The sequence below is a fragment of the Rhodanobacter sp. GW835-FHT13D09 genome, from assembly GCF_058793995.1.
This window is the reverse complement of the sequence record NZ_JBXAGL010000015.1, coordinates 1-54,573: the sequence shown is the minus strand read 5'-3', so window position 1 is coordinate 54,573 and position 54,573 is coordinate 1. Positions and strand designations below refer to the sequence as shown.

The window sequence follows — 54,573 nt, the reverse complement described above, 5'->3', positions numbered from 1 at the left end:
ACAGGGCAAGAAGTGAGACGCGTAAGCCTTGTTTGAGGCTTATGACCCAATTTTACCCTTATCCGGGCACGACCCCGTCCAAGCGCCGTGCCGTTTGTCGTTGTCCCCTTAACCATTGTTCTCCGCAGAGAAACTTCTACTTCCACGGCAGTAAACCTCTGCAAATGGCGCACATAAAGTTCTGCATCGGGGAAAGCAGCGCAGTGAAACTTACGCAGCGGAGAACGCACCAAAGCAGTCCTCGCGGTTGCTCATGATCGTGGATGATCCTTACGTCTGCTTCTTGGCCTTGGCGCTCTTCGACGACTGGACCGATCGCGGAGCTCGCTTAGTTTTCGGGCGGGCGCTGGGGGCGCTGGTCTTGGCTGGCGATGCTTCGAGCGCCGCAACGTGCCCCGAGAGACGTGCGACCTCCATCTCGGCGTTCTGCCATTGTTTCTGTGACGCCTCGCAACGCGCCTCAAGGGCTTGCACCGCGTCACGATAGCTCCGTTCGGCCGCTTCGTGGCGGTGCTGCCATTGTTTAGTGTCTTGTCGGGCGCGACGTGGATCATAGTGAGTCGGGCCAACCCCGAGACTTTGCCTCGGGGCTCATCAGATCAGGCGGCACCGACGACTGAGCGGTCAATGGCAGGTTGATGAGTCACTTACACTCCTCCGGCTTCGTCTCACACAGGATCAGCCGCTGATTGGCGGCGATTACGTCCCCTTGGTCCTTCAATGCCTTGGCCTTAGCGGCATCTGCTTCTTGCCGCTTGGTCAGCACGGAATCGACCGATTCCAGCAGATTCTCGGCACCAGTCTTACTGACGAATTGAATCTTCTTCAACGCGCCGGCATCGGTAAAATCTGCCGAAATTGTTTTCATGCCGAAGATCGCCGGCTTCGTTACTGGAATGGTGTAGCGATTACCGAAACCGGCAAACACGACTCTATCTTCCGATATGGGGACGACGAATTTAGATGTCGTCTCACCTGGGCTTGACTGCACATCGACCGCCACCACCTTAAAGTGGAGCAATACCGGCTGTCGTGCATGGATTACGTCCTTAGACGAGTCATTAGCAGCGCGGGCTGTACCATCGAAAACCGATGCCCCAAGGGGTGTTGAATCGATGATCGTGAACCGCCCCGGGTTCAGTGGAGGCTCCAACTCTTGAGAGAATGGAGCCATGAACAAGTCCACAAAGTTTTTCCCTGAGGTCCGCGAGCGCGCGGTGCGCATGGTGCAGGAGCACCGCGGCGAGTATCCGTCGCTGTGGACGGCGGTGGAGTCGATCGCACCGAAAATCGGCTGTGTGCCGCAGACCCTGCTGAGCTGGGTCCAACGGCATGAGATCGATACCGGCGTACGTGAGGGCGTGACCACCGCCGAAGCGCAGCGCGTGAAGGAGCTCGAACGCGAGGTCAAGGAGTTGCGCCGGGCCAACGAGACCCTGAAGCTGGCGAGCGCTTTTTTTGCCCAGGCGGAGCTCGACCGCCGGCTCAAGTCCTGAGGGACTTCGTCGACGCGCATCGAGCCACGTTCGGGGTCGAGCCGATCTGCAAGGTGTTGCAGATCGCCCCGTCGGGCTATCGTCGGCACGCCGCGCAGGTCCGTGAGCCACAGCGTCGCTGTGCCCGGGCCAAGCGCGACACGCGGCTGCTGTCGGAGATCGAGCGCGTCTGGCAGGGCAACCTGCAGGTCTACGGGGCTGACAAAGTCTGGAAGCAGCTGGGCCGCGAAGGGATGACGGTGGCCCGTTGCACGGTCGAGGGTCTGATGCGGCAACAGGGTCTGCGGGGTGTCGTGCGTGGCAAGGTGGTACGCACCACCGTCAGCGATGGCAAGGCGCCGTGTCCGCTGGACCGGGTCCATCGGCAGTTCCGCGCCGAGCGGCCGAACCAGCTCTGGGTCTCGGACTTCACCTACGTCTCGACCTGGCAGGGCTGGCTTTACGTGGCCTTCGTCATCGACGTGTTCGCCCGCCGCATCGTCGGTTGGCGCGTCAGCAGCTCGATGAAGACCGACTTCGTGCTCGACGCCCTGGAGCAGGCCCTCTACGCGCGCCAGCCGGAGCGGGACAGTGCCTTGATCCACCATAGCGATCGCGGGTCGCAATACGTGTCCATCCGTTACAGCGAGCGCCTGGCCGAGGCGAGCATCGAACCGTCGGTGGGTAGCAAGGGAGACAGCTACGACAACGCGCTCGCCGAGACCATGAATGGCCTCTACAAGGCCGAACTGATCCACCGCCGAGCGCCATGGGAAACCAAGCAAGCGGTTGAGCTGGCCACGCTGGAATGGGTGGCCTGGCTCAACCACCAACGCCTGCTCGGACCGATCGGCTATATCCCGCCGGCAGAGGCCGAGGCAAACTACTACCGGCAACTCGTCAGTCAGGCAGCCACCGTGGAGGCCTGACTTAAACCCAACAGCCTCCACGAAACCCGGGGCGATTCACTTCATCCCCCCGGAAGGTGCGATAACTTCGTTCGAAGTCATGCGGGACGTCATAGTTCTGCCACGGACTCTACGCGACTGCTGCCAAGAGACCGGGTTGATATCGTCCACGAACCAAACGCTGACGTTGAAGCGTCAATCCATTCGGGCGACTGGAATCCACGATTTCCCATCTGCGCTCGCCAAATGGTCCTCGTTGCGGCACGAAGTCGCGACGCTGGATTTGCCTCCACAGGTGGCGCCGGGATTCGTCGACATTGCCTGCCGGATCGCCAATCGCCTGCCCCCGGAAAGCTTGTCAGACGCGGAAATGTCGTTCTTTTTTGACCGATTAGCGCGTCAACCGGATCGGACGTTCAAGCCGGCGAAGCGGGCGTCACACATAGAAATTCGCTTCCTTCCACCATTCTTCATCGGTGAAATGCGCTTCATTCACCGAAGCACGCTCAGCAAAACCGCCTCGCAGGTGGCTGCGCGGCTGCTAGCTTTAGTCGTGGGCGAATCTGTGCCGGATGATCCCCCTGTGGATACGAGCCAACACCTTTTGTTGTGCGCCTTGGCCTGCATCTTAAAGCGCGCCTACGCCGAGGGTATGCGCGTCGTGCTGTCCCGCTATATCCCATCCCTGTTCGACTCTAAACGAGACCGGCCCCGCCTGACGGAGCCATGGATCCTCGCTCGGAAGGACGGACAGCAACTGGACGCTGTCACAATAGTCTGGGCGAAGCGAAAGTGGCTACCCTGACTCGGGCACCGGGTGGAGATCCTGCTACGCGCACGTTCCTCGTCGCTGAAGTCTGAGTGAGTTGTGTTCCTGCATGCATAACTTCCTCTGCAGTGGATTCCCCGCTGCAGAGGTTTCTCTGCAGCACGTTCTCCGCTGCGGAAGTTTCTCTGGTGTGCGTTGTCCACTGCAGGTGTTTCTATGCAGTGGTCAATACACCATGCGATCAACAAGACCTCGCACACGTCAGTTAGATCAAAGAGTTAGTCGATCGAGGTTTCAGTGCCGAGAACATGGAAAATCAAGGGTTTGAAGGATCATGCGTGAGTTTTGGAGTAACAAGAACTGGCGTCTGGACGGCGACGCTTTGATGATGCCGAACGGCTGGCGTATACCGCTCAAGCACGTCCGGCAGTGGCGGCAAGATATGGTCAACGGAAACGCCGACCTCCCCGGCAAGTGGGCCAGCTGGCGCGTCCGGCAACAATGGCTGATTCCGCCCGGCGGCACCATGCGGCGCGGGCGGATCGCGCAGCACGTTTTGTCCCGCGAAATCTCGCGGCACGATTTCGACCGGCTGGAAATCAGCCGGCTGCAACTGACACTGTTCTAGCGGATCGGTCGATCCGCCAGCCGACCACCACAGCGCACTGGGTCACCCACGGTGCCCAGCTGCGTATAGGTCGAACCGTTCACCCTGACGACGACACCGCCGACGCACTGCATGTCCGGCGCAAGCGTCCGAGCCTGCCTGTCGACTGACGTCTGCACCTGACGGCGCTGCGCCGCCTGCTGGGCGGCCTGTAAGCGGCCAACATCGAATTGTGCCGGCAACTGCGCGATGCGATCCATGACAGCGTTCGCCTCGCGCACGTCGCGCGCCCGGTCGAACTCGCGATAAGCGATATACACCACGGCCAGCACCACCGCCGCGACCACGATGCCGACAGCCACTTTTACACCCTCGCTCATACCTGCCCCTCCCTGATCTGCGGGCATGATAACAAGGGCATGGTCAAGCCTACGGCCTGACCACAGATCACCAGCAGGACGCGGCCCATCGCTGTTTTCTCCACAGGTTTTGACCAAGTGCAGGCACTTGGTCCCGATCATCGCTGAAAAGCGGGTTTTACGGGGAAAGGTTGATGCCGAAGGGATCACCAGCGCAGGACATGCGGGCCGGTTGTGCGATGCGTTCCAAGGGCGAGGGTGCGACGGCCCTTAGTCACGCCCTCCCGGGCTCGGGCCTACGGCCCACAGAGCGGGCAGCGTCAGCGATGCGAGGAACCGAAGGGGTCAGCGTTCCACGCGGCGTAGGTAGGCGGCTGGTATGGCTTGGCCGTGGCACGTTCCGCCGTTGGTCCCTCCACGCCGGCCACAGCGGCAGCGCCACCCGGCCCGGCCGGCGCCTGCGGCTGATCCGGGCGGGCCGGCTTGCTCTGCCGCTCTTTCTGCTTGGGCGGAACGATACGGATTGTATACGCCATCGGCCACCATCCGACTGCGCGAGGGGACACGCAGCCGGAACCGGGACATGCGCCTTACTTCATAGCTTGGCCTTGATGCCGACGAAGTACGTGCGTCCCACGACATCGTAGGTCGCGGCATCCGTCAGTATTGGTGCACCCGCGATCCGCGGCGGAGCCTTGTCGGTCAGGTTTGTAACGCCCGCTGTGAGCATGATGTTGTGCGATACCTGCCAGTGAGCATCCAAGTCGAAGTAGTTGTAGGCCGGCACTCCACGATCGCCGCTTCCGGTGCCGTCCATCAAGTCGGTCATCGCAGAGATGTAGCGCCAGTGCAGCGCCGCCGACACCGGCCCAACGGAGTAATCGAGCGTCGTGTTGGCCTTCCACCTCGGATGCGACAGATCGGAGATGCTCGAGCCATCAGCGGCCAACGCCGTACTGGTGTCGGCGACCGAGCCCGCGTAGTTACTGGCCGCAATACCAGGCACGCCGGAGATCGTCAGCGAGTGCACGTACGAGATGAACGTCTGCAGCTTCACCTGGCCACCCAGGGGGGGTACCAGGTCATGCAGCGGGAATCCCCAGTGAGCCTCCATGTCAACGCCGGTCGTGACATACGAACCGATGTTCTCCGAAGACTCCCGGCCAAGCGTGATGGCTCCGGTGTTCGTATCACGCGTGATACGCTGGCAGAAGGCGTTGCTTTCCGAGTAGCCCGGATTCGAGTTGTTGGCGTTGAAGCAGTTCTGCAGGACCGCATCGAGAGTCGTGCCCGCGATCGCGCCCTTGATCGCCGTGTGGTAGTAGTCAACGGACATGCCGAGGTCACGCGCCATCGGCGCATCAAAGTGCGGCGTCAGCACCCAGCCTAACGTGTAGGTATCGGACTTCTCGGGCTGCAGATCCGTGTTGCCGGTGATGATGCCGTTCGCCGAATTGAGACCGTAGGTGAACGACGGATACACCGACGCGGGCACGCCCTGTGCCTGGCACAGCGCCGCAACTTGGGAGGCGTTCGAACCGCTGCGCTGCGGACTGCCGACTTCGCACGGATCGCCATTGATGCTGTCCTGCGCCTGCACGGTCGGGTTGTACAGCTCCTGCAGGCTCGGCGCGCGAATCGCGCGGTTGAACCCGCCACGGAACATCAACGCATCATTAACCTGCCAGCGCAGACCCACTTTCCAGGTGTTCTCGCCGCCGAACAGATCGTAATGCGAATAACGTTCGCCGAGGTCGAGCGAAAGATTCTTCGCGAACGGCTTGTCGCTCAGCAGCGGCACACTCAGCTCGCCGAACACCTCGCCCACGTTCATCGAGCCGCCCGTCGAACCGATCAGGTCGTACGACGGAGAAATGATGTCCGGAGGAATCGGCGAGGGCATCACGTTGAACGCCGGATTCAGAGCCGAGTCGGCCTGGTAGCTGAACCGACCAGCGCGGTAATCGACGCCGAATGCGGCCTCAACAGTCCCTGCCCACAGGTCCCCAAGGTCCCCGCTCACGGTGCCCTGGAAGTAATCCTGCGAGAGCACCATGTGGTTGTGCGCGGTGCCCGTGACGTACGCCAGACAGCCGGGGCTCATCTGGTGGTTACCGAGCGGATTCCAGGCGTAACCGACGCAGTTGTTGCCATTGGAACCAATGTAGTTCGCCGTGCCATACAACATCGTCTCGAGCGCCGGCAGATTGATGTTGTTCTGCTGATCGTTGTTGAAGTTGGTCTGGCCGTAGGAGGCGAACGCGTTCCACTTCCAGCTCGACCAGCCGAACCAGCCATTGAGTCCGGCGGTCAGCTGGTAGTTGTTGTAATGGAAGCTCTCGATGCGCGGCCCAAGCCCGGTCAACCAGGCTTCCATCTCGAGCGGCCCGGTGCTCGGGGTGCCGCCAGCGGTCGACGCCGTGCGGGAATTGAGCAGGGACATCAGCGCCGCATTGCCCGTCACGAATGGATTGTTCTGCGGCACGTAGACGAACTTGCCCGGACCGGCGAACGCGGGGCCGTTGTTGTCCGTGGCAGTCGAGCTCATGAAGTTGACCTGTGCGTAGGCCTGAAGGGATTCGTTGACGTTGTAGGTGACCTTCGAGAACAGATTGATCCGATGCGATGGGACCTGCACGAAGAAGTATTTGCCGAGGTAGTCCTTGATCGTCGTGCAGTTCGGGGAAATCGCGAGCCCCGGGATCTCGCCCAGCGGCCCCTTGTAGTTCTGCACGCAGTTCCCCGGCGCACGCGTAGTGAACAGGGTGCCGTCACTGTTCACACCGACGTAGCCACCGTAGTTGCCAGTGCCGGCGATCGGCGTCGTGCCAGGGTAGCCGGCCAGGACGGAGTTGACTGCGGAAACCGGAATATTTCCGCCGAGCTCTCCAGCGTTGAAGATACCTTCCGGTGCGCGCGGCACGCCACGATTGAAATTCACGGGGTCGGAGAAGAAGGTTCGATCCGCACCGGTGATTGCATCGCGCTGGTTGTACTCGAGGTCGATGACCGCGTTGCCCTTGTTGTCCGCGAACTTGCTGCCCATGAGGACGCTGGCGCTGTTTTCCTGGCCACCGCCTTTGGTGCTCCCCCCAGTCTGGGCGGAGAGCTGGATGCCCTGGAAGTCCTCACGCAGGCGGAAGTTGACGACACCCGCTACGGCGTCCGAGCCGTACGTGGCCGAGGCGCCGCCGGTGATCACATCCACGTTCTCGAGCAGCGCCATCGGAATCAAGTTCAGGTCGACCGCGCCGTTCGGGTTGGTCGGCACCAGGCGCTGCCCGTCGAGCAGTACCAAGGTACGCTCGGCGCCGAGGCCGCGCAGGTCGGCGTAGGACTGGCCACCCTGAAAGCCGGTGGCACCCTGCACGTCGCCGACCTCGCTCTGGCCCTGCGCGGCCGCGAACTGCGGCATCCGGCCGATCGCCGAATCGAGCGAGACCTGGCCGGCGGCGACGATCTGGCCGACGCCGATCGTCGCCAGTGGGCTGGAAGAAACTTCGCTGCGGCTGTGGACCTGGAGCAGGCTACCGGTGACCGTGACGGCTTCTAGCCGCTTGATTTTTGGCTGCTTGACGGGCGGCGCGACCGAGCCCGCCACAGCGAGCTGCGGCGCGGAGTCGGCATCCGGAAGGCTCGTCCCGCCCGCGGCCGCGGCGGTCGGGGGATCGCTGGTGAGGCCTGCGGCGGGCGCAGCGGCGGTGGTGGCCATGAGCCCCGCCACGATCATGAATATGGCGCGCGCGAGTGGCCGGTGTACGAGTGGTCGGGTGTGGGTACCCATACCCGATAGCGACTCAGGATCATTCACAAACTTAGGCGCGGAGACAGACCGTGACGAAAATGCCGTCACAACCGGCCGCATCGCAGATGCGGCGGTATGCTTGCTCTTCATGATTTAACCCCTTCCACGGTATGTCCGAATTGTTCCGGACGGGACACTACGATCAAAGATCCCGGTCGCCCAACAACGACGATTTTCTCCCCCGGTAACTTCGACTACGCGAAATCGTCGCCACCTATAACCGCTCGACCTAAAAGCAACCTGAAACTAAAATAAATTTTCGTTAATGGAATTCGCAGACATCCCATTTCGGGGGCATCTTGACTTTGTGCAATTTGCAGCGACCTGGGAACCTGGGCTTAGCAGGCTGTTGAGAAGCGGCGGCTTGAACATTGCGCGATAAAAGGGATTGATCGCTCGAGGCTCATCATCGTCGGATTCGGCGATATTTCCCGGCCAGCAGACGCACGTTCCCTCACGTCGGCGAGGGGTTCCACCACTCGCCGACGCCACCAGGTCGGATCAGGTTGTATGCCGCGAAGTTCCAGTACACCCATGCATTGACCTTCGCCAGAGCCGGGCCAGCAGCACGGTGTGTGCGAAGAAGCACTGGGTGATCTCGGCGTCGAACAGTCGATCCCGGTTGAAGGGAAAGGTCGAGTGATCCCACACCGGGTCGTCGATGTTCAGACCCACGAACCAGCGGAACGGCAAGTTGTAGTTCAACTGCTCCATCAGCAGCCGCTCGCTGCGTACGCTGTAGACCACTTGCAGCAGCGAGGCGCGCAGTAACCGCTCCGGCGGGATCGACGTTCGGCCGCTGGCGGCATAAAGGGAGGCAGCACCTCATCGAGTCCCTTCAGGATCGTATCGACCAACACCCGCAACTTGCGGATCGGGTGGTCGCCCGGCACGCGCACATCCACCGACACATACGAAAACATGCCCAACTTCTGGATATCCGCTCCGCGCACTGCCACGACCCTGATGATTGATGATGGCTATGATTGTCGCCGCTACGGGACGTTTCTCAACGGCCTGTTAATCACCCACTCTTCCTCCCAGAAAAGAATTCGGGTTACACAAAATTCTGTACACGCTCGTCGCTCGCAGGCAGCTCGAACACCACACGCAAGCCCCTGCCCTCTGCGCGCGGCTCCGCATAGATGCGCCCGTTGTGCAGCTGGATGATGCTGCGACAGATGGCCAGACCCAGGCCGCTACCACGATCTTCCTCGCTGTTCTGGTGGAAGCGCACGAAGCGTTCGAAGGCGCGCTCGCACTGATCACGGGTCAGGCCCGGTCCCTCGTCCTCAATGCTGACGCGCCAGTAACGGGGTACAAATTCCGACCGCAGTGTGATCAAACCGCCCGGCGGCGAGGCCCGCAGGGCGTTGGTGAGAATGTTGAGGACGACCTGCCGCAGCCAGCGTTCCTCGAACGCCACCCAACCTTGGCCGCGACATGTGCAGCGCAGGCGTCGTCCCTGGTGCTCGGCCAAGGCGCAGACGTCCTGCTCGAAGCTCTGCAGAAAGCGGTGCGGATTCTGCACGACAAGATTCATGTGGATACCCTGAGCCTCGGCGCGCGAGAGAAACAGCAGCTCATCCACCATCTGGTTGATGCGCGCCAGCTCTTCCAGCTGCACCTGCACGGCATCCTCCTGCACCGAACTCAGGTTGCCGTCGACCAGCAGTTTTTCGGCATGCAGTCGCACCAGTGACAGAGGTGTCTTGAGCTCGTGGGACACCTCGGCGCTGAACTGGCGAACTTGATTGAAGGAGGACTCGAGCCGGTCGAACATCTGGTTCAACAGCCGGGCGAGATCGGAAATCTCATCGTCGATGCCGGTGACGCTGATGCGCTCGGTAAGGTTGTCGGAGCGTATGCGGTTGGCTGTCTCGCCGATCAGTCGAACCGGACGCAGCATCATGCGGGAAAGTCCCAGTCCGATCACCATGCTGGCCAGGATCATGCCCAATAGCAGCGCCAGGCTGACTTCGGTATAGGCCACCATGGCACGCTGCATCTGGCCCACCGGTGTACCGATGCTGACGTCGAACGGCGGCAGCAGGAACTCTGCGATGCGCAATTCGCCGACACCGGGCATCTTGCCGTTGAAGACCCGTTTGCCCTTCACGTCGGGCAACGGGTTGCCGGCCAGGTTCTTGGAACGGAAAAGGTTGCCGTGCCCTGGCGCGTCGATGCTGATGTAGAACAGCACCGATGCGTATTCCGTGGTCTGGCGGATCCGCTCGTCGATGGTCGCCGGGTTCAGCGTCGCGTAGTCCGGCCCCAGGCGCGCCTTGATCTGCCGGAATTCGGTGGCGTTCAGCAGATCAAGGTCATGGATCATGTAGTCCTTAAGCAGGTGATAGCCGGCAGTGAACAGGCAGGCCAGCGTGAGCGTGACGCTCAGCACGAACCAGAACGTGATGCGCGCCCCGATCGATTTCATACCAGCTGATAGCCGACGCCTCGCAGTGTCTTGAACAGCGGCTCGCCCAGGCCGGCTTCCAGCTTGTTGCGCAGCCGGCTCATGTAGACGTCCAGCAGGTTGGTGTCGGCCAGCCCGGGCCAGATACGCTCGGAAATGTACGAACGCGTAAGCGTGCGCCCCGCGTTCTGCATGAAAATCTCCAGCAGGGCGAACTCGCGGCTGGTCAGATCCACCGGCTGCTCCTTCAGCTTGACTGTGTGGCCGAGCAGGTCGATTCGCACGCAGCGGTGGGTGATGACCGTTTGCTTGACCGTCGACTGGCGGCGCAACAGGGAACGCACGTGGGCCAGCAGCTCATCGAAGCTGAAAGGCTTGGGCAAGTAATCGTCGGCGCCGATGTCCAGACCCTTGATGCGGTCCTCCACCGTGTCGCGCGCGCTGAGGATCAGCACCGCTTCGTTGAAGCCTGCACGGCGCCACTCGGCAAGCAGGTGCAGGCCATCGCCGTCAGGCAGGCTCAGGTCGAGGATGATCACGTCGTAGTTGGTATCGGCCAGCGCATCACGGGCCTCCCTGCAGGTGCCGACCCAGCACACCGTGTACGCGCATTCGCTGAGCCCCTGCTTGAGAAACTGGCCAAGGCGCTGCTGGTCTTCGACGATGAGAATCTTCATGGCGCACCTGCCTGTCGACATTGCGCGGCGAGTGTATGCCAGCCTCGAACGCAACCAGTGACGCGACGCACAAAGCATATGCGGCGCGCCGGAGCGTTGCTGCATGCTCCAGAGCACGAGGGGAATCCATGCCTGTCGCGCCACGGCGCGACAGGCGCTGCCGCCGCGCCGACCTGAAAGAGTTTTAAGAATCGTTACAGGTATCCGTCAGGTGCTTGCCCTAGGGTGCGTGCCATGCCGGCCGAGTCAGGTGTGATGGGACGGGGCAATCGCTGGTCACTGCGTCCTACCACCCATTCCTGCCCGCACCATCCCGTATGACACGCTGACATTCACTTCATTTCGCATCCATCGTCGAGGACGGAATCCATGGTTCGTTACGCAATGCTCCTGGCCACTACCCTGCTGGCGCCACCGCTGCTGGCGCAGACGACCGCACCGAATTACGCCCAGCACCTGGTGGACGAAACGCTCGCCGCGCACCCGAACATCGCCATCATGGCGATGCACGTGACGCCGCCCAAGCAGACCGTCAACGTCATCATCGCCTCGAACATCGGTCGTATCGGCAAGGCAGCCGATTCCGACGACATGGGCGTGGTCAACACCGGCAAGCCGGCGCTGGAAGTGAACAAGGAGGGCGATCACTTCGAGGTGGAGATGCCGCTGAAGGACGTCACCGACGATACGGTGGGCGCGCTGAGCATCGTCTATCCCTACGCTGCCGGCGACGACAAGGCTGCGCTGGCGAAGAAAGCCGAGGCGGTGCGCGACCAGCTGCGGCGGCGGATCTCCAACGTCGCCAACCTGACCCAGCCCTATGCGTTCGATCCCAGCGTCCCAACCCGCACCTATGCGCAACAACTGGTCGACCAGACCATGGCCGCGCATCCGAAGCTGCTGATCCTTATGCTGCACATCGTGCCGCCGGGCAAGAGCGTCAACATGGTGGTGGGGTCGAGCATTGGCCGTATCGGCAAGCAGGCCGACGCGGATGACATGCACGCCATCAACACCGGCATCCCCAACCTGGAGGTCAACGGCAACCGCTTCGAGGTGGAGACGCGCCTGCTCGATGCCGGCGGCAAGACGATAGGCGCGGTGGGCATCGTGTTCCCCTACAAGCCGGGCGACGACAAGGACGCGTTGAAGCGCGAAGGCTTCGCGATCCGCGACGAGCTGCGCAAGAAGATTCCCTCGCTGGCCGCGCTGATGAAGCCGGTGCCGGCGGCCATGGTGGCCGATCCCCACCCCACCGCCACGTTGGCCGGACGCAGCGCCGGCTGGACGCCAGGCTACTCGGGCGACTTCGACCACTTCGGCTACGACCTGAAGGGCGACCGCCTGTGGCTGGCGGCGGAGGACCACGGCACGCTGGAGCTGTTCAACCTGCGCACCGGCCGGCATGAGCGCACCCTCACCGGCGTCGAGACGCCGCACGCGATCATCTACCTGCCTGAGGCCAACCGCCTGATCGTCACCGACAGCGACAAGGGCATGACCAAGGTGTTCGACGCCACCACCTACAAGATTGTCAGTCGCATCACGCTGGAGCCCGGCGCGGATTCGGCCGAGCTCGATCCTTCCACCGGCCATCTGTACATCGTCACCGGCGGCAAGGACGTGGGCATGAAGGACTGCTTCCTCAACGAGGTCGATCCGCTCACCGGGCATGTGTACAACAAGCTGCGCTTCGACTCCGACCACACCGAGGCGGTGAAGGCCGAGCAGCACGGCAACCGCCTGTTCGTGAACGTCGCCGACCACGACGAAGTGGACGTGGTGGACAAGAAGACCTTCAAGGTGATCGCACGCTGGCCGCTGAGCGGCGCCAAGACCAACCTGAGCATGGCGCTGGACGAGCCCGACCACCGCCTGTTCGTGGGCACCCGCAACCCCAGCAAGCTGTTCGTGCTGAACACCGATACGGGCGCCACTGTGGCGACGCTCGATGCGCCGGCGACCTCTGACGGGTTGTTCTGGGACAGCGCCAGGAGGCGCGTGTACCTGCCCGGCGGCGACGGCTTCCTCGGCGTGTACCAGCAAGTGACGCCGGATCTCTATGCCGCGCGACCGCGTATTCCGAGCGCCGTCGGTGCGAAGTCCAGCGTCGTGGTGCCGGAGCTGAACCGCCTCTACCTGGCCGCCTCGCCGGGCGAGCATGGCAAGGGCGGTGAAGTGCTCTGGTTCGAGCTGGGCAAGTAGGGGCCGGCCGATGTCTTCGTCCACCCAGTCCAGCCGCCCACGACAGCGTGGCTTCCAGGCCTTGGCGATCACGCTGCTGTGTCTGGCGGCGCTGCCCACCCCGGGCCACGCCGCCAGCTTCTACCGGCTTCGCTCGGCCGTGACCCTGCCGGGCAAGGCGCCGGCGTGGGACTACCTCAGCTATGACGCCGCGCGCTCGTACCTGTTCATCGGCCGCCGCCACGACGGCGTCACCGTGTTCGATGTGGCGACGCACAAGGTGGTGGCCGCCGTCGCCAACTCTGCCGGCGCAAACAAGGCGATCCTGGTGCCGTCGCTGGGGCTGGGCTACACCGTCAACGGCGACGGCTCGACCACCGAATTCGAGCTCAAGTCGCTGAAGACGATACGGCGCATCCACTTCGGCAACGACGCCGATGCCGGCAGCTTCGAGCCGGTGACCGGGCAGTTGATGTTCACCATGGGCGACAGCGGGAAAGTCGCCTTCATGGACGCCCGCAGCGGCAAGCCGGTGGCGACGCTGCCGATGTCCAGCCATCACATCGAGGCATCGGCGCCGGACGGCCACGGCAACCTGTTCGTGGCAGAGCGCGACCGCGATGCGGTGGTGCGCATCGACGCCCGCACGCACGCGGTCACCGCCACCTGGCCGACCGCGCCATGCCACCAGCCCACTGGGCTGGACTACGACCCGGCGAGCCGGCGCATCTTCGTCGGCTGCCGCAGCGACCAGCCGCTATTGGCCGTGCTGAACGCGGAAAGCGGCGCCGTGGTGGCCAGCTTGCCGATCGGCCGCGGCAACGACGGCGTGGTGTTCGATCCGGCCACGCACCGCATATACGCCTCCAACGGGCTGGACGCCGACCTGATGGTGATCGACCAGCGGAGCCCCGACCGCTACCGCCTGGAGCAGGCCGTAACCACCCGTCCGATGGCGCGCACGCTGGCGCTCGATCCGCAGCGCGGCCGCATCTACCTGGTCGCCGCCGAGGGGGGCGTCGATCCGGCAAGGAAGGTGGAGACCGCAGTGGCGCCGTTCTATCCGAACTTCTATTTCGACAATAGCTTCACCGTACTGACCTACCAAGAGAACTGAAACAGACAACGAATGGCAGTTGCCGCGTAGCGCCCGGGGGATGGAGATCGATGAATGAGGAATGGGGCTCGCTGCGCGAATTGCCGGGGACTGGACACGACATCAATGTTGGTGGGAGACATCACATGCACGACTATCCACGCAAGGCGCTGTTCGGCGCGCTGATCATCGGCCTCGGCCTGACCGGCCACGCCCTGGCCGCGACGCCCCAAAGTGCAGATGCTGGCGCGCCTACCAAGCAGAAACAGGCGACCGCCACGGCCACCGAATCGCCCAAGGTCACCAATCTGAACCAGGTCACGGTGACCGGCACCTTGCTGCCGATCGATCCGAACGCCGCGGCCGTTCCGGTCACGACGCTCGATGCCGGTGATCTTCGCCAGACCGGTGTCTCGACCAACATGCTCGACGCCTTGCGCAAGGCCGTTCCCGCCTTCGCCGGCCGCAGCAACGCGGGCGCGAGCAACGCGCAGAACCGCAACCAGTTCACCGCCGGCGGCTCGCAGGTCGAACTGCGCAACCTGCCGACGCTGGTGCTGGTCAACGGCCGGCGCATGGCGCTGGACGGGGTCGCCGGCCTCAGCGGCAGCAAGAACTTCGTCGACATCAGCCAGATCCCGGCCGCCGCGCTGGAGCGGGTCGACGTGCTCACCGACGGCGCTTCCTCGCTCTACGGCGCCGACGCCGTCGGCGGCGTAGTGAACTTCATCCTCAAGCGCGACTACCACGGCGTGACGGTCGGCGCGCATTACGGCGCGGCGGACGGCGGCTACAAGGATCGCTCGGCGTACGTGACGTTCGGCGGCGACATCGGTCCGGTGAACATCACAGCCACCGTCAGCGACGCGAGGACCAGCCCGCTTTTCCAGAGTGCACGCTCGTTCACCAGCCCGATGTATGGCGTCGTTCCAGGCACAGGCCTGCCGGGCGTCGTCGCTGGCGGCAACTACGTGCTGGCGCCCGGGCTGCTCACGCCGCCCGTGCCGACCGGCACCGCCGCGACCGCCGGCAGCTACGTAGCCCTGTCGCCGGCCGTCTACAACGCCACCAGCGCGGCACAGCTATCCAAGGGATTCGACTATTCCAAATACGCCATGCTGCTGCAGCGGCAGGAGCACAAGAACCTCGTCGTGAACGTGACCTCGCAGCCTTTCACCGAGGACCAGATCGAGGCCTCCGGCGACCTGTTGATCTCGCAGAACAAGGTCCAATCCACCGCCTGGGCGGCGGCGGGCCAACCCTTCTCCCATGTCACGCTGACCGTTCCGGCCGGCGCGCCCTACAACCCGCTGACCGCCGCCGCGACGGGCGTGACGTTCGCCGACATGTCGCGACCCAAGCAGGTGTTCGACACTACCGACGCCTATCGCTTCTCCTTCGGACTCAAGGGCAACCTGCCCTACTCCTGGACCTGGCATACCAGCGTCGATTACAGCGAGAGCAAGCTGACGGAGCGCGACACCAACCTGATTTTCACGCCGAATCTGGCGCGGGCCGTCGCCGGCGGATACGACTCCAACGGCAACGCCGTGGCAGGCGGCGCCTACAGCATGGTCTACGGCGGCTATTCGATCGACAACCCGCTCGTGCTGCAGCCGGCGCTCAATCCGTTCGCGGTGACCGGCAACCCGGCGGCCGCGTTGGCAAACGTGCTCGGTGCGGAGATGCTGCACGGCGACAGCAAGCTCTACTCCTGGGATGCGCACGCCGTCGGCCAACTGTTCGAGCTGCCGGCGGGGCGGGTAAACCTTGCCGTTGGAGTCAGCTGGCGGCGTGAAGAGGTTTCCGGACACGCCGACCCGAATGGTCGCGTCACCGATCCCGTCACCGGCTCCACCGCCGGCAACGACCAGCACTGGAGCGGCGGCCTGTTCACCGATCCCTTCAGTCACGGCCGCAACGTGAGCGCGGTGTACGCCGAGACGTTGATCCCGATCACCTCGAGCAGCATGGGCATCCCCGGCCTGCACCAGTTCGACCTCACCGCCGCCAGCCGCTTCGAGCACTACAGTGACGCCGGCAGCAAGAACTCGCCGAAGCTCGGCTTCCGCTGGGAGCCCTTCGACAACCAGCTCGTGCTTCATGGCACCTTTACGAAGTCCTTCGCCGCGCCACCGCTTTATCAGGCCTACGGGCCATTCGACACCCGTCCGGTGACCGACCGCCTCATCGGCATCGTGTTCGGGCCGCAATACGCCGTCGGAAACACCTTCAACGGCGAAGACGGCGTCAATCCGTCGCTCAAGCCATCCACCTCGATGTCGCGCTCCATCGGTTTCGAATTCCATCCGAACTTCATCAAGGGCCTGACGCTCACCGCGGATTATTCCTCGATCACCGTGCGCGGTTTCCCGGGCGGCGCGGACTTCACCACCATCATGCAATCGGTCAACGCGTTGGGTTCGGCATCACGCTACTTCGACAGCGTCAGCACGGGCAACTTCACCAACCTCGGCGGCACCGATCCCTTCGGGACCCCGGGCTCGCTGAAGGCGTTCCTCACCAATCCGGCCACCGGCCTGCCCGATCCGAGCAAGTACTCACAGCTCTACGTCATCGACAAATTCCGCAACCAGAGCGTGTTGATCGAGCATTCCTGGATGCTGGGACTGGACTACGCTCTTCCCACGGCGCATTACGGAACCTGGGAGTTTTCCAGCAAGGGGATGCTATTCAACTCGTACAAATTCCAGCGCTTCGCGGGCGGCTCGTACCAGCAGTACGCCGGCAACGCCAGCAACATCGGCGTGTTCGCCGGGACGCTGCCGAAGGCGAGCTTCTACTCGACGCTCGACTGGTCCTACGGAAACCTGGATCTCATGCTGGCGAACACCTACATCTCCTATGTCAATGACGCGGGCGCCGCCGGCACCCTCCCGGGCATCCGGGTGCCGAACTACAGCGTGTGGGATCTGCATGGTTCGTACACCTGGACGCCCGGGGGCTTGGCGAACGACAAGAGCATCACGCTGTCGCTTGGCGTGAACAACCTCGACAACAAAATGCCACCGATCTTCCCGCGTGCCTTCACCAACCAGTTCACCACCAGCGATATCGGCACGTACTCGCCCATCGGCCGGCTGATCTATGGAGACGTGAAGGTGACCTTCTGAGGGTGGCGGGCGACCCGGCCGCTGCGTCCGCCCGGGTTCCATTCCGCCTCCCGCTCCGGTCGAATCCTGATGTCGAACTCCCCGCGATCTCGCCGGTGCGGCGCACTGCCCCGACCGGGATCATTCCTACCGCTGACAGGTGAACAACGTGTCTGAAATTGCCTCCGCCAGGATCGCCGCCCGCCTCGACCGGCTGCCGCCATCGCGCACGATATGGAAGATCGTGCTGTGGATCTCGCTGGGCGGCGTGTTCGAGTTCTACGATCTGTTCTTCACCGCCTACGTTGCTCCGGGCATGATGAAATCCGGTCTCTTCACATCGCAATCGCTGGGCTTTTTCGCCAGCCTGGACTCGATCAAGATCGCCGGTTTCGGAACCTTCGTCTTCAGCACCTTCGCGGGCCTGTGGGTGGGCGTGGTGCTGTTCGGCCATATGGCGGACCGCTACGGCCGGCGGCCGGTATTCACGTGGTCGCTGGTGTGGTACGTGGCCTGCACCGCGATCATGGCGTTTCAGCGCAGCGGCGAAATGCTCAACGTCTGGCGCTTCGTCGCCGGCGTGGGTTTCGCGGTGCAGCTGGTCACCATCGACACCTATATCTCCGAACTGATCCCGGGTGCGGAGCGCGGCCGCGCGTTCTCCGTCAACCAGTTCATCACGTTCGCCGTGGTGCCGCTGGTGGCGCTGCTGGCCTGGCTGCTGGTGCCCCTCAGCCCGCTGGGCATCGACGGCTGGCGCTGGGTGGTGCTGATCGGCTCGATGGGCGCCGTGCTGGTGTGGCTGCTGGTGCAGGGGATTCCGGAGAGCCCGCGCTGGCTGGCCCTGCAGGGTCGCACCGATGAGGCGGAAGCCATCATGGCGGCGATCGAGCAACGGGTGGTCGCGGAGACGGGCAAGCCGCTGCCGCCGCCTGCGCTGGCGCATGCCGAGGAGACCGGCCGTGGACACTTCGGCGAGATCTTCTCGCCACCATACCGCAAACGCACTCTGATGCTGTCGGTATTCAACATGGCGCAGGTGATCGGTTTCTACGGCTTCGCGGCATGGGTACCGACCCTGCTGATGGCGCGCGGCATCACCGTCACGCATAGCCTCGAATACTCCTTCATCATCGCCATCGCCAATCCGCTGGGGCCGCTGCTCGGCGTGCTCTTTGCCGACCGCATCGAGCGCAAGCTGCAGATCATGCTGGGGCTGGTGGTGATGGGCCTGAGCATGCTGGCCTTCGCCATGGTGGACAACCCGGTCACGCTGATCGCGCTCGGCGTGGTGTTCACGCTGGCGGCCAACGTGATGTCATACGCGTACCACAACTACCAGGCAGAGCTTTATCCGACCCGCATACGCTCCAGAGCGGTGGGCTTCGTCTATTCGTGGAGCCGCATTGCGGCCGCATTTGCCGGCCTGGCCGTGGGGTATCTGCTCCATGCAGGCGGCGTGCTGGCAGTAGCGATGTTCATCGCAATCGCCATGGTGGTCGGCATTGCAATGATCGGCATTTTTGGCCCGCAGACCAAGGGCGTGGCACTGGAAGAAATCAGCCACTGAAGTTTTAAGGCTCTCCTGGGGAAGACGTTGGAGATGCACGTCTACGTACGGGGAGCCCAATGGAAGATGGGAGACCCGAAAACCTTCCATCGACCCAACATGTGGAAATGAGGAATCCCCGACCGATGCCTTTCCTCGTGCCGATGGCTTGGCGGCCCCGCATAGGTAGCAGTTGTTCCTGAACAGGTTCGATCGAAAGCGCGACTGCCCTACCCCTGATAACGCACCCTAATCGCGTGCTCAACCCAGGGACAGCGTGCCTGAGCAACCGTGCTGGGCGGCGGCATCCGGAGGATGGGTTTCACGCGCTTTCGGTCGCCGACTCAGGGGTGAACCAAGCTACAGCTGTGGCCGCGTGATTCGCAGCTTGGATATGCCCAGCATGGGCTTCAACGGGAAATAGGCCTGGTGCGTGGTGCCATCCACGGCGACGACGTGGGCATTCGGGCCGAGCATCGCGGTGGCGAGCGGTCGAACGGCCTGCCCGGTGACTTTGAAGATCGACACCTCGCCGGATTCACCGGCCACGTAGAGCCAGCCGAGCGAAGCATCGAAGGCCAGGACATCCGGATCATCGGCAACCTCGAAGGTGGCCCGCACCGTTCGACTGGCCAGGTCCAGCACCAGCAACTTGCTGTTGTCCTCACATGCGATGAAGGCCAGGCGTGACGCGCCGTCGATGTAGAGGCCGTGATTGCCGGCGGCACCGGGAAGGCTGATCCGGCTGATCACCTTGTCGGTAGCTGGGTCGATTTCCACCAGCTGCCTGCGGGTCTGCACGTTCGCGAAGATGTGCCGGGTAACCGGATCGTGCTGGGTGTTGCCCACCTCGCCGCCCAGCGGAATCGTGGCCACCCGGGCGTTCGACCGCACGTCGATCACGGTATCGGTGCCGCCGTGTTCATCGGAGACATACAGCTTGTGCACGTCCGGGGCATAGGCCATGCCGTCCGGATAATCGCCCGCCGGCGTGCGCGCAATGATCTTGAAGGTTTTGGCGTCGATCGCGACCACTTCATCGGTGCCGGTCGCCGAGGCGTACACCCGATCCAGCTCTGGCACATACAGCACACCGTGGACGGAGCTGACATCAGCAATGGTCGCCACCACCTTGCGCTGGGCGGTGTCGAACACGACGACAGTGCTGTCGCCCAGGTGCGCCAGGAAAAGAAGTTGGCTTCGTTCGTCGAGGCTGGCGTAGTCCCAACGCGTGGCTCTGCCGGGTAATGGCACCTCCGCGAGCGTGGTCAGCGGCAACCGGCTGCCCGGACCGCTCGTGTCGCTGCACGCGGGCGTGGCCACGAACAGTGATGCAAAGCTCATCAAGGCCATCAGGCTTCGACGGAGGGTGCGGTCTGCCTTGAGGTTCATGCGCCGGCACTCGTGTCCAACGCACACATGCTACGCGCTACGTGTGTTGCCATGACGTCACTGCTCTTCCGGTGGCTTGAGGTGTCGAAATTGCGCCAGTAGCAGCAGGTCGTAGAGGATCTTGAGTGAGCCGCAGATCAGCAGCGGCCACGCGAAAGACGAAGCCGCGAACAGTGCACCTGCCAGCGCAGGACTCGCGGAGGAAGCCAGACTGCGCGGCACCGAAGTGAAACTGGCGGCGGCGCTGCGCTCCGCCTCGGTCACCACGGCCATCACGTAGGACGAGCGTGTCGGCACATCCATCTGCGACAGCGCGGCGCGTACCAGCAACCATGCCAGCGCCGACGCAAGCGACGGGGCGAAAGCCGCGAGCATCAACGCGATGCTGGACGGGATGTGCGTGAACACCATCGTGTTGACCAGGCCGATGCGTCGCGACAGTCGCGCAGCCACCGGATACGACAGCGCGGACAGCAATCCCGTGCCGAAAAAGAACACACCGGCCGCCGCCAGCGAGAGATGGAACCGCTGGAACAACCACAAGGCGAGCAGCGACTGCACGACGAATCCACCGGCGAAGGCGTCCAGGCTGAACAGGGCTGCGAGCTTCATGACGATGGCGCGCGAAGGGCCCAGTGCACTCGCCGGGATGGCCGCTCCAGCGACGGCATGCCGGGGAAGGCGCGTATAGAGGTATCGCCCCGCCACTCCCAGCAAGGCATACAGCACGAACATGGCCCGCATCGCGGTCGACCGGTCCACGCCGAGCGACGTCGCCAGTTCAGGGGCTCCGGCGATCAGCGCACCCAGAGCCGCGGCCAAGGCGCCGGCCACGCTGTAGAGCGCGAACATCCGGGTACGGTCCTGATCGCCGGCTTCGCGTGCCAGTGCGGCATGCTCCAACGGTACGAACACGCTGACGTTGCCAGCGGACGGGTTGATCGTGCCGGCGAAGGCGACGAGCAGCAGAACGCCGTAATCACGGAAGCTGGCGAACGCCAGCCCGCTGGCGACCATCAGTCCGGCAGCGAGCAGCAAAAGCCGGCGGTATCCACAGCGCGCGCCCAGCCATCCGGCCGCGAGGGTCAGGCACGCCGAACCGAACAGCGACACGGTGGCGAGCACGCCGACCGCGAGCGGCGAGAAACCCAGCGCCAGCAGATAGGCCGGCAGCAGGATCGCGACGAAGCTGTCGCCAAAGTCGCGCAATGCGCGGGCGGCAAACAGGCTATACAGCGGATCGAACGCCCGCCGCGAGGATGCGGCCATTAAATTCATCAGGCACATCCGAGTTCTTGTAGAGGTCATTACATACATGTAGCTTATAATACATGAACACGAATCCATCGCCTTGGCTGATGCTGGTGGTCTCGCTGCCGGGGCGCAGCCAGACGCCACGCATGCGCCTGTGGCGCGCCCTCAAAGGGGCCGGCGCCGAGGCGCTGCGCGACGGGGTGTATGTGCTGCCGGACAACGCATCCGCCCGGGACCTTTTCCAGGCGCAGGCCGATGAGGTGATACGTGTCGCGGGGATCGCCCAGATCGTGCCGTTCCATGCGACCGATGCCACGCAGGAAGCCCAGCTGCGCGGCGCATTTGACCGATCGGCACTCTACGCCGAAGGTCTGGAGCAGTTGTCCATGGTCATGGTCGAGCTGCCCGGTCTGGCAGAGAGCGAGGCGCGCCGACGGCTGGCGGCGGCGCGCCGTGCGGTAGAGGGCGTCGTTGCCGTCGATTTCTTCCCCGGGAAGGCACGGGATCACGCCGAAACCGCCTTGCGCGATGCCGAGCAGACCCTCAACGGCCAGTTCGCGCAGGACGAACCTCACGCCGCGCATGGGCTGATTGCCCGCCGGAACGCCGCCGAGTACCGCGGTCGCCTCTGGGCCACCCGCAAGCATCTGTGGATCGATCGGGTGGCTTCGGCCTGGCTGATCCGACGTTTCATCGATCCGGATGCCCGCTTCCTCTGGCTGGACCAGCCCGCGGATTGTCCGGCGGACGCCCTGGGCTTCGATTTCGACGGTGCCACGTTCACCCACGTCGGTGCCCGGGTGAGTTTCGAAGTCCTGGCGACCAGTTTTGACCTGGATCGCAATGCCGGCCTGGTTCGTTTGGGCCGCCTGATCCATTACCTCGACATCGGCGGTGTGCCGGTCGCCGATGCCGCCGGCTTTGCCAGTGTCATGGCCGGTGCGCGAAGCCGTCGCGGCAACGACGACGACGGCTTGCTGCAGGACATGACCACCGTGCTCGACTGTTTGTACGCCGCCTACCTCGACCCACCAGGAGAGTCGCCATGAACGCTCGCGTTTTCCGCCCCTGCCTGCGCCCGCTTTGCCTCGCGCTGATCGCGCTCAGCCTGACCGCGGCAGCCCTGCCCTCTGTCGCCACGGCCCTGGATCCCGCCACGATCGGCAAGGCCGCCGGCGTCGACGCCAAGGTGCAGCCCGATGGCGCCGTCAAGATCGGCTGGAGTCGCTCGGACGTACCGGTCACCATCGACGGCATGCGTCTGTCGCCGGCCGCCGGCCTCGGCTCCTGGGCATCCTTCACCGCGATGGGTGATCAGGCCATGGTCATGGGCGACACTGTCGTCTTCCAGGACGAAGTCGACGCCGCCATGGACGCCGCCTTCGCACACGGCCTGAGCGTCACCGGGCTGCACAACCATTTCTTCTACGACCAGCCGAAGGTGTACTTCATGCACCTCGGTGGCGAGGGTTCACCGACGCAGCTGGCCGCTGGCGTCAAAGCGGTGTGGGATGCGGTGAAAGCGGTACGCGCAGCCCATCCGCAGCCTGCGCAAGGGTTCGGCGGCGCCACGCCGTCGCCGGGCAAGCTGAGCGCGGAAGCGATCGCTACGATCGTCGGGCATCCCGCGCCGGTCACCGATCGTGTGGCCAAGGTCACCATCGCACGCGAAGGCCAGATGCATGGTCAAGCCATCGGTGCCTCCATGGGATTGACCACCTGGGCCGCGTTCAGCGGCAGCGATGACCTGGCGTCCATCGATGGCGATTTCATCATGCGCGCCGACGAGGTGCGCCCGGTACTGCAGGCGCTGCGCAAGGCCGGTATCCATATCGTGGCCCTGCACAATCACATGATGGGTGAGAATCCGAACTACTACTTCACCCATTTCTGGGGCAAGGGCAAAGCCGCCGACCTCGCACACGGGTTCCGTGCCGCACTGGATGCCCAGGCTGCCAGCGCCAAGCACTGATCATCACGCCCAGGAACCATCGTACGGAGTGCGTCGTTGCAGCTCGCGATCGTGGCGGGCCTGTCGGAGAGTTGCATGAACACTGTCGATCGGCAAAGGACGGAAGCCGGCTCCACCCCAATACCCTCCCACCTCCGCCACGGGGTATCATTTCGCGAGGCGTTCTGGGTCTGGGTACGCGTGGCCGCATTGAGCTTCGGCGGCCCGGCCGGCCAGATCGCGGTGATGCACCGCATCCTGGTCGAAGAGAAGCGTTGGATCAGCGAGACGCGATTCCTGCACGCACTCAACTACTGCACCCTCCTGCCGGGACCGGAAGCGCACAAGCTCGCAGTCTATGTCGGCTGGCTGCTGCACCGGATCCGGGGTGGTCTGGTGGCCGGCATCCTGTTCATCCTGCCAGGGCTGTTGACGCTGGGCGTACTGAGCTGGATCTATGCCAGCTACGGTAATGTCGGCGTCGTCCAGGCGCTGTTCTTCGGCCTGAAGGCCGCCGTGCTCGCCGTGGTACTGGAGGCGGTGCTTCGAGTCGGACGCCGCGCGCTCAAAAGCCGCGCGCTCGTGGCAGTGGCCGCACTTTCCTTCATCGCGATCTTCTTTTTCGATGTGCCTTTCCCGATCATCATTCTTGCCGCGGGCGTGATCGGTTGGCTCGGTAATGTGCTGGGGGTGTCCGGACTGCAAGGTGGTGCGAGCCACGGCAGAGCGGGGGCGGCGGAGGACGGGCCGCTGCCGGCGATCGACGCGGCGTTCGCGCAGGAGATTCCACCACACGTCCGGCCGGATCACCGCCGGATACTCAAGGTGTTTGCGGTTTGCCTGGTCGTCTGGTTGATGCCGCTCGTCGTGCTCGCGCTGGCCGCGGGTCCGGACAACGCCTTCACCCGGATTGCGTACTTCTTCACCAAGATGTCCACGGTGACGTTCGGCGGCGCATACGCGATCCTCGCCTACATGGCCCAGCAGGCGGTCGAGCATTACCACTGGCTCGCCCCCGGCGAAATGCTTGCGGGACTTGGCATGGCGGAGACGACGCCCGGCCCGCTGATCAGCGTGGTGCAGTTCGTCGGGTTCATGGCGGCCTACCGTCATCCCGGCGTGCTGTCACCTGTCGTCGCCGGCACGCTGGGAGGCGTCCTGGCGAAGTGGGTGACCTTCGCACCGTCGTTTCTGATCATCTTCGTCGGCGCTCCCTACATGGAGGCCCTGCGCAGCAACAAGGCGCTCGCTGCCGTACTGACCACCATCACGGCCGCCGTGGTCGGCGTGATCCTCAACCTTGCCGTCTGGTTCGGCCTGCATACGTTGTTCGCTCGCGTCGAGGCCAGACACATCTACGCGCTGACGCTCCAGGTTCCAGACTGGTCGAGCCTCGACCGGTGGTCGTTGCTGTTGTCGGCAACAGCCGCGGTCCTGCTGTTCCGGCTCAAGGTCGGGATGATGACGACATTGGGCGTCTGTTGCGCCGCAGGCGTCGCCGTCCATCTGCTGGGGTGGCTCTGACAGCGCGCTGGATCACCACCCATTCCCGGGCTGGCTGGGCGTCATGGCCAAGCCTGCTCCGGGCAGCGGACACGCCAAGCCCACTTGATTCAGGCACTGCAGGCCTGCCGTCGCGCCATGCAGCGCAGGGCGGCGTTCCCGGCCACCGACGACGGGAGGCCGCTTTCGATCGTCAGGCATTGATCTGCCAGCGTCGCTACGCCGGGCCGGTGCGAGACGACGACCAGGGTGGTTCGCGGCAGGCGACGCTTCAGCGTGTCGAGGACGGCCAGCTCTGCGGCGGCATCAAGCGCGCTGGTGGCCTCGTCCAATACGGCCAGGCGTGGTTGCCGCAGGATTACCTGGGCCAGCAGCAACCGCTGCAGTTCGCCACCGGACAACCGGCTGGACGCTCTGTGCAGCGCGGTGTCGAGCCCGTGTGGCGAGTCGGCCAACCGCCGGTCGAGGCCAACGTCAGCCAGCGTGCTGCGCAGCAGCGCATCGGCGGCATCAGGCGCGGCCCAACGCAGGCATTCGCGCACCGAACACTGCCACGGCCGGACGTTCTGGCTGACATAGGCGCCATGGCGCACCAGCTCACGATAGGCGTCGAAACCGATCGACCGGCGGTCGAGGCGAGCCACGAAGACCTCGGGCGTCGTCATGCCGGCCAGCACGTCGACCAGGCTGCTCTTGCCGATCCCGGAGTCGCCGGAAATCAGCGTGAGCTCGCCGGGCGCCAGTACCAGTTCACCAACCTCGAAACCCGCCAGCGGTGGCGTCACCCGCATCCGCTCGATGCAGATGGTCTCCTCGCCTGCCGCTGGCCGGCGCGGCGCAGCAGGCGCAGGCGGTCGATCCGCGTCCAGACGCATGTAGCGATGCCACAGCTCGAAGGCCGGGGCAGTCGAACGCAGTTGCTGGAAGCTTTGTCGCGTCGCCACCAGGTATGGCAACAGGCGCCCGAGCAGCAGGCACACGGCGATGAGCGAGGCGCGGTCCACGCCGCGCCAGCGGTCGGCGAGCAGGAACAGCGACGTGATGCCGAGCGTCGCCAGCAGTTCGAGCACCAGTCTCCCGGAAGCCACCAGCTCCAGCTGGCGGCGATAGCCGTGGCCGAGCCGGGCCGCAGTCGCGCCGCAGCTCGCCTTCTCCGCAGCTTCGCGTTCGAACGAGCGCACGTGGCGCAGGCGCCGCGGAAAGTCCTCGGCATGCCAGAACAGCTGCGTCATGTCGGCCACGTAGCGACGTGCGACCAGGGCCTGTTCGCGGCCGTAGGCACGCGAGGCGGCCAGCCCGAGACCGACCAGCACCGGTGCGGCAAGCAGCAGCGGCGGCGAGACCCAGAACGCGAAGCCAAGACTGACCGCCGCGGTGATGCCGACCACCAGCAGCTGCTGCAGGGCGCTGAAGCCCTGCACGAGGATCTCGACGTTGTGGGTGAGCACGTTGGCGATCTCCGCGGACGTCGCATCGGCCAGTGCCGCCAACGGCGCGTCGATCAGCCGCGCATGCACCTCGCGGCGCAGATCCATGCCGTAGCGGCCGACCAGCCGCGCACCTACCCACGCCGCCTGCCAGCGCAGCAGCGCAAACGCGCCGCTGGCCGCGGCGAAGGTTGCTGCCTGCGCGCCGACGCTGCGGCGCGCATCGAGCAGGCCATCGCCGAACGGCAAGGCATGGCCGGGCTGCACCAGCGGCACCAGCAGCAGCGCCGCCACGCTGCCGGCGATGGCTGCGCCCAGCGACAACGCAACGTACATCGCGGTTTCCACCAGATCCTTGCGCGTGAGCGTGTTCAGCAGCGCGCGCAACAGGTCAAGTGACGGAACATGCATCATCGAAGGTTCGTCGGGCATCGCTGCCGGATCGTGCGGCCGGACGGAAGCCGCGGTTCCGAAGGCGCTGCCCGACGATTCGGTGCGACGCTGCTCCCTGGCCGGATTTCGCATGCTGGTGAGTGCGAATCACCGGGCAGGAAGTTGTGCGTGGCCGGCGAGTTTTTCACGACGGAAGCCGCCCGGAATATCCGCCGCCCGCACCGACTCGGCGGACTGGCCTGCTCAGTGGTCGCCCGTCGTGGGCATCTGGCCCGTCCGCATGCGCTGCACGATGGCCAGCGACCGCGCCACGTGCTGGTCGGGCCGCAGGTGATCGGCCTCCGACGACAGCGTGGCGACGATCCGGCCGTCGCTGGCGATCACGAACGTGGTGCGCGAGATGAAGCCATGGTTGATCGCCACCCCGCGCACATCGTTGATGCCAGGTTGCGCCGCCGTCATCCTGAGGTCATAGGACGCCGCCACCTTGCCATCGGGATCGGAAGCTACCGGAAACTTGCCGGCGCAGTACTTCGGATCAGACGAGAAGGCATTCAGCCGCTCGATACTGTCGGCGGAGACCCCGATGATGGTGGCGCCGGCCCCGTCGAACTTGACCTTCTCGGTGGCGAAGGTATGCGCCTCCAGATCGCAGCCACCGGTGTACGCCGACGGGTAGAAGTACACCACTACAGGTCCCTTCTTGAGGGCCTCCTTGAGCGAGAAGCTGAAATCCGCGCCGGCGCGACTGGCTTCGGCAGTGAAATCCGGCGCCATGGCGCCTGGCTTGAGCGCGGCAAGTGCCGGCAACGCCACCAGCAGCGCCAGCAACGCCGCCGCGACCATCGATCCCGTAATACGCGTTTTCATTGGCGACCCCCGCATGTGTGCATCGATCCGGCATGGAATGGCTGCGCCGGGTTCCTGCCAGGTTGATGTTGAACCACTCCGGTGGTTCGTCGGACCTGGCCCTGAAGTTACCTCTCCCATCGACAAGGACGTCAACACCCGTCGCAGGCGGCAAAAACGACCCTGGCTGTTGCCGGACGATCAGCACGCGACCCGTCGAGCAGTCCGCGCAGCGCGGCGACCGCGTCGCGCGGATGGCGCCCCCGACGCAGCTCGTGGACACCGCGATGGATCAGCTGTCGCTCGAAGCGATCCCAGCCCGGTTGTGCCGCCGCGTATGACTGGTTGGCGCGCAGGCGGACTGCCGCCTCGCCGGCACGAACCGGGCTCAGCAGCGCATCCGCATGGTCAGCCATCTCGGCAGACACGAACACCGCCCCGACCAGATCCATGGGCGCTGCCGCGAGCCGGCCGGGACCCTGCCGCAAGTCGGCCTCGAACTTCTCCACACCGCTGCGCCGGTGGATGCGCGGCGAGCGGTCGAGCCAGCGCCGGGCGGCACGATCGTCCACATGGCACAGCGTATCGGCCTGCACGTGCAGGTAGTTGGCGACGCCGGTGGCGAGCAAGGTGTCCGGCTGCACGAAGACGGCGTCCTCGGCGAGGAAATCAAGGCCATCCAGCAGGCTGTGCAAGGCGAGCGTCGACTTGCCTGCACCGCTCGCACCCAGCAGCAGCACGCCGCGCCCTTGCCGGCCCACGCAGGCGCCGTGCAGCGGGACCAGGCCCAGTCCACGTGTCGCCAGGGTGAACACGGCGAATTCCACGAGTTCGTAGCGCAGGTGGTAGGGCCGGTCGAGCATGTCCTCCGAGGCCACTACCAGCGCCTGCCGCTGCGCCGGTGCCAGCACCACGTAGTTCGACGCGTCCATCACGCCGCACAACAGGCCGGTGCCGGCTTGCATCCGCACCGGCAGCGGCTCGACGCCCGGCGGCAAGGCACGGCGCGGCAGCAGGCGCAGCTCGACGCGGAACTCCGGCGTGGTCTCCGGCAGGTGGTGCGGCGGCAAGCCGGCATAGGCGGTCTCGACCACCTGCAGCAGGGCCGTGCTGGCACTCTCGAACCGGAAGTCGCCGCCCAGGATCTCCTTGCGCACGGAGAACATGGGACCGCCGCGCTCACGGAACGGGTCGGCATCCGTGTCCGGAATGCCGTGGGGGATCGTCAAGGCCATCCTCGTCGCGTGTGGCTTGTGGCAAGTACACCATAAGTGCGACCGCGACAAAAAAAGGTTGCATGCGCACAGCCGGGTTCGGAATGACGAGCACCGCGTGACGGTGCGGCGGCTCGTTGTCATGGGGCAACCGAAGTTCCGCGATGGAGCACTCACTTCCGAAAACAGCAGGCTCGAACGAAGCCGTCGCCCGTCGTGGCGTTACCACAGCCCGTCCCCGGCCCACGGAGGCCATAGCGATGCTGAAGATCCTGGTCGGTCATGCCTATTACCTGAAGTACGACCGGAAGCAGTGGGAGCGCGCCAAACCCTATCCCCCACTCGCCACGATCCAGGTGGCTGCCCTGTTGCGGCAGCTGGGGCACGAGGTCGCGTTGTTCGATGCGATGCTGGCCGAGGGGGTCGAGAATTTCGCCGCATCCCTGCATGGCGTGCACCCGGACCTGGTCGTACTTTACGAGGACAACTTCAACTTCCTGACCAAGATGTGCCTCGGCCGCATGCGCGAGGCGGCCTGTCGCATGATCGCCGAAGCGCGTACCACCGGCGCCCGCGTGATCGTCGCCGGCTCCGACGCGTCCGATCACCCGGAGGCCTTTCTCGCGGCGGGTGCGGAAGTGGCGCTGATCGGCGAGGGCATCGCGGCCCTGGCCGAGCTGATCGGCCGGCTGGAGCATGCGCCCGGCGTCGCCACCCCGGATTGGGTAGCCGGCCTCGCCGGCGTTGCCGTGCAGATGGGCGATCAGCTGCAGCTGACGCGCATCGGCGCGCTGCCGCCAGATCCGCGTCTGGTCGGCCACCCGGCCTGGGATCTGATCGATATCGAGCGCTATCGCGCTGTCTGGCACCAACGACGAGGCTACTTCAGCCTCAACATGGCCGCGTCACGAGGTTGTCCGTTCCGTTGCAACTGGTGCGCAAAGCCGATCTGGGGCAACCACTACATGCAGCGCACCCCGACGGATGTCGCGGCGGAGATGAGCTACCTGAAACATACCTTCCGGCCGGACCATGTCTGGATGGCGGACGACATCTTCGGCTTCCGCATCGACTGGGTGATGGAGTTCGGTGAACACCTGCGTGCCACCGATGGCGCGGTACCATTCACCATCCAGACGCGTGCCGATCTGATCAGCGAGCGCATGGCCGAGGCGCTGGCCCAGGCCGGCTGCGCCGAGGCGTGGCTCGGTGCCGAGAGTGGCAGCCAGCGCGTGCTCGACGCCATGAACAAGGGCACCACGGTTGCCCAACTGATCCTGGCGCGGGAACGGCTGGGCCGGCACGGCATCCGCGCCTGCTTCTTCATCCAGCTCGGCTATCTGGGCGAACAGCTGGCCGACCTGCTGGCCACCCGCGAGCTGGTCGTGCAGGCGGTGCCCGACGACATCGGCGTGAGCGTGTCCTATCCGTTGCCCGGAACGCGGTTCTACGAGATGGTGAAGGCCCAGCTCGGCCGGAAGACGCATTGGCGGGACAGCAGCGACCTGGCCATGATGTTCCGCGGCGCCTACGACTCGGAGTTCTACCGCAGTGTGCGCGACCTGCTGCATGAGCAGGTCGCGCTGCAGCAGACGAAAGCGGGCACGCCACCGGAACGCTACCGTGCGGCCGCCGCTACGCTCGACGCGCGTTGGGATGCGCTGATCGCGTGTCAGGAAGCGCACCGCAACCACGACGCGACGCCGCCGCCCGCGCCACGGCGCATCGCCTTGCACATGCGTTGATCGCCATGCTGCCGCCACTCGCCATCGTCAGGAACGGCCTGCGTCGCACCACCGAAGCGCTCGCTGCGGAGCTGGTATCGGCACGGCCGGGCGGCGAGACCCCCGCGTGGAGCGAGCTGGAATGGGAGTTGGCCGCAGCCACCGCCGTCGCGCACGGCGTGGCGCCGCTGCTGGCCCGGTATTCGACCTGGGACCATCCTGCATGGCAGCGCTTCCTTGCCAACCAGCGCACGCACGTCGAGCAGCGCCATCGCCGCATCACCGAGTTGCTCGTGCGCATCGATGCCGGCGCCCGCGCGGCGGGTTTTCCCGTCGTCGCGCTGAAGGGCTCAGCGCTGCATGCGATAGGAATCTACGCGCCTGGCGAGCGGCCGATGGCCGACATCGACCTGCTGGTGCGCGAAGCCGACGCCGCGGCCGCAGGTGCGTTATTGCAGGAGCTCGGCTACGTCGCCTCGTTCGCACAATGGAAGCACCGGGTGTTCAAGCCCGCCGGCAGCCGGCCCTATGCCGGACTGGGCGAGCACCGCGACGCGCCGGTGAACATCGAGCTGCACACGCAAATCCAGGAGCGGCTGCCCATAGCCGCCGTCGACATCACGGAACGGGTCTACCCGCGCGAGCCCAGGCCGGGCCTGAATCCCTACCCGTCGACCGGCGCACTGATGAGCCACTTGCTGCTGCACGCGGCAGGCAACATCTGCGGCCGCAGCCTGCGATTGATGCACCTCAACGACATCTCGCTGCTGGCTGCGCGCATGGTCGCGCGCGACTGGGACGAGCTGTGGGGTGCTTGCGGAGACGACGCGCCCTGGTGGGCGTTGCCGCCGCTGCAGATGGTCGCGCGCTACTACCGGCATGCCATTCCCGAAACCGTGCTCACGCGACTCGAGCGCGACTGCCCTCCCCTGCTGCGTACGGTCTCGCGACGACAGACCCTGACCCGCGTGTCGTGCTCCGAGCTGTGGTTGCACGCGCTCGCCGGCATCGAGTGGTCGCGCTCTTTCGGCGAAGCCGTGCACCATCTTGCGCGCCACGTCCGCCCCTCGGACGAAGCCCGGAAAGAGCGCGCCGACATGGCCCGTACCCAGCTCTGGCTGCAGGGGCAAGACTGGGTGACCTCGCCCCGGCGCCGGCGCCTGCTGACCTGGCTCATCCGACCGGTGCCGCGCATGGACACCATGTATGTGGTGCGCGCGGCGCTGGAGCCTCACGCTCCAGCGACGAGCGAGTAGCGGATTCGCCCGCGAGGCACCGACGGCATGCACACTGGCGAGCAGTACCACGAATTCATGCTGGCCGCGCCGCGGGACCAGGCCGTGCGGGCCAGGTTCCAGCAGTTGGCGCTGGGTCTCTTGCCTGCGGGCGCGGCCGTGCTCGATTTCGGCGCCGGCACCGGCATCGATGCGAAAGCCTATGCCGCCCATGGCCACCCCACGTTCGTGTTCGAACCCGCGGAGGCGATGCGCGATTGCCTGGTGCGGCACTGCCGCGACGAGATCGCCCGCGCGACCGTCGTTGCGGTCGCCTCGCCGCTCGCCTGCGAGGTGCAGGGGGTCACGGCGAACTTCGCGGTCTTCAACCACTTCGCGGATCATGCCGCGCTGTTCGAGCAACTGTCGCGCGTGGTCCAGCATGGCGGTTTCGTACTGGCCAGCCTGCTCAACCCCTACTGTCTCGTCGACGTGCGCTACCGCTGGTGGCGGGCGAACCTGGTGCATCTCGTGCGCCGTGGGCACTACGCCATCCCGAGCGAAAGCCGCATCCACCGTTTCGCGCCGCGGATCGTGGCACGGGCGGCAGCGCCGCACTTCCGGCTGGAGAGCCTGGCGCCCCGCGGCTTCAGGCTGGCCTTCGAGCTCTACATGTTCCTGCTGTTCCGGAGGGTCTGAAGATGTGGAAGGACTGGATCAGGCCGCTCGTTCGCCCCTTGCCGCAGTGGTCGGTGGTCGCCGTCGCGTCCCCACAGCAGGTGGTCACCGCAAACTTGCGCTGGAACCGCGCCACGGCAGACGTCACCACCGACCACATCGTGGCTTCGCTGCGGCCGCTCACCATCGCGACCAGCCTGGACGCCGGGCCGCGCGCGGCACTCGAGTACCGCGACCGCGCCAGCGGCCGGCTGCTCGGGGTACTGCACCTCGCGCGTGAGGCGACGGTCAGCACCCAAGGCAGCACGCTCACCCTTTACCGCGTCGCAGCCGGCGGGCATCGCTGCCTGGTCTGGCCGTTGCGCCCGTGGAACACCTGGCTGCAGAACCGCCTTATGCGGCGGAATACTTCGTCGCCGCACTCCCTCATGGCACCTGCCGCGACCCAGCAGCTGATGATCGTCTACCTGAGCCCGCGGCCGGTCATCCTCGTCTCCGTCGACGCGCCCGGTCACCACAACATCTTTCCGATGGACCTGATCGGCCCGCTGGGGCGCAGCGGGCTGTTTGCGCTCGCGCTGCACAGCACCAACGTTTCCGTGCCGGCGATGCGTGCATCGCATCGGGTCGCCCTCTCCTGCATGCCGGCGACGATGAAGGACGCTGTCTACGCACTCAGCGTGTACCACAAGCAGCCACTCCCGGACTGGGCGGCACTGCCATTCCCGGTGCGTCGCTCGCGTGCCTTCGGCATACCTGCGGTGGCTGCGGCGCTGCGCATCCGCGAGCTGGACATCGTGCACAGCGAGGAAGTCGGCTCGCACACGCTCTTCCTCGGCCGCATCGTGTCCGAGGAAGCCCTGACGCAAGACGCGCAGCTGCACCACACGGCAGGCTTCCACCAGGCCTATCGCCGCCAGCGCGGCACGCCGTTCGCGGAGGTGCGACCTGCCTGAGCGCGCGGCCGTGGCTCACGCCTTCGTCGCCATCGCGATGGTGAGACTTTGCAGGAAATGGAAGTCCGGCCGCCGCAGCACGTAGCACGCGTCGTCCGGATCGCACAGCCGCGCCAGCGTGCTGAAATCCTCCGGGTGCAGGTAGGGCCGCAGGCGTTCGCCCCAGGTATCCCGGAAGATCGCATCGCGCAGGTAGCGCTCGTCCGTTTCGGTGAGCGGCTGGGTGCGCTCGATCATCCGCGTGCGCACCGCCACCTGCGGCAGTCCTGACGCCTGCAGCCAGCCGACCAGCGCGCGGATCGCGGTGAATTCATGCTCGCTGCCGCCGTAACGCTCGCGGTAGTACGAGCGCACCGCGTCGTTGACACGTTGTTCGAGACGGGCATCCCAGGCGAAGTACATGTCCGGCACCAGCGAGCTCTGCCCCACCACCAGGCGACCGCCCGGACGCAGCAGCTTCGACAGTACCTGCAGTCCGGCGACCGGGTCGCGCAGATGATTGACGGCGTTGACGGCCCAGACCAGGTCGAAGCTGTCGTCCGCCAGCGGCGGCCGCAGCATGTCGGCCTGCAGGATCGGCGCTGGCGCCGGTGCACGGCTGCGGGCGACACGGACGTGCGCGGTCGCCAGGTCCATCCCCACCACCAGCGCGTGCTTCCCCGCGGATTCGTGGAACCAGCCAACCGCCTCGCCCGTGCCGCAGCCGGCGTCGAGCACGCGCTCCCCTGTCCGCACCGCCAGCGCGTCGATCGCCTCGCGTAGCTCGGGCCGTGCGAAGGCGTTGAACAGCTGGAGCTTCTCCGTGTAGTCGCGCTGCGGAGTGTCGCCTAGCAGTCCAGACATGGCCCGTGCCCTGTTCATCGCGGCGGGCTCGTCGCCATACGGTATCTGCGCTGACCCAGAACGATGGCGGCCAGTTCGTTGCCACACCGCAGCCGCTTGCGCAGGCGGGTGAATGGGCGTTTGATCAGGAACCAGGAAGACAGCGCCGCGAAGAACACCAGCACGCCGAGATGCACGACATCGCCGCGCCAGCGACCGTACTCGGCGATGGAAACGGGAAAATACCGTGTTCCGCAGAGATGCCTGTAGCACACCATCAGGATCGAGATTGCTCGGAATCCGCCCAGTGATGGCATGCGGGTGCCGGTCAAGCCCGACGCCTTCGCTCCTTCAGGCCCGGAAAATGGGGGGCCACAGCTGGCCGTTGCCTGCCCGCGTGCATCGCCGGGCGCTGCCGGACCAGCCGGCACAGCCACCGGTGAGGCCGCGGCGCCTCTCATGCGCATGCGGCGACCAGACGGGTGTAGAGCGCCTCGAACGCGCGGGCGGTGTGATCGGCGTCCTCGCGCAGCGCGCGGAACTGTGCGCCGGCGGCCAGGCGCAGCCGTAGTTCGTCGTCGCCAAGCAGACGGCGAATGGCATCCGCAAGCGCCGGCGCGTCGCCGACTGGCACGGCCAGCGCTGCCGCCGGAGCCCACTCCGCGATGTGTCCGACCGCCGTGCCCACCGTGGGCACGCCCACGGCAGCGGCCTCGAGCGCCACCAGCGGCCCGGCCTCGTGCAGCGACGACATCACCAGCAGGTCGACCGATTCCATCAGCGGGCGCAGTTCGCGCTGGGTCTTGAAGCCGAGAAAGCGCACGCGTCGATCCAGTTTGAGCCGACAGGCGAGCCGTTGCATCTCGCCCTGCAAGGTGTCCACGCCGACGATGTCCATTTCAAAGTCCAGCCCTGCCCCTGCCAGGACTGCCAGCGCATGCAGCAGGGTCGACTGGTCCTTGACGCGGTTGAGGCTGGCCACGTGGATCAGCCGGGCCGGCCCTCTGTCGCGCCCACGCGGCGCGCGTGGCGGCCAGGCCATCAGATCGACGCCCAGCGGCACACGCCGCGCATCGAGCCCGAGTACGCGCAGCGATTCGAGGATCGGCGCGCTGGCTGCGGTGATCGCATCGGCACCACGCAGCACCACCGCCTCGCGCAGCCGCGCTTTCCACGTGCATCGGCCACCGTAACCGATCTCGGGCAACGCGATCAGCTCGCCGCCGGCGACATGCACCAGGCTTGGCCGTCGCAACAGCTTCGCCGCAACCACGGCGACCAGGCTGCAGGAGCCGGAGAAGATCGCGTGGATCGCGTCGAACTGCGCGCGGCGATGCTCGGTGCGGATCGCCGCGATCGCACGCAGTCGGGTGCGGCCTTCGCCGATGTTGTGGATGTGCGCGCCGGCCAGTTCCCAGCAACCAGGCGCCGCCTCCTGATGCAGCGCAAAGACGTGCACTTCATGTGCGCGTGCCAGCCGCGCGATCAGCGCCAGCAGGACCGGGATCACGCGGAACTCGCCGCTGCGGTCCACCCCTCCGGGAACCACCAGCGCGAGCTTCATGGCACGCTTCCAAGGCGACCGTCGAGGACCCGTGCATAAACATCGGCCCAGAGCCGCCCCACGGCCTTGAACGAGAGGGTCTCATCGAAATGCGCGCGCACCTGCAGCGGCGGAGATAAGTTCGCCGCTGCACCGACCAGCGCCTCGGCCAGCGCCGCCGCGTCGCCGCACGGCCACAGCCGGCCGATGCGACCGTTGCCGGTCAACGCGCGGAAGGCCGGGATGTCCGTGAGTACGGGCGTGAGGCCACAAGCGATGGCCTCCATCGCTGCGTAGCCGCTGCTCTCGGTGTGGCTGCCGGAGACGAACAGATCGGCGGCGCGCATCAGCGTCTCGACCTGTGCATGTTCCACCCTGCCCAGCAGGTGCACGCGTCCGGCCAGTCGCGCATCGGCCTCGATGCGCGCCCGCACCTCGGCCAGCATCGGTTCCTCGCCAAAGGCGCACCACAGGCGCAAGCCTGGCACGTGCTCCGCCGCCAGGGCGACGCCGTCGAGCACCGTCAGCGGATCCTTGCCGCGATTCAGGCGCCCCACCCACAACGCGCAAGGCTCACCATGCACCCCGGTTGCCGCGCGCGCGCACGCGCGATCCCCAGGCGTGAAGCGGCTGCTGGATTCGGGGATCGCGAGGACTCGTGTTGCCGGGCCGAACATGCCGGCGGCGACGAAGGGCCGTGCGAGATCGAGCGAGGTGAAGGCCACGCCCGCCGCCGCCGCGAAGCGGCGGCGATGGCGCGACCGCCGCCACCAGCGTGGCGGCCGGTCGGCATGATCCTGGAAAACCACCGGCAGTCCCTGCGCGAGATTGCCGGCAACCGCGAACGCATCGTCGACATAGGCCAGGCTGTGCGCATGCAGCACGTCGACGCCGATGCCGTCCAGGGCATCGGCGAAACGGCGGCCGCGGCCTTTCGCCGTACGTGTTCCGCGCATGTCGACGAGGTGGTAGTCCACGCCGGCCTGCGTCAGGCGCTCGGCATGCGCGGCCGCCTGCAGCACGGTGACCCGGACGCCGGCCGTCGCCACCAGCTCAGCGATGTCCGCCAGCGACGGCCAGCGTTCGAGCAAGGCCGCAAGGCCCAGGCGGCGGGGCGCGGGCAGGAAATTGATCTGTGCCACGTGCATGGCCGGCACCAGCCTACAGGCCCGACACCTGCGGCATGCGCAGGCGCACCAGCCGGTTCGCCAGGGTCAGCTCCCACGGCCGGTCGTATTTGCGGAAGCGGTAGCGCCAGCCGGCCATGGTGCTCAGCCTGCGCTTGGCCCACGTCGGTGCGCGCAGATCCTGCACGGTGGGATAGCGGCAACGCAACACGGTGACAAAGTCGTTGATGCGGCGGCGCAGCCGGTCGGTGAGCCAGGGTGCATCCATATGGCAGGCGTAATCGACCCAGCGCGGCTGGGCCCACTCATCCGGCGTCGCGGGAAACACCACCGGTTTGCCATCGATGTCCAGCAACGGTGCGCCCGGCCGCTTGGCGCGGTCCTTCTCATGGCGACTGTGCTCAGGCAGCGGCGTGTAGATGTAGATGACGATCTCCGTCTGCGGATTGATCCGCTTCATCTCGCGGATGAACTCGAACGTGCGCTCGGTTTCCTCCTCGGTGTTTTCCGGTGGTGCGACCATGAACGACAACTCCGGGATCACGCCATGGCGGCGGCACTGCTCCACCACCTCCAGGGTCTGATCCGGCCGCGTGCCCTTGCGAATGTCGTGCAGCATCTGGCCGCTGGGCGATTCCGCACCGATGTAGGCCATGCGCAGACGGCTCCGGCTTACCAGATTCCACGAGTGCTCCGAGAGCTTGAGCAGCGCGTCGGAACGGGCGAAGCACCACCACGGCAGCTCGAACCTCGCCATCACCTCGAGCAACGGCACCATGTCCGCCTCGCGATCGAAGAAATTATGGTCGAAGTACTGCACCGAATCGGCGCCCAGCACGTGCTTGAAATAACCCAGCTCGCGCTCCAGCCGTGCAACCGCCGGCAGCTGGGTCACGCCGTTGAACATCGCGGCCACGCCGCAGAAGGTGCAGTGGTAGCGGCAGCCGATCGCTGCCTGGTGCGCTACGGTGCGCTGGCCGAGGTAGGTGCGCGCCAGGTAGCGGCGCGGATCGCCGAGCTTGTCGTAGGGCAGCAGCCCCGCGGGGTCGTGGCGCGCGATGCGGCGGGCCGGGTTGTGCACCACCGCGCCAGCGCGCTTCCAGGACAAACCGGCGATCTGTTCCAGCGCGGGGCCGTTGCCGGCGAGCGTGGCGACCAGTTCCGACAGGGTTTCCTCGCCCTGCGCGCGGATCGCGTAATCGACGTAGGGCGCGACCAGCGTGGCGTCCGTGTGCAGCGTGGGAAAGTAGCCACCCCAGATGATCGGCAACGCCGGAAAGCGTTCGCGGATCGCCTGCGACACGGCGATCGCCGGCGCCACCTGCGGGCCGCCCATCACACCGATGCCGACGGCGTTGAAGCGCTCCTGCTCCAGCGCGCACAGGGTATCGTTGACGAAGTCGCGGTCCACGTTGCCGTCGATGATGCGGCTGCTTCCACTGCGGTCCAGCGCCACCGCCAGGTGCAGCAACGCCAGCGGAAAACGCGCGCTGGTGCGCGAAGTGATGGTGGGGTTGATCAGCAGGGTGCGCGGGGAAGTCATGGGAAGGCCTGCGGATAAACAGCGTCAGGGTGCCCGCCGCAGCTGGAACACCAGCGCGACGGGAACCTCCAGCGCCATGCGGTCGAAGTGCGCACCGGCGGGGACGTCGGCCGGGTCGAGCATGGGTTCCAACACCCGCTCGATCTGCAGCCCGAGCGCGGCGCAGGCGCGATGCCAGTGGCTGTAGAGATGCAGCGTATGCCGCACGGCGTAGCGGCGGCCGTCGGATTTGAAGTCGCGCCGCCAGCCGAGCGCGGTTCCGATCGGATGCACGTCGCTGCACAGCAGCGTACCGCCGGGCCGGGTGACCCGGCGCAGCTCAGCCAGCGACCGTCCGAGGTTGCCGAGGTGTCCGATGACCAGACCGCATACGGTCAGGTCCGCCTGCGCATCCGGCAGCGGCAGCGCTGCCAGGCTGCCCTGCACCAGCGCGACCGGCGTGTCGGCATGCAGCGTGGCCAGTTCCGTGCCGGCGCGTTCGAGCATCTGCGGCGAAAGGTCCACGCCGGTCACGCGCGCCGCGCCGCGGCGCAGCGCATGCAGCATGTAGCGACCGCTGCCGCAGCCGATGTCGAGCACCGCCTGTCCGCGCAATGCGGCCGGCATCAGCCCGAGCATCGCGCGCTCCTCGGCCTGCATCACCGGGTTGTGCGCATGCGCCGGATAGCCGGGCGCCCACAACGCGTAGGCCGCGCGCGGCTCGAGGATCTGCGGGCGGGTCATCAGTAGCACCTGGCTTCGATAGTGGTATTGCATGTGGGGCCGTTGCGCCCGGTGACCCGTTCGAGCCCGGGTTCGAGTGCGAGCAGCGCCGGCGCGGCCAGCGGCGCGGCCAGCAGTTTCGGCTTGCCGTCCAGCGTCACCGGCACGGCTTCCACGCCGGTGGCGGCGAACCATTCGGCGAAATCCGGATCGGCGATGCGCGGCACGCCATCGCGCACCACGGCGCGGATGTCGCTGCGGCGGAGGCCGGTCAGGCTGCCTGCCGCGTCGCCGCCGCGGTCCTCGACGATCACCAGGTCTGCCCGTGCGCCCGGCGCGAGGCTGCCGCGCGAAGGCAGGCGCAGGATGCGCGCGGCAGCAGCGGTGGCCAGTTCCAGTACCTCCGTGGGGCCGAGTTCGCCGCGGGCGACCACTCCGCGCATCTCGTCGAGCAGATCGCGCGCACCGCTAAGCCGCGAGTCGCTGCCCAGCGCCAACCGTCCGGCCGCGCACAGCCGCCGCGGATCGAGCGAGCGCCCGAGCAGGGCGTGGTTGCTGGTCGGGCACCAGACCACTGCCGCGTCGCTGGCAATTACGCGGTCGATGTCGCGCTCGCGCAGACCCACACCGTGAACCAGCACGCTGTTTGCCGCCAGGCAGCCCAGCCGCTGCAGCTGCTCCAGTTCGGCCTGCGCCGTCGCGTCGGTGCCTTCGGCCAGGTGGATCAGCCACGGGCGATCGGCGGGCGTGGCGGCAAAGCTTTGCTGCGCCGGTGGACCGTAGTCGGGCCAGCCCAGCGCGTAGCTCCAGCCGTAATCGCGCAGCAGGGCCACCGGGAAATCCGTGGCGTCGAGCGCCGAATGCCAGGGATCGTGATGCGCCACGCAGGTGACGCCGGCGAGCAAATTCTTCAGCGCCCCGTGGCGCAACCGCAGCGCCTTCGGCCGCTGCAGCGCGGCGGCGACGGCGGGTTCCGCGAAATGGGCCTGGAACGCCGCAATCCAGGCGTAGCTGTTGGGGAAAGGCGCACCAGTGCGCAACGGCGGCACGGCGTTGACGTGCAGATGCTCGTGCGCATTGACCAGGCCGGGGAAGATCAGGTGGTCGCGCAGGTCGACCCGCCAGGCCCGCGCGGCCAGCGAGGAGCCGATCCGCCCGGCCCGGATCGGCAACGGCGCGCGCGAGGCTCCTTCCGGCGTGACCGACACCGCGCGGCACAGACTGACATCCAGTGCTGCCTGCAGGACGTCCATGGCTCAGCGCCGCCGCATCACGATCAGGAAGTGGTCGCCCATGTCGCGCAGCCACGGCAGCGCGCCGAAGCGGTCGTCGAGCCCACCCAGGCGCTCGCACCAGCGGCGGTGGCGACGGTAGTAACCCACCAGGTAGGGCGGCGGCATGAACAGGCTCAGCGCGCGGTAGCCGGTCAGCGAGAAGTGCTCGGCGAAGGCGCGGTAGAACTCGCGCGGCAGGTAGTAGCGGGTCCAGATCGTACGGCGGTTCATGCCCACCGCGGTGACGCCGCGCGCCGCGCGCACGCTGGCACGCCTGAAGCGGCCGCGCAGCGCGTAGTGCCCCAGTTCCCATGGACAGATCCGGCCCATCACCGAAAACACCAGGCTGCCGCCCGGGCGCAGCAGGCGCGCGCATTCGGCTGCCACGCTGCCGAGGTCCGATACGCAGTTCAGCGGCCCGAAGTTCGAGTAGATGCCGTCGAACGCACCGTCGAGCTGTTCCAGCTGCTGGATGCCGAGATGGATGGTGGTGACGCAGGACTGCAGATCCTCGGCTACGGCGCGTGCCCGGGTGCGCGCGACCATCCGCGGCGACCAGTCGCTGGCGACAACCTGATGGCCGCACCGGGCGAATTCGAGGGCGTCGATGCCGGTGCCGCAGCCCAGGTCGAGCAGGCGCGAGGCGGCCGGGAACTCGCTCTGCACGGTGTCCCACAGGGCCAGCCGCATGCGCTGGATCAGCTCGTTGTTGCCGCGCGGGCCGTCGTAGTCGGCGGCGACGCTGTCGAAGGCGCGCTGCGTGTCGAGCAGCTGCGCTTCGTCCAGCGACATGCCGGCGCCTTCGAGTTCGTGCTGCCCGTTCATGCCCATCCGTGTTCCGCCGCCCCGATGGCCTTTCCGGTGAGTGCCGGCATGGGCGGCTTTGGTTGAATGCCCGGCCGGCGAATGCGGACTAGCCCCGCGCAGGCCGCCGCGCGACGTTCCTGGCCAGGGCCGCGGACGAGCCCAGGAAAATTCCCAGCAACAGGCCGATGCCATAGGTCAGTTCGGGATTCGGAAAAGCCTGTTTTTCGGGGACATAGGCCGGCCACACCATCGACGTGCCGTAGGTATAGGCGGGACCGAGGCGCTCGGCGAGATCGTTCCGCACCTGCTGCAGGCCGCGGACCTCCTCGTTCTTGTTGGCCAGCAGCAGGCTGGCCAGCACCGGGTTCGCCACGTCCTTGCCGTTCGCCTCGTGCTTGTTCCCCGGCTCGACCGCCTGCTGATAGCGGGCGCGGTCCGTCTCGGTGGCCCGCAGGTCGGATTCGATCTGGGCCAGCCGCGCGTGCGCCGACTTCAACGGCGCCTCTTCCAGGCCCTGGTGGACCGCGCTCAATCGCGCGACCGTCGCCCCGGCGAGCTCGCTGGCCTGCTGCCGGGAATAGGCCCGCACGGTCAGCTTGACCAGCGAGCCCGCATAGAGCATCGGCTCCAGTTTCAAGCTCTTGCGGTAAAGCCGGGCCTCCGGCGAGGTCTTCGCATAGCCGGCGCTTGCCAGGACCTCGTTCTCGAACGGCACCAGCTGCAGCCGCTCGGTGACCCGTTGCAGCGGCTCGACCTTCGGGTCCTGTCCCGCGGGCACCTGCCCGACCTGCCCGATCTGGATCCACGCGGTCGCCTGCCACTGGCGCTGCACCAGATGTGCGAAGGCATAGGTGCAGGCCAGGGTCAGCACCAGCACAAGCGCAAACCACATCCACTCGCGGGTGAAGATCCGCCACAGGTCGACCAGATAGATTTCATCGCGTTCCATGGTTCGGTACTCGCTGGAGGGAGGGTGGGGACGAGGCTGGCGCGGCGACCGGCGTCTTCCGGTTCGGCAGCCAGCTGGCCACGACCGGCAGAAACAGGCAGATGCCGATGAAGCCGAAATTGGTCCAGGTGAAGGCCTGCGGCGCAAACGGCGACATCACGCCGACGTAGGCCATGCGCAGGAACATCAGCAGGGAAAACAGCGGCACCGCCGGGCGCAGGCGTTGCACGCTCCACAGCAGCATCGCGTACAGCGCGAGCACCGCCAGCGCGGCGCCGACCGGGCCGAACGCCATCAGGAAGGGAAAAAACTCGCTGCCCACGTTGATGTTCGATGCATCCAGCGGAATGCTCGTGCCGGCCGTCACCACCGAGCCGTGCAGCGGCACCAGCTGGTTGATCAGGAAGTCGGGGTTGAGGTAGCCCTTGGCCAGGATCGCGCTGAAGTTGTAGGGCCCGGCGCTGGCGTACAGCAGCAGCCATTTGATGCCCTGCGGGGCGGCGTGGTACGTCGCGCTGAAAGGCAGCGTGATGTACTCCAGCGGCCCCGAACGCAGGATGCCGAGGATAGAGAAGATGCTGCCGCCGGCGAGCGCCAGGCAAAGCAGGGTCTTCCACGGCAGCGGCCTGGCCCCGTCCCGGCGCAGTACCAGCACCAGCGCGAACGAGAAGAAAGTGGCGAACAGCCGGTTGCGGTCGATCACCAGCACCGGGAACACGAAGCCGATCGCGACGAGCAGGCCGCGCAGCCGCCGGCTCCTGGCGCACAACAGCCCGATCGGCGGCAGCACCCAGCACATGTCCGACACGTGCCGGATGTGCGCGCGGCCGCCTTCCATCACGGCATAGGCCGACGGCTTGTCGAACAGCGGGATCGGGAACAGCGCGAGGTCGAACACGCAGAACAGCACGATCAGCCAGGCCAGCGCCAGTGCGAGGAACGCCTCGCGGGTGCCGGCGTAGCGGCGCGCGCGGAACTGCGCGAACTCCGGCAGCCGCACCCCCGCCTGCACATCGAACAGGATGATTGCCGCCGCGAGCACGACCAGCAGCAACAGGCCCTGCAGGTAGTCGGCGGAAAGATCGTAGGTGAGCCAGGTCAGCCCGCAGGCGAGCAGGATCGGCAGGCCGAGCCAGGTGGAAGGAAGCCGCAGCAGCCGTTTCATGTCCCCTCCGCGCCGCGGGCCGCCGGCGGCAGCCGGGTCTTCGCGGCCACGACCAGCGACAGATAGGCCGTCATGTGCGCCAGCAGCGGCCCCGGCCTTCTTTCCAGGAACGAGATCTTGGCGCCGATGTAATGCGATTGCGCCCGCAGCAGGGTGCGGTACGGCTCGTCGAACAGGCCGGCCCGGCGCAGCGCGATGTGCCGCGACTCGGCGAGGTTGCCCAGGCGGGTCTCGAGGCGCCGCGTACGGCTCAGGTTCCCGCCGTGCATGCGGTACGCGCAGACGCTGACGTCGACGAAACCGAGCGCGTCGCGCGCGGCCAGGCGCAGGAACAGGTCCCAGTCCTCGATGCGCAGCCCTTCGCTCCAACGGTCGACGGTGTCGAGCGCGCGCTTGCGGATCAGCGCGACCGGGCCGCCGATGGCCCATTGCCGGATCACCGCGCGGCGGATGCCGTCGTCGGAGCGGTACAGGCTCTTGTCGGCGCCGTGCAGGTCGCACATGCCGCTGTCGTGCAGCTTCCTGCCGTCCTGGTCGACCACCATCGAATCGCCGATCACCGCGCCCTTGTCCGGGTGCTCCTGCAGGTAGCGGACCTGGGCGTCGAGGCCGCCGGGCAGCAGGTAGTCGTCGCTGGCGCCCGGCCGCAGGAACTCGCCGTTCGCGCGCGCCGCCAGCTCGTTGAGGGTCGCGGCGATGCCGCGGTTCTCCCGTTGCACGTACTCGATGGGAATGTCCATGCAGTGCGTCGCCACCCAGTCGGCGATCCGCGCGCCGGTGCGGTCGGTCGAGCCGTCGTCGATGACGATCAGCTCCTTGGCCGGGTACGGGTCTTCCAGCACGCTGTCCAGGCAGCGCCGCACGAAACGCTCGTGGTTGAACGCCGGGATCAGCACCGAGACCAGCGGCAGCGCGCCTTTGGATACGTCGGACGCCATCGTCACAGCCCTCCCAGGTAGCGCCGCACGACCAGCACGTTGAACGCGAGGTAGGCGAGGTAGTTGGCCGCGAAGGCGTACATCGCGCCGACCAGGCCGAAGTGCGCGGTGAACACGTAGACCAGCGCCAGGTAGCTGGCCGCGAACACGCACTCGGAAACCACGAACAGCCGCGTCATGGCCTTGGCCAGCATCACGTAGGAAAGAATGAAGGAGGCGATCTTGATGACGTCGCCGGCCAGCTGCGGCCCGTACAACGCATTGGCCGGCGCGAAGTCCGCGCTGAACAGCAGGCGCGTCACCCAGTCGCGCAGCAGGTACACCGACGCCGCCAGCACGACCACCGCGGGCAAAATGTAGCGGTACGCATGGCGCAGTTCGAGCACCAGCGCGTCGCGCCCGCGGATCGACGCCAGCTTGGGCAGGTAGTAGATGTTGATGGCCGCGGTGAGGAACAGCAGGTAGGCATCCGACACCTTGCTCACCGCCTGCCAGTAGCCGACCTGCTGCCAGCCGAGCCGCAGCGCGAGGTGGTCGCGCACCGCGATGTTCACCAGCGGCGAGACCAGCGCGGCGGTGAGCGTCATCACCGAAAACGCCGCCAGCCGCAGGGTCATCTCGCGGTCGAAGCGCAGCCGCAGCATGCTGCGCCGGAAGTACGGGCTACGCCACCACGCCGGCAGGCCGACGACGAGCCACAGCAGCTGGCTCACGATCAGCGCCAGCAGCGCGCCGTACAGGTGCAGCCAGCGCGCCAGCCAGATCACCATCACGATGCTCAGCAGCGAGCCCAGCACCTGGATCAGCGCCAGCCGGCGCACGTCCATGAAGCCGTTGATCACGGCCAGGATGTAGTTGACCAGCGCGATGCCGAGCTGGGCCACGGCGAGCACGCGGATCAGGCCCGCGTAGGCGGGATCGTCCAGCAGCCACAACGCCAGCTGCCGACTGAACAGCAGCGCCAGGCAACCCATCAGGACGGAGGCGCACAGCGCATACCACAGCGCGGCGGCCAGCAGGCGCGCCAACCGCTGCGGATCCTCGCGGTACTCGGCGACGTACTTCACGATGCCGGCGCTGATGCCGCCGCCGGCCAGCACGGCCAGCAGCGACATCAGGCTCATGAACTGGCCCAGCTTGCCCACGCCCTCGGGCCCGGCGAACCACGCCACCAGCTTGATCACCACCAGCGCCGCCAGCAGCCGCGCTGCGGTGGCGAGGGCGGAATAGAAGCCGGCGCGCACGATGTTCATGCGGGACACTCGAACGCCTGGCAGGCCCGGATGACCCGCTCCACCGCTTCCTCGTCCAGCGTAGGACTCATCGGCAGGCTCAGCACTTCCTCGTGCAGGCGCTCGGTCAGCGGCAGCCGCCGATCGTGCAGGTCCGGGTAGGCCGGCTGCCGGTGCGGCGGCACCGGGTAATGCACCTGGCTGTGGATGCCGTGCGCCAGCAGGTGCCGCTGCAGTGCGTCGCGATGGGAACAGCGCACCACGAACAGGTGCCAGGCGTGCTGTTCCTCGTGCGCCGCCTGCGGCAGCCGGATCTGTGGATGGCGGATGCCGTCGCGATAGCGGCGCGCCACGCGGCGGCGCCGGGCGACGTCCTCGTCGAGATGGCGCAGCTTCACCCGCAGCATCGCCGCCTGGATCTCGTCGAGCCGCGAATTGACGCCCTGGAAAAGATGGCGGTACTTCACCGCGGAACCGTAGTTGCGCAGTGCCGCGACCTGCTGCGCCAGCTGCGCGTCGGCGGTCACCACCGCGCCGCCGTCGCCCAGCGCGCCCAGGTTCTTGACGGGGAAGAAGCTGAAGGCCGCCGCGTCGCCGAACGCGCCGGCCTTGCGGCCGTCGCACATCGCGCCGTGCGCCTGCGCGGCATCCTCGATCAGCAGCAGCCGGTGCCGCCGGGCCAGCGCCGCCAGCGCCGGCATGTCGGCCAGCTGGCCGTACAGGTGCACCGCCATGATCGCGCGCGTGCGCGGCCCGATCGCCGCCGCCACGCAGGCCGGGTCGAGGTTGAAGCTCGACGGATCGGGCTCCACCGGCACCGGCACCAGCCGGTTTTCGCTGATGGCGAGGAAACTGGCGATGAAGGTGTTGCCGGGCACGATCACCTCGTCGCCCTCGCCGAGCGCGCCGAGCTGCTTGTAGCCGCGCAGGATCAGCGACAGCGCATCCAGCCCGTTGCCCACGCCCACGGCGTGGGGCACGCCGCAATAGGCGGCGAACTCGCGCTCGAAGGCCGCCAGTTCCTCGCCCATGATGTACCGGCCCGAGTCGATCACCCGCGCGGCGGCCGCCTTCAGCTCGTCGGCATGGCGCGCGTTGATCGCCCTGACGTCGAGGAACGGGACGTCCCTCCGGGTGGTCTCCGTCGACGCGTGCTCCATCACAGCAGCCACTCGTAGAAATCGTGCACCACGGCGCGGGCGCCGAAGTATTCCTTCTGGGTGACCAGGCCGCCGTTGAGCACGCGCCCTTCCTGCTCGGTCGAGATGCCGAAGCTGAAATACGTGCGCTGCGCATACACTCCGCCGATCAGCTCCGCCAGCAGGAAGCTCAGCGCGCCCAGCCGCCGCCCTTCCTCCGAGACGGCCATGTACTGGGTATGCACGACCCGGCCGAAATCGTAGGCGAGCACGCCCGCCAGCAGGACGCCTTCGCGGCGCGCCTCGTGCAGCACGATGTGCTGCGGGAAGCGCGACTGCAGCAGGCGCAGCTCGGCCAGGCTGTGGGTCGGCAGGGTGTCGTGCTTGTGCAGCACCTCCGTCAGCAGGGCGTGGAAATCCGCCGGATCGGCGCCGGCCTGCAGCTGGATGCCGGCTTTCCTGGCCTTGTTGACGGCGCGCTGGCGGCCCTGCGTGAAGTGGAATGCCTCGCGCAGCGCGATCACCGAGGAGAGGTCGCGGCGCTGCAACCGCGCGCCCAGCCGATGCAGGGCATACAGATCCTCCTCGGCGGGATAGGCGTGGAATACGTGCGGCACCGCCTTGTAGATCACCCGCTCCACGCCCAGCGCGCGGTAGTGGGCGCCGATCTGCCCGAACACGGCCAGCGTCGATTCGGCGCGCAACGCATCCGTGGTGAGCAGCCCGGCGTAGGTGAGGCCGCCGTGGCTGGTCACCACGCTGCCCTGGATGCTCGCGGGGAACACCGCCACGGCTTCGCCGTGCCGCTCGACGACCAGCGACCGGTCGACGAAGCGATCGGCGTGGTAGTCCATGTAGCCGCGCCGGTGCAGCAGGTTGCCGTTGCGGGAGCGCCCGACCAGCGCGTCCCACGCGTGCACGTCGGCGGGGTCGTAGGGCCTAATGCTGCACATCGGCATCACCTTCGCCGGCGTCGGCGTCGGCCTCTGCCTCGGCCACGCCGAAGCCGGCCACGCCCATGTCGTTGCCGTTGTAGAACATCAGCAGCTTGTCGCGCGCGCGGATCAGCGCGGGATAGCACAAGGTGCGCGAATCCCAGCCGTCGGCGGACAGCGCGATGCCCAGCGTCTCGTCGCGGCGCTCCCAGGCGATGCCGTCGTCGCTCAGGGCGACACCGGGAAAATACTCGCCGGCGCGATTGCCCCACGTGAAGTACATGAGGTAGCGGCCGCCGTAGCGGTACACGCGCGGCCGGCCGATGCGGTACTCGCTGCCTTGCGGCCGCAGGCAGACATGGTCCGCGCGCGGCATCGCGGCGAGGTCGGCCGTCTGCGCACAGCGGATGTGGTAGCGCGGGAACGGCTGGCCGCCGATGGTTTCCCAGTCGTCGCCCACGGCGTACCACAGGCGCCAGCGGCCGTTCTCGTACATGGCCGAATGCACCGCGCCGATGGTGCTGCGGCCGGGCGCGCGGTCCAGGATCGGGGTTTCCTGGGTGCGCCGGAAGCTGTTGCCGCCGTCGCCGGAAACGGCCAGGCCGCTGAAGGCCAGGAACTTGGCCTTGGCCACGCGCTGGAAGCCCACGTAGAACATGTGCAGGCCGCCCGGCGCGTCGACGAGATCGCCCAGGATCACGCCGTTGTCGTCGAAGCAGCCGGCCCGGCCGATGTCGAGTACCGGCTCGGCGCTGACCCGCACCACCGCCGCTGGGTCGTCCGCCCGCACGTCGACGTAGCCGATCCGGCTGACGCCGTCGGCGTCGCGAAACCCCGCATAGACGCGGATGAGTTCGTCGTCGAGGCGGTACGGCGTCGGCGTGAGCGCCGAATGGCGCATCCAGCCGCCCACGCCCTGCCGCGCGGTGTCGAAGACCAGCCCTTGCTTGGTCCATGCGAACATGCGCTCGTCAAAGCCTCACGTCGAGGCTGCACCGGTCGGGCACCGCATGAGCCGGCGAACCGACGTAGACCCGGCCCGGCTCGGTATCGCGGGTGACCAGCGCGCCCGCGCCGATCACGTTGTCGGGGGCGACTTTCACGTGGTCGTTGAAGGTGCTGTTCACGCCGACGAAGCTGTTCTCGCCGATCTCGCAGTAGCCGGAGATGACCGCGTGCGAGGCGACGAACACGTTGTCGTGCACGACCGTGCGATGCCCCACGTGGTTGCCGCTCCACAGTACGCAGTTGTTGCCGATACGCACGAACGGCTGCACCACGTTGCCCTCGAAGATGAAGCTGTTCTCGCCCACCTCGGCGTTGCGCCACACGAAGGCGCGCGAACTGACGTAGGTGGCGAACCGGTAGCCGCGGCGCTTCGCATCGCGGTAGAGGCGCGTGCGCAGGCGGTTGAGCTGGCTGGCCGGCACGGCGACGAAGACGTCGACCTCCACCGGCGGGTAGTGCGTTTCCAGCGTCTCGTACGCCACCACCGGGCGGCCGGCCAGCCGCGGCTGCGCGAGGTAGTCGCGCTCGACGCTGAAGGCGACCACGTCATGCTCGCTGTCGTGTTCGAAATATTCGCAGGCGATCTGGGCGAACTCGCCCGCGCCGATGAGGACTAGAGGCTTTGGCATGCCACCATGCCCTCCTGGTACACGGGGCCGCGAACCTCGCGCAGAAAAGCGGCGTAGTCGGTGATGTAGTCGGCCGGGTCGTACAGGTGGTCGGCCAGCACCATCAGCACGCAGTCTTCGCTGAAGTCGTACAGCTCGCGCCACACCATGCTGCCCAGGTGAAGACCGTACGATGGATCATCGAGCAGAACCTCCACCGGGCCGCCGCCGTCGTCCAGCATGAAGGTGACGGAGCCACGCACTGCCACGGCCAGTTGATTGAGGTGGCGGTGTGCGTGCCGGCCCCGGTGCACGCCACCGTGGGTGGCAAACAGGTAGTACACGCGCCGGATCACGAAGGGCACGTTCAGATCCTGCTCCAGGGCAATGAGCATGCCACGATCGTCGCCATGCTTTTGCAACCGAATGCGTTCGATTTCCATGTACCGGATCCGCTCCTGAGTTCATGGATATGACCCACGACATCTGAGTGTCGTCCGGCTGGCGAAAGGTTGTGCCTCGATCAGGAGAGGCCAGGCACAGGCTTCGTCCTGGACGACGCTCCGACTCGTCTCTGCGGCAACTTGGTTGCGACAGGCACCGACGCCTCGGCGCCATGACTCCATTCACGGCTGATGCGCACCGCCGGGCCATCGGGGATTTCCGGTCTTCCCGGTTGCCAGATGCAACCTTTCGTTACCCCCGCCGAGGTAGTGGTGCCATCTTCGACGACACGGCTACCCAGGATTCGCGCTAGGCTCCGCAAAGCGGGGAACCATCCAGGCGGCTTGGGGGAACCATCCGGCCCATGAATCGATGCGTATTCGGTTTGGTGTCGCTGGCGTTGGGCACGTGCCCTCCGTGGGGATTGCACGCCCAATCGACGGGTTTCCGCGGCACCGTGGCACTCAGCTCCCAACTGGTCGACCGTGGCCAGGCGATTACCGCCGATACGCCGATCTTGCAGGGAGCTGCCTCCTGGACCTCGCCGACTGGCTGGTCGCTGGGCCTGTCGGCAGGCACCGAGTTGCGCACGCCAGGCCATCTCGCCGAAACCTCCGCCCAGGCCTCGCGCTACTGGCCGCTATCGGCTGCCTGGCAGATGCAAGTGGGCCTGCTGTATTACCGTTACTCCAGCTCGACCCATGCGCGCAGCTTCGGCCGAGCCGAGGCGGGCGTTCACTGGATATACCGCGATGTACTGACTTTCGGTCTGTCCGCCGTGCGCGATCTGGGCGAGTGGGATCATCGGTTGCACGGCGCGGCCGATATTGATTTTCACTGGCCGTTGCCTTGGCACTTCTATCTTTCCGCCGGGGCGGGTGTCGCCCAGGCTCCCGCCGTGCCCTATCGCGCTTACGCTGTGCCTGTCCGCGCCTACGAGTACGCGCCCCCCGGCTACGGACGCGAGCCCCCGAGATCCTATCGCTATGGGCACGCGGGCCTGGCATGGGCCATGGGGGACTGGCAGGTGGAACTCGATCGCATCGTGACCGACCCGCGCATTCGCCCTGCACAGGGCGCTCCGATCGCTGCGCCGTGGATCGCGACGGTTTCGTGGACCTTTTGATCCGGAGGCAACCTTTCCGCGCCCGAAGGGCACCAAACTGATGACTCATGAACGAAGCCGATACCAACGCTGATGTCACCGACCGCATGTTGCTCCAGCGCATGGCGACGGGCGACCGTGCCGCGCTGGCGGCGTTGTACCGCAATTACCACAGCCGGCTGTGTCGCTTCCTGTCCCGTCTCACACGACGCAGCGATATCATCGAAGAGGTCGTCAATGATTGTTTCTGGATCACCTGGCAGAAGGCGGGCGAGTTCCGTGGCGACTCGCGCGTTTCCACCTGGATCATGGGCATTGCCTATCGATGCGGCCTCAAGGCCTTGCGACAACACGGCGACGAGCCTGCCGAATACGAAATGCCGGCGGACGAGCGCCTCGTATCCAACGACCCGAACGAAGACCGCGAGTTGCGCGACTGGCTGGGCAAGGGACTTGAGCACCTGTCGGCGGATCAGCGCGTGGTAATCGAGCTGGTCTACGGCGTGGGGCATTCATTGGACGATGTCGCAGCCATCATGCAGTGCCCCCTAGGCACGGTGAAAGCACGGCTGTTCTATGCACGGGTCAAGCTTCGCAACGTGCTGCCCGCCTTGGCCGGGAACCCAGTCTCCTGCAAGGAGGGTGCTTCATGGAGACCACGGTGAACCCCGGCATGGATTGCCCGCACGCCTGGGAACTGATGCCTTGGGTGCTGCAGGACCACGCCTCGGACGAACAAGCTGCCTGGCTCGAGATGCACCTGGCTGGCTGTGCATCGTGCCGAGCCGAGTTTGCGCAGCAGAGCTGCCTGCGGCTTGCGCTGTCGCTGCCGCCGGACTTGTCGCTCGATGCGGAGGTGGGGTTGAAGCGCCTGCTGGACCGGCTCGATGCGTCCGATCCCCAGAAAGCCCCGCGGCAACCCTCGTCGAGAGCGTGGCTGGTGCGGGCGCTGGCTGCCACTGTGCTCGCCCAGGCGGTTGGCCTCGGCGTGCTCGGTGTCAGGCTGGCTTCCGTTGAAAATCCAGCGTACCACACGCTCAGCGAGGCGCCGCCAGCCGCGCCGCCCGGCGCGATCCGCGTGGTGCCCGATGCGACCATGACACTGGCTGACTGGAACGCCTTGCTGTACGCGTTGCACCTGCAGGTGGTGCAAGGTCCCAACAGCGTCGGAGCCTATACGATAGTGCCGACGGATGCCGCGGCGACAACCGGGCAGCTTCTGCCGAAACTCCGCGCCACCCGTGGCATCCGTCTGGCCGAACCCGTCAGCGTCACGCCATGAGCGGCCGGGTGCTCGTCCTCGTCGCGCTGGTCATCGCCATGGGTACACCGGTGCACAAGGCGGTGGCCAATGACGGACGCCACCCTGGCAGCGGAAGCGCGGCCGCAGCCGCGGTATCGATGGACGCCCAACGTGACATCGTGTTGGCGGTCGACAATCTGCTGGAACCGCCATCGACGCGCGCCGGCTCCAGTCTGCTTGGCTACACTCCGCCTGGGCGCTACGGTGCCGGGCAACGGGCGCTATCCGTCATGGACGCGCTGAAACGGCGCTATGGTCTGCGCGAGATCGCCGGCTGGCCGATCAAGCCGCTTGGCCTGTACTGCGGTGTGTTCAAACCTCCGCCCGGCACGACCCGAGACGACCTGCTCAAGATGCTCGCCGCGGACGCGCAGGTGCGGCTCGCGCAGCCCTTGCAGGATTTCTCCGTCTATGCGCAGCAGGAGACGCCCACGCGCCGATACAACGACCCGTACGTGGATCTCCAGCGTGGCTTCGTCGAAACCGGCGCCGAGCGGGCCCATGCATTCAGCCAAGGCAACGGGGTGGACGTCGCGATCGTCGACACCGGCGTGGACGCGCGCCATCCCGAACTGCAGGGACGTATCCACGACGTGCACAACCTGGTGGACGAGGGTAACAGCCCGTTCGACACCGACCCTCACGGCACCGAAGTGGCTGGCATCATCGCCGCCGACGGCAACAACCACCAGGGAATCGTCGGCATCGCCCCCGAGGCCACGCTCAGCGTCTACAAGACCTGCTGGTATCCGCCGATGCCGGACGCCGCCGGTGCACGCTGCAACTCCTTCACGCTTGCCAAGGCACTGGCGGCGATCATCGATACCCGGATCCGCATCGTCAATCTGAGCCTCGGCGGCCCGGCCGACCCCTTGCTGCAAATGCTGCTGACGCGGCTGCTCGAGGAGGGACGCATCGTGGTGGCCGCCATGCCTGCGGATGGAGCGCCCAACGGCTTCCCCGGTGACGTGCCGGGCGTCATCGTCGTGCGTGTGGCCGACGCAGCGGCGGCCCCGCCTGGCGTGCTGAGCGCCCCCGGAATGGACATCCTCACCATCCAGCCCGGCAACGGCTACGACTTCACTACCGGCTCATCCATGGCTGCCGCACACGTGAGCGGCATCATAGCCTTGCTGCTCGCACTCGCTCCGGAACTAGATGCTCGCAGCGTCCATGATCTGTTGCGGGACAGCAGCAGGGTTTCCGATGGCCTGCTGCAAGTGAACGCCGCTGCGGCGGTGGAGCAATTGCGTGGCATGCGGCGAACTGTTCGTACGTCGCACCGCATTGTGCAGTGACAATGCGGGCTGGCGCGCCTGTCCGGTTTTGTATCACTGAACCTGATCGGCCTGATCGATCGCGTCGAAGAGGCGCTTGGCACGCCGGTGCAGACAGCCGTGAAGCGCGACGATCGGCAGTTGTTCAAGCGCGGCCAGCGAATCGCGCGCCGCGCGCGGATGGCGCAGCACGATCGGATAGCGCTCGCGCCCGGCGACGACCTCGCCGATCGGCTCGCCGCCGACCACCGTGGCGACCAGCTGCTGCAGCTGCTGCTGGGTCAGCCCGTAGCGCGCGGCCTCGGCGCGGCGGATGCGCACGTCCACGTAACGCCCCGCGGCGGCGCGCTCGGCAACCGCCGAACCCACGCCCGGCACGGTGGCTTCGTCCACCTGGTGACCGGCGAACTCATCCCTAGACGACACTTGGCATGGCAATCGCGGCCCGGACGGGTGCATCCATCCCAACGAACGTTTCCCAGACATGAAGGCGCTGGTGGCCGACTACGTGCACGCGCGCGGCCTCAAGCTAGGCACCTACAGCTCGCTCAGTCCTAGCACATACGCGAACCATGCCGGTTCCTGGGAGCGCGTGGAACAGGATGCGCGGACCTATGCAGCATGAGGTATCGACTACCTCAAGCACGACCTGTACGGCCTGCGTGACGTGATGAGCGAACGCCGCCGACGCGCAAGCGCGAGCCTTCGGTCGACCTGGCGGCGTGGGCTCCGTCACGCAGCACCTAGCGAGGCGCGATATCAACCGTGCCGATCCAGCCCTCTCGCGGGCGGGTCTGGTGCAAACCATCCCAGGCAGTTGCGGCCGGCACGCTTGGCGTGCGTAGAGCGCCTGCTCGGCCTGGTCCAGCAAGACCGGCTTTTCGCCCTGTCCGCCTTCGTCCCGGGCAGCGGGCGCAGCATCGTCGCCACACCGCACGCGCAGCGTAGCGTGGCTCGACGCTTCACATGCAGATGAGTACCTTCCAGGCGCTAGGGATGCTCTGATCTATTGAGAGCGAGATGGACGTCTATACGTCCGCAACGTAGATCGCAGCATCATGTGAAGAAACGGGATGAATCACCGGGCGTGGAAGGCTTCCACAAGGCATATCCGCCTCTGACCCGATGGATTTCCTGGC

The 54,573-nt window shown here is 66.3% G+C and carries 46 protein-coding genes, 2 pseudogenes and 1 other annotated feature; of the genes and pseudogenes, 19 read left to right on the top strand and 29 right to left on the bottom strand.

Annotated elements, in window-relative coordinates; translation table 11 throughout:
• Positions 1 to 643 precede the first annotated feature (643 nt).
• Positions 644 to 1,174, bottom strand: a complete 531-nt coding sequence (locus AC1Q5A_RS16210) for a hypothetical protein (RefSeq protein WP_492702446.1) — start codon at positions 1,172 to 1,174, stop codon at positions 644 to 646.
• Here AC1Q5A_RS16210 and AC1Q5A_RS16205 point away from each other — a divergent pair.
• The 3 genes from AC1Q5A_RS16205 to AC1Q5A_RS16195 all read left to right on the top strand — a co-directional run bounded on the left by AC1Q5A_RS16205 (position 1,173) and on the right by AC1Q5A_RS16195 (position 3,780).
• Positions 1,173 to 2,404 (top strand): IS3 family transposase gene (locus AC1Q5A_RS16205; protein WP_492702444.1). Its coding sequence is split into 2 segments (ribosomal slippage): positions 1,173 to 1,461 and positions 1,461 to 2,404, totalling 1,233 coding nucleotides; the frame shifts between segments, so codons are not numbered across the junction. The genes AC1Q5A_RS16210 and AC1Q5A_RS16205 overlap by 2 nt on opposite strands.
• Positions 1,451 to 1,567, top strand: a sequence feature (AL1L pseudoknot). Its footprint overlaps the gene before it by 117 nt.
• Before the next feature lie 166 nt (positions 2,405 to 2,570).
• On the top strand, positions 2,571 to 3,188 hold the full coding sequence (locus AC1Q5A_RS16200) for a hypothetical protein (RefSeq protein ID WP_492702442.1): 618 nt from the start codon (positions 2,571 to 2,573) through the stop codon (positions 3,186 to 3,188).
• 298 nt (positions 3,189 to 3,486) lie between these two features.
• Entirely contained in the window at positions 3,487 to 3,780 is a 294-nt protein-coding gene (locus tag AC1Q5A_RS16195) for a hypothetical protein (protein ID WP_492702440.1), read from the top strand.
• Here AC1Q5A_RS16195 and AC1Q5A_RS16190 read toward each other — a convergent pair.
• The 5 genes and pseudogenes from AC1Q5A_RS16190 to AC1Q5A_RS16170 all read right to left on the bottom strand — a co-directional run bounded on the left by AC1Q5A_RS16190 (position 3,777) and on the right by AC1Q5A_RS16170 (position 11,016).
• On the bottom strand, positions 3,777 to 4,139 hold the full coding sequence (locus AC1Q5A_RS16190) for a hypothetical protein (RefSeq protein WP_492702438.1): 363 nt from the start codon (positions 4,137 to 4,139) through the stop codon (positions 3,777 to 3,779). The genes AC1Q5A_RS16195 and AC1Q5A_RS16190 overlap by 4 nt on opposite strands.
• A 574-nt stretch (positions 4,140 to 4,713) precedes the next feature.
• The gene (locus tag AC1Q5A_RS16185; RefSeq protein ID WP_492702436.1) at positions 4,714 to 7,830 is read right to left on the bottom strand and encodes a TonB-dependent receptor domain-containing protein; all 3,117 of its coding nucleotides are present in this window, start codon (positions 7,828 to 7,830) and stop codon (positions 4,714 to 4,716) included.
• 594 nt (positions 7,831 to 8,424) lie between these two features.
• Positions 8,425 to 8,727 (bottom strand): annotated as a pseudogene (locus tag AC1Q5A_RS16180) (transposase); the annotation flags it as partial.
• A gap of 253 nt (positions 8,728 to 8,980) precedes the next feature.
• The gene (locus AC1Q5A_RS16175; protein WP_492702434.1) at positions 8,981 to 10,360 is read right to left on the bottom strand and encodes a HAMP domain-containing sensor histidine kinase; all 1,380 of its coding nucleotides are present in this window, start codon (positions 10,358 to 10,360) and stop codon (positions 8,981 to 8,983) included.
• Positions 10,357 to 11,016, bottom strand: a complete 660-nt coding sequence (locus AC1Q5A_RS16170) for a response regulator transcription factor (RefSeq protein WP_492702432.1) — start codon at positions 11,014 to 11,016, stop codon at positions 10,357 to 10,359. Before AC1Q5A_RS16170 ends, AC1Q5A_RS16175 begins: the two co-directional genes overlap by 4 nt.
• 369 nt (positions 11,017 to 11,385) lie before the next feature.
• On the opposite strand from AC1Q5A_RS16170, the gene AC1Q5A_RS16165 reads away from it, so the two are divergent.
• From AC1Q5A_RS16165 to AC1Q5A_RS16150, 4 genes are all read left to right on the top strand, one after another.
• Entirely contained in the window at positions 11,386 to 13,221 is a 1,836-nt protein-coding gene (locus AC1Q5A_RS16165; protein ID WP_492702430.1) for a YncE family protein, read from the top strand.
• Between the two features lie 10 nt (positions 13,222 to 13,231).
• Complete coding sequence (locus AC1Q5A_RS16160) at positions 13,232 to 14,317, top strand: YncE family protein (RefSeq protein WP_492702428.1); 1,086 nt, start codon at positions 13,232 to 13,234, stop codon at positions 14,315 to 14,317.
• A gap of 50 nt (positions 14,318 to 14,367) precedes the next feature.
• Positions 14,368 to 17,430, top strand: a complete 3,063-nt coding sequence (locus tag AC1Q5A_RS16155) for a TonB-dependent receptor plug domain-containing protein (protein WP_492702426.1) — start codon at positions 14,368 to 14,370, stop codon at positions 17,428 to 17,430.
• Positions 17,431 to 17,578: 148 nt separating this feature from the next.
• On the top strand, positions 17,579 to 18,979 hold the full coding sequence (locus AC1Q5A_RS16150) for an MFS transporter (protein WP_492702424.1): 1,401 nt from the start codon (positions 17,579 to 17,581) through the stop codon (positions 18,977 to 18,979).
• Between the two features lie 339 nt (positions 18,980 to 19,318).
• Here the strand turns inward: AC1Q5A_RS16150 and AC1Q5A_RS16145 are convergent, their stop codons facing one another.
• Entirely contained in the window at positions 19,319 to 20,350 is a 1,032-nt protein-coding gene (locus tag AC1Q5A_RS16145; RefSeq protein WP_492702422.1) for a hypothetical protein, read from the bottom strand.
• A 57-nt stretch (positions 20,351 to 20,407) separates the two neighbouring features.
• Positions 20,408 to 21,628, bottom strand: coding sequence for an MFS transporter (locus AC1Q5A_RS16140; RefSeq protein WP_492702420.1), 1,221 nt, complete (start codon positions 21,626 to 21,628; stop codon positions 20,408 to 20,410).
• A gap of 53 nt (positions 21,629 to 21,681) precedes the next feature.
• Here AC1Q5A_RS16140 and AC1Q5A_RS16135 point away from each other — a divergent pair, with 53 nt between their 5' ends.
• The 3 genes from AC1Q5A_RS16135 (at position 21,682) to chrA (ending at position 25,079) form a co-directional block, all read left to right on the top strand.
• The gene (locus AC1Q5A_RS16135; protein ID WP_492702418.1) at positions 21,682 to 22,653 is read left to right on the top strand and encodes a chromate resistance protein ChrB domain-containing protein; all 972 of its coding nucleotides are present in this window, start codon (positions 21,682 to 21,684) and stop codon (positions 22,651 to 22,653) included.
• Complete coding sequence (locus tag AC1Q5A_RS16130) at positions 22,650 to 23,576, top strand: DUF1259 domain-containing protein (RefSeq protein ID WP_492702416.1); 927 nt, start codon at positions 22,650 to 22,652, stop codon at positions 23,574 to 23,576. Before AC1Q5A_RS16135 ends, AC1Q5A_RS16130 begins: the two co-directional genes overlap by 4 nt.
• 75 nt (positions 23,577 to 23,651) lie before the next feature.
• The gene (chrA, locus tag AC1Q5A_RS16125) at positions 23,652 to 25,079 is read left to right on the top strand and encodes a chromate efflux transporter (RefSeq protein ID WP_492702414.1); all 1,428 of its coding nucleotides are present in this window, start codon (positions 23,652 to 23,654) and stop codon (positions 25,077 to 25,079) included.
• 89 nt (positions 25,080 to 25,168) lie between these two features.
• Here chrA and AC1Q5A_RS16120 read toward each other — a convergent pair whose 3' ends face one another.
• The 3 genes from AC1Q5A_RS16120 to AC1Q5A_RS16110 all read right to left on the bottom strand — a co-directional run bounded on the left by AC1Q5A_RS16120 (position 25,169) and on the right by AC1Q5A_RS16110 (position 28,962).
• Positions 25,169 to 26,917: an ATP-binding cassette domain-containing protein gene (locus tag AC1Q5A_RS16120; RefSeq protein ID WP_492702412.1), complete on the bottom strand. Its 1,749-nt coding sequence runs from the start codon at positions 26,915 to 26,917 to the stop codon at positions 25,169 to 25,171.
• A 204-nt stretch (positions 26,918 to 27,121) separates the two neighbouring features.
• Positions 27,122 to 27,724: a peroxiredoxin gene (locus tag AC1Q5A_RS16115; RefSeq protein WP_492702410.1), complete on the bottom strand. Its 603-nt coding sequence runs from the start codon at positions 27,722 to 27,724 to the stop codon at positions 27,122 to 27,124.
• Between the two features lie 155 nt (positions 27,725 to 27,879).
• Positions 27,880 to 28,962: a phosphoenolpyruvate carboxykinase (ATP) gene (locus AC1Q5A_RS16110; protein ID WP_492702408.1), complete on the bottom strand. Its 1,083-nt coding sequence runs from the start codon at positions 28,960 to 28,962 to the stop codon at positions 27,880 to 27,882.
• A 239-nt stretch (positions 28,963 to 29,201) separates the two neighbouring features.
• On the opposite strand from AC1Q5A_RS16110, the gene AC1Q5A_RS16105 reads away from it, so the two are divergent.
• From AC1Q5A_RS16105 to AC1Q5A_RS16090, 4 genes are read left to right on the top strand one after another with little or no spacing between them, the layout of a single operon-like run.
• The gene (locus AC1Q5A_RS16105; protein WP_492702406.1) at positions 29,202 to 30,686 is read left to right on the top strand and encodes a B12-binding domain-containing radical SAM protein; all 1,485 of its coding nucleotides are present in this window, start codon (positions 29,202 to 29,204) and stop codon (positions 30,684 to 30,686) included.
• 5 nt (positions 30,687 to 30,691) lie between these two features.
• Positions 30,692 to 31,921, top strand: a complete 1,230-nt coding sequence (locus tag AC1Q5A_RS16100) for a nucleotidyltransferase family protein (protein ID WP_492702404.1) — start codon at positions 30,692 to 30,694, stop codon at positions 31,919 to 31,921.
• Between the two features lie 27 nt (positions 31,922 to 31,948).
• Complete coding sequence (locus tag AC1Q5A_RS16095; RefSeq protein ID WP_492702402.1) at positions 31,949 to 32,578, top strand: class I SAM-dependent methyltransferase; 630 nt, start codon at positions 31,949 to 31,951, stop codon at positions 32,576 to 32,578.
• Between the two features lie 2 nt (positions 32,579 to 32,580).
• On the top strand, positions 32,581 to 33,513 hold the full coding sequence (locus tag AC1Q5A_RS16090) for a flavin reductase (protein ID WP_492702400.1): 933 nt from the start codon (positions 32,581 to 32,583) through the stop codon (positions 33,511 to 33,513).
• Between the two features lie 15 nt (positions 33,514 to 33,528).
• Here AC1Q5A_RS16090 and AC1Q5A_RS16085 read toward each other — a convergent pair whose 3' ends face one another.
• The 17 genes from AC1Q5A_RS16085 to AC1Q5A_RS16005 all read right to left on the bottom strand — a co-directional run bounded on the left by AC1Q5A_RS16085 (position 33,529) and on the right by AC1Q5A_RS16005 (position 49,748).
• Positions 33,529 to 34,356, bottom strand: coding sequence for a class I SAM-dependent methyltransferase (locus AC1Q5A_RS16085; protein ID WP_492702398.1), 828 nt, complete (start codon positions 34,354 to 34,356; stop codon positions 33,529 to 33,531).
• Between the two features lie 14 nt (positions 34,357 to 34,370).
• Positions 34,371 to 34,667, bottom strand: a complete 297-nt coding sequence (locus AC1Q5A_RS16080) for a hypothetical protein (RefSeq protein ID WP_492702396.1) — start codon at positions 34,665 to 34,667, stop codon at positions 34,371 to 34,373.
• 125 nt (positions 34,668 to 34,792) lie between these two features.
• Positions 34,793 to 35,899 (bottom strand): glycosyltransferase family 4 protein, encoded by a 1,107-nt coding sequence (locus AC1Q5A_RS16075; RefSeq protein WP_492702394.1) that lies wholly within the window; start codon positions 35,897 to 35,899, stop codon positions 34,793 to 34,795.
• Positions 35,896 to 37,026 (bottom strand): glycosyltransferase family 4 protein, encoded by a 1,131-nt coding sequence (locus AC1Q5A_RS16070; RefSeq protein ID WP_492702392.1) that lies wholly within the window; start codon positions 37,024 to 37,026, stop codon positions 35,896 to 35,898. The genes AC1Q5A_RS16075 and AC1Q5A_RS16070 overlap by 4 nt, the downstream gene beginning before the upstream one ends.
• Positions 37,027 to 37,039: 13 nt before the next feature.
• Complete coding sequence (locus tag AC1Q5A_RS16065; RefSeq protein ID WP_492702390.1) at positions 37,040 to 38,548, bottom strand: B12-binding domain-containing radical SAM protein; 1,509 nt, start codon at positions 38,546 to 38,548, stop codon at positions 37,040 to 37,042.
• Between the two features lie 24 nt (positions 38,549 to 38,572).
• The gene (locus tag AC1Q5A_RS16060) at positions 38,573 to 39,271 is read right to left on the bottom strand and encodes a class I SAM-dependent methyltransferase (RefSeq protein ID WP_492702388.1); all 699 of its coding nucleotides are present in this window, start codon (positions 39,269 to 39,271) and stop codon (positions 38,573 to 38,575) included.
• Positions 39,271 to 40,503 (bottom strand): amidohydrolase family protein, encoded by a 1,233-nt coding sequence (locus AC1Q5A_RS16055; RefSeq protein ID WP_492702386.1) that lies wholly within the window; start codon positions 40,501 to 40,503, stop codon positions 39,271 to 39,273. Before AC1Q5A_RS16055 ends, AC1Q5A_RS16060 begins: the two co-directional genes overlap by 1 nt.
• Before the next feature lie 3 nt (positions 40,504 to 40,506).
• Positions 40,507 to 41,349, bottom strand: a complete 843-nt coding sequence (locus tag AC1Q5A_RS16050) for a class I SAM-dependent methyltransferase (protein WP_492702384.1) — start codon at positions 41,347 to 41,349, stop codon at positions 40,507 to 40,509.
• A gap of 88 nt (positions 41,350 to 41,437) precedes the next feature.
• Complete coding sequence (locus AC1Q5A_RS16045) at positions 41,438 to 42,280, bottom strand: Wzz/FepE/Etk N-terminal domain-containing protein (RefSeq protein ID WP_492702382.1); 843 nt, start codon at positions 42,278 to 42,280, stop codon at positions 41,438 to 41,440.
• Entirely contained in the window at positions 42,267 to 43,445 is a 1,179-nt protein-coding gene (locus tag AC1Q5A_RS16040; RefSeq protein WP_492702380.1) for a hypothetical protein, read from the bottom strand. Before AC1Q5A_RS16040 ends, AC1Q5A_RS16045 begins: the two co-directional genes overlap by 14 nt.
• On the bottom strand, positions 43,442 to 44,383 hold the full coding sequence (locus tag AC1Q5A_RS16035; RefSeq protein ID WP_492702378.1) for a glycosyltransferase family 2 protein: 942 nt from the start codon (positions 44,381 to 44,383) through the stop codon (positions 43,442 to 43,444). The genes AC1Q5A_RS16040 and AC1Q5A_RS16035 overlap by 4 nt, the downstream gene beginning before the upstream one ends.
• Before the next feature lie 2 nt (positions 44,384 to 44,385).
• A complete protein-coding gene (locus AC1Q5A_RS16030) occupies positions 44,386 to 45,636 on the bottom strand; it encodes an O-antigen translocase (protein ID WP_492702376.1) in 1,251 nt (416 codons plus the stop codon).
• Positions 45,633 to 46,775 (bottom strand): DegT/DnrJ/EryC1/StrS family aminotransferase, encoded by a 1,143-nt coding sequence (locus AC1Q5A_RS16025; RefSeq protein ID WP_492702450.1) that lies wholly within the window; start codon positions 46,773 to 46,775, stop codon positions 45,633 to 45,635. The genes AC1Q5A_RS16030 and AC1Q5A_RS16025 overlap by 4 nt, the downstream gene beginning before the upstream one ends.
• Positions 46,775 to 47,707: a GNAT family N-acetyltransferase gene (locus AC1Q5A_RS16020; RefSeq protein ID WP_492702374.1), complete on the bottom strand. Its 933-nt coding sequence runs from the start codon at positions 47,705 to 47,707 to the stop codon at positions 46,775 to 46,777. The genes AC1Q5A_RS16025 and AC1Q5A_RS16020 overlap by 1 nt, the downstream gene beginning before the upstream one ends.
• Complete coding sequence (locus tag AC1Q5A_RS16015) at positions 47,694 to 48,653, bottom strand: hypothetical protein (protein ID WP_492702372.1); 960 nt, start codon at positions 48,651 to 48,653, stop codon at positions 47,694 to 47,696. Before AC1Q5A_RS16015 ends, AC1Q5A_RS16020 begins: the two co-directional genes overlap by 14 nt.
• A 7-nt stretch (positions 48,654 to 48,660) precedes the next feature.
• Complete coding sequence (locus AC1Q5A_RS16010) at positions 48,661 to 49,326, bottom strand: acetyltransferase (RefSeq protein ID WP_492702370.1); 666 nt, start codon at positions 49,324 to 49,326, stop codon at positions 48,661 to 48,663.
• Positions 49,311 to 49,748: a sugar 3,4-ketoisomerase gene (locus tag AC1Q5A_RS16005; protein ID WP_492702368.1), complete on the bottom strand. Its 438-nt coding sequence runs from the start codon at positions 49,746 to 49,748 to the stop codon at positions 49,311 to 49,313. Before AC1Q5A_RS16005 ends, AC1Q5A_RS16010 begins: the two co-directional genes overlap by 16 nt.
• 365 nt (positions 49,749 to 50,113) lie before the next feature.
• Here AC1Q5A_RS16005 and AC1Q5A_RS16000 point away from each other — a divergent pair, with 365 nt between their 5' ends.
• The 4 genes from AC1Q5A_RS16000 to AC1Q5A_RS15985 are packed head-to-tail and all read left to right on the top strand — an operon-like array spanning position 50,114 to position 53,455.
• The gene (locus AC1Q5A_RS16000) at positions 50,114 to 50,875 is read left to right on the top strand and encodes a TorF family putative porin (protein WP_492702366.1); all 762 of its coding nucleotides are present in this window, start codon (positions 50,114 to 50,116) and stop codon (positions 50,873 to 50,875) included.
• A gap of 47 nt (positions 50,876 to 50,922) precedes the next feature.
• Positions 50,923 to 51,519 (top strand): RNA polymerase sigma factor, encoded by a 597-nt coding sequence (locus tag AC1Q5A_RS15995; RefSeq protein ID WP_492702364.1) that lies wholly within the window; start codon positions 50,923 to 50,925, stop codon positions 51,517 to 51,519.
• The gene (locus tag AC1Q5A_RS15990) at positions 51,504 to 52,136 is read left to right on the top strand and encodes a zf-HC2 domain-containing protein (RefSeq protein ID WP_492702362.1); all 633 of its coding nucleotides are present in this window, start codon (positions 51,504 to 51,506) and stop codon (positions 52,134 to 52,136) included. The genes AC1Q5A_RS15995 and AC1Q5A_RS15990 overlap by 16 nt, the downstream gene beginning before the upstream one ends.
• Positions 52,133 to 53,455: a S8 family serine peptidase gene (locus AC1Q5A_RS15985; RefSeq protein ID WP_492702360.1), complete on the top strand. Its 1,323-nt coding sequence runs from the start codon at positions 52,133 to 52,135 to the stop codon at positions 53,453 to 53,455. The genes AC1Q5A_RS15990 and AC1Q5A_RS15985 overlap by 4 nt, the downstream gene beginning before the upstream one ends.
• Positions 53,456 to 53,551: 96 nt before the next feature.
• On the opposite strand, the pseudogene AC1Q5A_RS15980 reads toward AC1Q5A_RS15985, so the two are convergent.
• Positions 53,552 to 53,815, bottom strand: a pseudogene (locus tag AC1Q5A_RS15980) (efflux RND transporter permease subunit); the annotation flags it as partial.
• 76 nt (positions 53,816 to 53,891) lie between these two features.
• On the opposite strand from AC1Q5A_RS15980, the gene AC1Q5A_RS15975 reads away from it, so the two are divergent.
• Positions 53,892 to 54,059, top strand: a complete 168-nt coding sequence (locus tag AC1Q5A_RS15975) for a hypothetical protein (protein WP_492702448.1) — start codon at positions 53,892 to 53,894, stop codon at positions 54,057 to 54,059.
• The last annotated feature ends 514 nt before the right edge of the window (positions 54,060 to 54,573 follow it).

Bases quoted from the DNA above. Each gene is read 5' to 3' on its own strand.
- AC1Q5A_RS16210 (WP_492702446.1), bottom strand. From the start codon at position 1,174: ATGGCTCCATTCTCTCAAGAGTTGGAGCCTCCACTGAACCCGGGGCGG.
- AC1Q5A_RS16195 (WP_492702440.1), top strand. From the start codon at position 3,487: ATGCGTGAGTTTTGGAGTAACAAGAACTGGCGTCTGGACGGCGACGCT.
- AC1Q5A_RS16190 (WP_492702438.1), bottom strand. From the start codon at position 4,139: ATGAGCGAGGGTGTAAAAGTGGCTGTCGGCATCGTGGTCGCGGCGGTG.
- AC1Q5A_RS16185 (WP_492702436.1), bottom strand. From the start codon at position 7,830: ATGGCCACCACCGCCGCTGCGCCCGCCGCAGGCCTCACCAGCGATCCC.
- AC1Q5A_RS16175 (WP_492702434.1), bottom strand. From the start codon at position 10,360: ATGAAATCGATCGGGGCGCGCATCACGTTCTGGTTCGTGCTGAGCGTC.
- AC1Q5A_RS16170 (WP_492702432.1), bottom strand. From the start codon at position 11,016: ATGAAGATTCTCATCGTCGAAGACCAGCAGCGCCTTGGCCAGTTTCTC.
- AC1Q5A_RS16165 (WP_492702430.1), top strand. From the start codon at position 11,386: ATGGTTCGTTACGCAATGCTCCTGGCCACTACCCTGCTGGCGCCACCG.
- AC1Q5A_RS16160 (WP_492702428.1), top strand. From the start codon at position 13,232: ATGTCTTCGTCCACCCAGTCCAGCCGCCCACGACAGCGTGGCTTCCAG.
- AC1Q5A_RS16155 (WP_492702426.1), top strand. From the start codon at position 14,368: ATGAATGAGGAATGGGGCTCGCTGCGCGAATTGCCGGGGACTGGACAC.
- AC1Q5A_RS16145 (WP_492702422.1), bottom strand. From the start codon at position 20,350: ATGAACCTCAAGGCAGACCGCACCCTCCGTCGAAGCCTGATGGCCTTG.
- AC1Q5A_RS16140 (WP_492702420.1), bottom strand. From the start codon at position 21,628: ATGAATTTAATGGCCGCATCCTCGCGGCGGGCGTTCGATCCGCTGTAT.
- AC1Q5A_RS16135 (WP_492702418.1), top strand. From the start codon at position 21,682: ATGAACACGAATCCATCGCCTTGGCTGATGCTGGTGGTCTCGCTGCCG.
- AC1Q5A_RS16130 (WP_492702416.1), top strand. From the start codon at position 22,650: ATGAACGCTCGCGTTTTCCGCCCCTGCCTGCGCCCGCTTTGCCTCGCG.
- chrA (WP_492702414.1), top strand. From the start codon at position 23,652: ATGAACACTGTCGATCGGCAAAGGACGGAAGCCGGCTCCACCCCAATA.
- AC1Q5A_RS16120 (WP_492702412.1), bottom strand. From the start codon at position 26,917: ATGCCCGACGAACCTTCGATGATGCATGTTCCGTCACTTGACCTGTTG.
- AC1Q5A_RS16115 (WP_492702410.1), bottom strand. From the start codon at position 27,724: ATGGTCGCGGCGGCGTTGCTGGCGCTGCTGGTGGCGTTGCCGGCACTT.
- AC1Q5A_RS16110 (WP_492702408.1), bottom strand. From the start codon at position 28,962: ATGGCCTTGACGATCCCCCACGGCATTCCGGACACGGATGCCGACCCG.
- AC1Q5A_RS16105 (WP_492702406.1), top strand. From the start codon at position 29,202: ATGCTGAAGATCCTGGTCGGTCATGCCTATTACCTGAAGTACGACCGG.
- AC1Q5A_RS16100 (WP_492702404.1), top strand. From the start codon at position 30,692: ATGCTGCCGCCACTCGCCATCGTCAGGAACGGCCTGCGTCGCACCACC.
- AC1Q5A_RS16095 (WP_492702402.1), top strand. From the start codon at position 31,949: ATGCACACTGGCGAGCAGTACCACGAATTCATGCTGGCCGCGCCGCGG.
- AC1Q5A_RS16090 (WP_492702400.1), top strand. From the start codon at position 32,581: ATGTGGAAGGACTGGATCAGGCCGCTCGTTCGCCCCTTGCCGCAGTGG.
- AC1Q5A_RS16085 (WP_492702398.1), bottom strand. From the start codon at position 34,356: ATGTCTGGACTGCTAGGCGACACTCCGCAGCGCGACTACACGGAGAAG.
- AC1Q5A_RS16075 (WP_492702394.1), bottom strand. From the start codon at position 35,899: ATGAAGCTCGCGCTGGTGGTTCCCGGAGGGGTGGACCGCAGCGGCGAG.
- AC1Q5A_RS16070 (WP_492702392.1), bottom strand. From the start codon at position 37,026: ATGCACGTGGCACAGATCAATTTCCTGCCCGCGCCCCGCCGCCTGGGC.
- AC1Q5A_RS16065 (WP_492702390.1), bottom strand. From the start codon at position 38,548: ATGACTTCCCCGCGCACCCTGCTGATCAACCCCACCATCACTTCGCGC.
- AC1Q5A_RS16060 (WP_492702388.1), bottom strand. From the start codon at position 39,271: ATGACCCGCCCGCAGATCCTCGAGCCGCGCGCGGCCTACGCGTTGTGG.
- AC1Q5A_RS16055 (WP_492702386.1), bottom strand. From the start codon at position 40,503: ATGGACGTCCTGCAGGCAGCACTGGATGTCAGTCTGTGCCGCGCGGTG.
- AC1Q5A_RS16050 (WP_492702384.1), bottom strand. From the start codon at position 41,349: ATGAACGGGCAGCACGAACTCGAAGGCGCCGGCATGTCGCTGGACGAA.
- AC1Q5A_RS16045 (WP_492702382.1), bottom strand. From the start codon at position 42,280: ATGGAACGCGATGAAATCTATCTGGTCGACCTGTGGCGGATCTTCACC.
- AC1Q5A_RS16040 (WP_492702380.1), bottom strand. From the start codon at position 43,445: ATGAAACGGCTGCTGCGGCTTCCTTCCACCTGGCTCGGCCTGCCGATC.
- AC1Q5A_RS16035 (WP_492702378.1), bottom strand. From the start codon at position 44,383: ATGGCGTCCGACGTATCCAAAGGCGCGCTGCCGCTGGTCTCGGTGCTG.
- AC1Q5A_RS16030 (WP_492702376.1), bottom strand. From the start codon at position 45,636: ATGAACATCGTGCGCGCCGGCTTCTATTCCGCCCTCGCCACCGCAGCG.
- AC1Q5A_RS16025 (WP_492702450.1), bottom strand. From the start codon at position 46,775: ATGGAGCACGCGTCGACGGAGACCACCCGGAGGGACGTCCCGTTCCTC.
- AC1Q5A_RS16020 (WP_492702374.1), bottom strand. From the start codon at position 47,707: ATGTGCAGCATTAGGCCCTACGACCCCGCCGACGTGCACGCGTGGGAC.
- AC1Q5A_RS16015 (WP_492702372.1), bottom strand. From the start codon at position 48,653: ATGTTCGCATGGACCAAGCAAGGGCTGGTCTTCGACACCGCGCGGCAG.
- AC1Q5A_RS16010 (WP_492702370.1), bottom strand. From the start codon at position 49,326: ATGCCAAAGCCTCTAGTCCTCATCGGCGCGGGCGAGTTCGCCCAGATC.
- AC1Q5A_RS16005 (WP_492702368.1), bottom strand. From the start codon at position 49,748: ATGGAAATCGAACGCATTCGGTTGCAAAAGCATGGCGACGATCGTGGC.
- AC1Q5A_RS16000 (WP_492702366.1), top strand. From the start codon at position 50,114: ATGAATCGATGCGTATTCGGTTTGGTGTCGCTGGCGTTGGGCACGTGC.
- AC1Q5A_RS15995 (WP_492702364.1), top strand. From the start codon at position 50,923: ATGAACGAAGCCGATACCAACGCTGATGTCACCGACCGCATGTTGCTC.
- AC1Q5A_RS15990 (WP_492702362.1), top strand. From the start codon at position 51,504: ATGGAGACCACGGTGAACCCCGGCATGGATTGCCCGCACGCCTGGGAA.
- AC1Q5A_RS15985 (WP_492702360.1), top strand. From the start codon at position 52,133: ATGAGCGGCCGGGTGCTCGTCCTCGTCGCGCTGGTCATCGCCATGGGT.